This window comes from Aquisalimonas sp. APHAB1-3, assembly GCF_048323695.1.
Taxonomy (GTDB): domain Bacteria; phylum Pseudomonadota; class Gammaproteobacteria; order Nitrococcales; family Aquisalimonadaceae; genus Aquisalimonas.
Genome location: NZ_JBLWFT010000006.1, coordinates 37,501 through 92,838, shown reverse-complemented (window position 1 = coordinate 92,838; position 55,338 = coordinate 37,501). Strand labels below are relative to the sequence as shown.

Genomic DNA, 55,338 nt, shown 5'->3' with positions numbered 1-55,338 from the left:
CTGGCCATGGGCGAGCACTACTACCTCAGCGGCAACCTCCCGCTGGCACTGGATCAGCTCGACCGGGTGGCCAACGCCAGCGACGCGGACATCAATGACCGCTCCCGCGCCGTGTCCCGGCGCCAGGACATCCAGCGGGAACTGGAGCGAGAGCGCCGGTAGTGTCTTGCCGACAGCACAGACCGGCGGCACGATCTGCGGACAACCTGTTCCCATCCGGACACACTGTTGCGACGCACCAACAAAAATGGTTGCCAGACAACACTGCCGCGCTACAATGAGATCCAACGAGTCCAGAAGACTGAATCAGTCTTCAGCAGGTTATGGACAAAAAAAACCCCCTCGAGCGAGGGGGCGGAAAAGGCGACTTGGGAGTCGCCTGGAGGAGAAGCAGACCGGTCCTAGAACCGGGTAATTCAGCTGGTTAAGCGCTCCGGTCTCGCTGGCGAGGCCTGACAACCACAAAACCCGTTAAATCAGAACAAGAAGAGCGCAGATCTGGGAGCATCTTTCGGGAGCTCCCAATTTTTTGCTCTCCCGATGTTGCTGTGCAGCATTTTAACCAAGACCAATCTGTCTGTCAACACCTTCTGACCCCTGGCTCTGAAACTTACCTACCAATAAGCAAACGGCGGGCTGGTGTCGCTGCACCGAGACATGAGCCCCGGCGCAGCCTTGCCATCAGAAACTGGTGAACAGCGCGCCGTTGACCGGAATATTCGCACCGTTGATGTACTCCGAGTCATCGGCTGCCAGAAAAGCCACCACGCGTGCGATCTCATCCGGGCGCCCCATGCGGCCTGCCGGCACCTGGGCGATGATCTGGTCGCGCACCTCCTGCGGGATGGCGGCCGTCATGGACGTATCGATGTAGCCGGGGGATACAGTATTGGCCGTGATACCCTTTCGGGCGCCCTCCTTCGCAAGCGCCATGGTGAAGCCGTGCAGACCAGCCTTGGCGGCGGAGTAGTTCGTCTGGCCGAACTGACCCGTCTGACCGTTCACGGACGAGATGTTCACCACACGGCCAAAGCCACGCTCACGCATGCCGTCGATGAGATGACGCGTGACGTTGAAGGCGCTGTTTAGATTGACGTTCACCACAGCGTCCCAGTCGCCCTTGCCCATCTTGTGAATAAAGGCATCCCGCGTGATCCCGGCCAGGTTCACCAGAACATCCACGTTACCGTGCTCCGCCTGAATCTGCTCCGCCATGGCGCCGCACGCATCATAATCGGACACATCGCACTCGATCCACGCAACGTCATGGCCCTCCGCCTGCAGATCTTCCTGCCAGCCGCGGATGTTTTCCTTCTCGGCATTGACGCAGGTACTGACCACGCGATACCCGAGCGCCGCCAGATACTTGCACACCTCAGTGCCGATACCACCATTACCGCCCGTCACCAGAGCTACTCGATTCGTCATGGGATGCCTCTTGTGAAGTCGTTCGACCGGCCTCGCCGGTTAGGGGATTGTGGCCGACCGGGAGCAGTCAGCCGTTGCGCGACACGCACACAGGGTACGCTCCCGCGAAACGCCCCGTTGTGCAATGCGTCATGCGTTTAAATCGAGAATAGAGACAGGTGGATCACCTGTCAACTTTAAACATGAGGAGTGCGTCACATTCCAGACAGACGTCGGAGAAGCCCGCATGGCGCGGGCTTCCCGCCGGGAAGCGGAAGTCACCGGCGGGGGTCCAGCCGAGTTACGGGACGAGCTCAGTTGCGGGAACCTGACCCCTGTTTGCCGGACGACCGCGGGCTTTTGCTCCCCGCCGACTCATCAGAGGAATCACCACTGCCGCCGGCCGGGTCGTCCTTGCCACTGTCCATACCGCTCATGCGCCGCCACATGGCCAGATTCCGCTCCGCCATCTGGGTCAGCATGGTCATGGGATTCGCTTCCATGAAATCGCGCGTCTGCTCACGCAGCGCCCGTTGCTGGTCCGACCACATATCCATGCTCTTCTCCAGGTAGTTGGTCAGGAGATTCTGCATGTTGCCGCCGTAGGAGCGAATGATCTGGGCCAGCAGTTCGCTGCTGAAAATGGGCTCACCACCCTCTTCTTCTTCGCTGATGATCTGGAGCAGGATCGTCCGGGTCAGGTCATCCCGGGTCTTGGCGTCGACTACCTGGAACTCCACCCCATCGAGCACCAGCCTCTTGACGTCGGCCAGAGTGATGTAGCTGCTGATGGCCGTGTCATAAAGACGCCGGTTCGGATACTTTTTGATGATGCGAACGTCGTCGTTAGTCATTATCGGAATCAACCTCGGGCTTGGCCGCGGGGAACACGCCCCGCGGCCATGGTCGGCCAATCAGCGGGCCACGGCAAGTGCCACCCCCTGGCCACCACCGATACACAGTGTCGCCAGGCCCTTGCGCGCATCGCGGCGCTTCATTTCGTGCAGCAAGGTTACCAGCACCCGGCACCCGGACGCACCGATGGGATGGCCCAGCGCAATGGCACCGCCGTTGACGTTGACGCGTTCCATGTCCCACTGGAGTTCGCGACTGACGGCCAGCGCCTGGGCGGCGAACGCCTCGTTGGCCTCGATCAGTTCCAGGTCGGACACGCTCCAGCCGGCGCGATCAAGGCAGCGCTGCGTCGCCGGCACCGGCCCCGAGCCCATGACCGCCGGATCCACCCCGGCACTGGCGTACGCCTCGACCCGGGCGATGGGCTCAAGGCCAAGGGCCTGCGCCTTGCTGGCAGACATCACCAGCACCACCGCGGCACCGTCATTGATCCCGGAGGCGTTACCCGCCGTGACCGTGCCCTCCTTGTTGAACGCGGGACGGAGTTTCGACAGGCTCTCGGCCGTGGTGCCGGCTTTCGGGTGCTCGTCAGTATCCACCACCACCGGGTCGCCCTTGCGCTGGGGCACCTGAACGGGAATGATCTCGTCCCGGAAGCGCCCGGCCTCCATGGCGGCGGTGGCCCGCTGCTGCGACTGGGCCGCGAAGGCGTCCTGCTCTTCCCGGGAAATGCTGTACTTGGTGGCCAGGTTCTCGGCGGTCACACCCATGTGATACTGGTTGAACGCATCCCAGAGCCCGTCACGGATCATGGTGTCGTCCAGCTTCCAGTCACCCATGCGCTGCCCATTGCGGGAGTTGGGCAGGGCGTGCGGAGCCTGACTCATGTTCTCTTGCCCGCCAGCGATGACGATCTCGGCATCACCGAGCCGGATCGCCTGGGTCGCCATGGCCACGGCCTTCAACCCGCTGCCACAGACCTTGTTGATGGTCATGGCCGGTACCCGGTCGGGAATGCCGGCATGGATGGAGGACTGGCGTGCCGGGTTCTGACCGGCGGCGGCCGTCAGCACCTGGCCCAGAATGACTTCGTCCACCTGTTCCGGGGAAACTCCGGCCCTTTCCAGCGTTCCGCGAATCACCTGCGTGCCGAGTTCCACCGCCGTCAAGGATGAAAGCGAGCCGCCGAAGCCGCCGACTGCGCTACGACCTGCTGCAACAATGACTACCTCTTCCATAACAACCTCCAAGGGTCTGCTTCATCGATGGTCTGTACGTCCATGAACAGTTCGGTGATTGGTCGTCATGACAGTATAATCCCCGCGCAGGAGCGGGACTTTTGTTCACGAGACATGGCGGGATAACCATGCGAGAGACATCGACTGCGCTGGACAGCGCATCACTGCCGTCGCTGCCCTACGTCAGCCACGACATCCTTCTGGAGGTGAACACCGAGGAGACGGACATCAACGTGCTCGCCCCGAAACTCGGGCGCGACCCCGCACTGGCCGCCCGCATCGTCTCCACGGCCAACAGCGCGTTCTTCATGAGCCAGGGGGACGTGCGCAGCCTGGATGAGGCGATCATGCGGCTCGGAATGAACCGCCTGCGGGTTCTGGCCACGTCCATACTGCTGCGCAATCAGTTCGACAGCGGCCGCTGCCCGGGCTTTCGGGCCGCCCGCTACTGGCTGCATGCGATCGCCAGCGCGAACGCCTCCGGGCGCCTGGCCCGTGCCTCCGGCCTGGACCCGGCGCCCGCGCAGCTGGGCGGTCTGCTTCACTCCATCGGCATACTCCTGCTGGCGCACAGCTTTCCCACGGAGATGACCACGGTCTTCAGCGCCCGCAAGCGCGATTCCCACACCAGCATGGCGGCGCTGATCCGCGAGCAGCTGGAAGTGGACCATCACGAGGCTGGCGCCATGCTGCTGAGGGAATGGGAGCTACCGGTCACCCTGTGCGCCGTGGTCGAGGGCTTCGGCAACCCGTCGGCTCACGACGACCCCGGCCTGATCGGCCTGGTGCGCTGTGCCGCCGACTGGGCCGGCACCGATTTCGAGGAGATTCCCGCCGCTTTACTCAATCGGGGTCTCAGCGGGGCCACGCTCGACACCGTCGCCAGGGCCTGCCTCATGGAGCAGGAAGAAACCACGGCCATGGCGCGGCTGCTGGCCGCGGACTAATCACCGCCCTCACCCGCCAGTTTCAGGAAAGCGTGGGCCTTGTCCCGGGTCTCCTGATACTCCTCGGCCTCGTCGGAATCCATGACCAGGCCGCCGCCCGCCCGGTACGTCATCACGCCGTCGGCGCACACGGCGGTACGGATGGTGATGCTGGTGTCCATGGTGCCGTCGTAGCCGATGTACCCGATGGCGCCACAATAGAGGCCACGGCGGCTCGGCTCCAGTTCGGCAATGATCTCCATGGCCCGCTTTTTCGGCGCTCCGGTGATGGAGCCACCGGGAAAGCTCGCGCGCAGCAGGTCCGTCGCCATGGTGCCGGGCGTCAGCCGCCCCTCGACGACGCTCACCATGTGGTGCACGCTGGCGAACGACTCCACCCCGAACAACTGACTGACGGTCACACTGCCCGGGCGGCACACCTTGCCGAGATCGTTGCGCAGCAGGTCGACGATCATGACGTTCTCAGCCCGGTCCTTGGGGCTGCCGGCCAGCGCCTCCGCAAGCGCCCGATCCCGGGCCGCATCTCTGTCACGCGGCCGGGTTCCCTTGATCGGCCGGGTCTCCACGCGATCATCCGTCACCGCAAGAAACCGCTCCGGGGAAAGACTCAGCACGCTCTGCCCTCCGGGCAGCGTCATCCAGGCACCGTGGGGCACCGGCGACCAGCGGCGCAGCCGCGTGTAGGCATCGAAGGGGTCACCCCTGAAACCGCAGCGGAACGCGCGCGCTAGATTGACCTGGTAACAGTCGCCGTCGCGCAGATAACGGCGTACGGCCCGGAACGCACGACCGTACCCGTCCCGCCCCGGCTCTTCCTGCAATGCACCCGCCCGAAACGGGGCCGGCGTCGGAGCCGTCGGCTGCAGCAACCGCTCGCGGATGCCGGTGGCGGCCCGCTCACCACCGGGGCGCTGCACCAGCAACGCGCGGCGCGTCTCGTGATCCAGGATCAGTGCCGCGTCATAGAAACCGAGCCAAAGCTCCGGCAAACCGTCACCCGGCCGATCATCCCGGGGCGCCAGCACGTCCGCCTGCCCCAGGTCGTAGCCGAAGCACCCCAGGGCGCCACCCGAAAACGGCACACCGGGCACCGCCTCCCGGCGCGGCCCGAGCATGTCCGCGATCAGCGCCCAGACGTCGCCCTCGATGCGGATCCAGTCGCCACCCTCGCGACGCCAGCACACACCCTCCCGGCGCAACAGCTCTCGCCCGGGCAGCGCGACCATGATGTCGTAACGCGCCTGATGACGCGGCGCACCGCTGTCCAGCCAGGCGGCGCCGGCAAGCGGGCGCAGGCGCGCGAATGCGTCCGCCGCATCCTCCGGATAGGGCAGTTCCGCCACCTGCGTGCCGGTCACGGCACAAGCCTCCCGCGACCGGGTCGGTCGACGCTTGTCACCTGGTACAGTTCTCCAATATGTTTCATGCTGAACCCCGCTTCAGGCTGGCAACAAGACTGCCCGGTCTGTATCTTGGCGCACGAACGGTGCGACGTGTTGCGCACCCTGTGTACGAGAACAAGACACGCGAGGACGGAGAGCATGAACGAGACGACGCAAGACGCCAAGGCCGCCTACGACAACCAGCCCTGGCTGGCCTCCTACGGCAAAGGTGTGGACAGGGAAATCACCCCATTGCCGGACCGTAACATCGCCGATCTGGCGCGTCGCATTGCGGACGACAACGGCGACCGCACCGCCTTTGTCACCTGCCTGGACAACGGCCTGCACGGCTCCCTGAGCTTCCGCGAGACCGACACCTACTCCGACCAGTTCGCCGCGTACCTCCGCCACGAGCTCGGCCTGGAGCCCGGCGAGCGGGTCGCGGTGCAGATGCCGAATTGCCTGTCCTACCCGGTGGCGGTATTCGGCATCTTCAAGGCCGGTCTGGTGCTGGTGAACGTCAACCCGCTGTATACCCCGCGGGAAACCAACCACCAGCTCAAGGACAGCGGCGCCAAGGCCCTGCTGGTGTTCAACCTGTTCGGCAACAATGTCAAGGACGCCATCGACGGCACCGACGTGCGGCACGTGATCATGGCCGGGGCCGCCGAGTTCTTCCCGGCGCCGCGCCGGCTGCTCATCAACACGGTGATGAAGCTGAAGAAGATGATCCCCGAGCCCACGGCGGCCAGCACGCCGATCAGCCAGGCGCTGGCGGCGGGGAAGGCGCACGTGGGCAAGCTGGAGAAACCCGTGAAGCGCGCGCCGGAGGACCTGGCCGTGCTCCAGTACACCGGCGGCACCACCGGCCCGGCCAAGGGCGCCATGCTCACCCACGGCAATCTGCTGGCGAACCTGGCACAGACGCAGACGGTCTCCGCCCCGGTGATCACACCGGGCGAGGAGACCGTGCTCACGGCGCTGCCGCTCTACCACATCTTCGCCTTCACCAATAACCTCATGGGCTTCTACTACAACGGCTGCCGCAACGTGCTGTGCCCCTCGCCACGGCCGCCGAGCAACCTGCGCAAGGCGTTCGAGAAGTTCCGGATCACGCAGTTCGCCGGCGTCAATGTGCTGTTCCACGCCCTGGCGAACGAGGACTGGTTCAAGAACAACCCGCCGCCGCTGCGGCAGACCGTCTCCGGCGGCACCGCGCTGCACGGATCGGTGGCGGAAGAATGGAAGAACCTCATCGGTATCGTGCCGGTCGAGGGCTACGGCCTTTCCGAGACCAGCCCGGTGGTGTCGGTGAACCAGCCCAGTGGCGAAATCCGCCTGGGCACCATTGGCCTGCCCGTGCCGAACACCATCGTGCGCATCATCGACGAGGACTGGAACCCGGTCCCGCCCGGTGAAGTGGGCGAGCTGGCGGTCAAGGGCCCGCAGGTCTTCCAGGGCTACTGGAACAAGCCCGAGGAGACGGACGCGGTGCTCAAGGACGGCTTCTTCCGCACGGGAGACATGGCCAGGATGGAAGATGGCGGTTTCTTCCGTATCGTGGACCGCAAGAAGGACATGATCGACGTCAGCGGCTTCAACGTCTACCCGAACGAGGTCGAGGAGGTCCTGAGCGAGCACCCGGACATCGACGAAGCTGCGGTCATCGGCATTCCCAACGACGAAGCCGGTGGTGAAATCGTCCGCGCCTATGTGGTTACGCGCAACAAGTCGCTCAAGGCGGAGGACGTGATCGAGTTCGCCCGCAGGAACCTCACCGGCTACAAGGTGCCGAAGGAGGTCCACTTCGCCGACGACCTGCCGAAAACGGCCGTGGGCAAGATCCTGCGCAAGGACCTGCGCAACGAGGCCTTGAGCAGCGGCGACTGATGCCTACTGGCGGCGCCCCGCCGCAAACGGGGCGTCGCCGCTCACCGCACCAGCAGCAGGTGCTGCACCTGGGCGATCTCCTCCCGTGCCTCCGCGAGGATCGAGTCGCCATCCTCCCCCAGATCCTTGCCGACGCGACGCAGCCGGCGCCAGGCTGATGTGTCGGTAGGTTCCGGAATGTCATCGCCGGGCACTCCCGCCAGCGCCCGCAGCTGCGCCACCAGGACCAGGTCGGCGTAATCCGCATCCACGGCCCGTCGGTGCCACTGCTCGGCGGCGAGAGGGACGTCCACCATATCGTCCGGGAAGTTCCAGCGGCGCAGGATCATTGCACCCACCTGGTCGCGATACTCCGACACGGTGTCCTGCAGCTTCCCGGGGTTCTCCACCAGCGACGGGTAGCGGTGTGCGTTGGCGAGCATCGGGATGATGCCGATATCGTGAACAAGGCCGGCCAGCAACGCGCGCTGCGGGTTGAACCCGTCCAGGCGCTTGGCCATGACCTGACAGATCGCCGCCACCAGCGCGCTGTGCATCCACAATTCGGTCATGCGCTGGTGAATCAGCGGATGCTCGGAGCTGAACAGTGAGCGCAGGGTCACGGCCAGCACCATCTCGCGCGTCGCCTTGAGCCCGAGCCGGGTGATGGCCACCGTGAGAGAATCGACGGTGCCCTGCCCGCCGTAGGCCGGGCTGTTGGCGATCTGGATCAGTCGCGCCGCCAGCGCCGGATCGGCCTGGATGATCTTCGCCACTTCGCTCGCGGAGGCGTCGTCCTGTTCCACGGCCTGGCGCACCCGCAGGGCCATATTGGGCATGCTCGGGAGGTCCAGGCGATCGCTCATGAGATCGTCGATGAGACGATAGAACAGGCCCTCGCCCGGGTCGTCCGCGTCGGGCTGCAGCTCGTCCACGGCGTAGCCGGGAGGCCGGGCAAGGTCGAGCAGGGCATCCACCCGCTCCCGGGGGACTCTGATCAGGCGCACATCGGTGCTGGCAACGGCGTGATGGGGGTAGGGCCGGCAACCGGCAAGGGGCTCCGGATAGACACCGGCGTCACCCGTACCGGTAAACGTGCGGCGGTGCCCCTGATCATCCACCAGCACCACGGCACCGGAGAGCACATACCGCAGCCAGCCGTCATCGCCGCCCTTGCGGAAAATAACGCTGCGCGCGATGTGATCCTCGATCTCCGCTTCCTCCGCGAGTTGGCGCAGGGCGTGTTCAGGCAGCTCGATCAGGGGAACCAGCTCTTCCAGAACGTGTTGACGAATCGAATCCATGATCGCGTGTTATCGTTGATTTGAGTACCGGGCACGCTATCACAGAGAGGTCTCCGCCAAGTGCGACGCAGCTCACAGCCAGGGCAGCCCTTATGTGGCCGGAGCGTGTCATGGGCTGGCTGAGTCATGCACGGGATCGGCTCATCGGCATGCCGCGGGTGCGGCTGAATCTGGCCCTGCAGGGCGGGGGCAGCCACGGCGCGTTCACCTGGGGCGTTCTCGACCGACTGCTGGACGAACGGCGCATCGGCTACGACGGCCTCAGCGGCGCCAGTGCCGGCGCCATCAACGCGGTGGCGTTTGCCAGCGGCTACCTGGAAGGCGGCCGCGAGGGGGCGCGCAATAGCCTCGAGCGGCTCTGGCGCACCGTCAGCGACCAGGCCCAGCTCGGGCCGCTGCAGGCGACGCCACTGGACTATCTGCTGCACGGCTGGAACCGCGACTGGTCACCCGGCTTTCTGCTGATGAACAGCCTGACCCGCATGGCCTCGCCCTATCAGCTGAACCCCTCGGGCTACAATCCGCTCCTGCGCGTGCTCGCGGACACCGTGGACTTCGAGCGCCTGCGCCGTGACCCGCGGCTGCGGTTGTTCGTCTCCGCCACCCGAGTCCGCACGGGCGGCGTCACGCTGTTCCGCAACAGCGAACTCTCACCGAAAGCTGTCGCCGCCTCGGCCTGCCTGCCGCTTCTCTTCCACGCCATTGAAATCGATGGCGAGGCATACTGGGATGGCGGCTATACCGCCAACCCGGCGCTCTGGCCGCTGGTACTGGAGTGCCGCGCAAAAGACCTGCTGCTGATACAGTTGACACCCCCCGAGCGACGGGATCTGCCCACCAGCGTCCCCGAGATCGTCGATCGCGCGAACGAAATCGCGTTCAATGCCAATCTGATGCGAGAGCTGGAGGTGCTCGGCATGCTGCGCAAGGGCATTGCGGCGGTCCATCACGGCCTGCCATGGCGCGCCCACCGCCTGCACGCCCTCGACACCGGCACAGTCACCGAGGGCATGGGGCGCAACAGCCGCATCAATGCGGACTGGAAGTTCCTTTGCCACCTGCGAGACGAGGGGCGCACCGCGGCCGAGAAGTGGCTGCAGCGCTGCGGCGGCCACCTGGGCCGCCGCAGCTCCTTCACGACCGGGACGTGATCACGCCCCGTGGCTGGCGGGCTCGTCCACTTTCTCGCCCTCTACCAGCTCCTCACCCGCGCGCGACCGCCGGGCCGCCCACTCGCGGAGCTGACCAACAATGCCGGTGGGGAAGAAGTAGACGCTGAGCACGAACAGCACGCCGAACCAAAGCAGCCAGCGGTCCGAGCCGAACAGCGGTGCAGCCATGGCCAGCACCGGCACGTGCTCCATCCACCCCGACAGCACGCCGAGCAAATCCTGCAGGTAGTTCTGGGCGATCAGGAAGACGGTGGCCCCGATCACCGCCCCGTAGAGCGTTCCCATGCCGCCGATGACGCACATCAGCAGCACGAACACCGCAAGTTCGAAATCCAGGGTGCTCTCCGGCGTGATGTAACGGGTCACCAGCGCGAACATGACGCCGCCGATCGTTGCCAGCGCGGACGCCAGAACCACGACGGCCGTGCGGTAGTACACCGTGCGGTAACCCAGCGCCTCGGCACGGAACTCGTTCTCGCGGATGGCCAGCAGCACGCGGCCGAAGGGCGAGTTCACCAGCCGGAGCATGCCCAGGAACAGCACCAGCGTGATCACGAACGAGACGTAGTACATCAGCAACCGGCCGTTCGCGCGCACGTCGAAGAACGCCTCGCGGGTCACCTCGACGAGGCCAAGGGGGTTGGTCACCACGCCCCAGAGCCAGCCCAGCAGACTGAAGCCGGTGAGCGGCTCGTCAAGCCGGAACGCCGGGCCCAGCTCCCGTGGCACCGCCACGCGCATGCCGTCCTCGCCGCCGGTCAGGGTGTAGAGCTGGTTGACCAGCACCATGAACGAGAAAGCGATGGCCAGCGTCACCAGGGCGAAGAAGATCGCCTTCACCCGCAGCGAGAGCAGCCCCAGCAGCAGCGCGACCACGATCGAGGCCAGCAGACTGGCGCCGGTGCCGACGGCAATGGCGGTGAAATTCGAGCCCATGCTATCCAGGGCCATAGCGACGCCGTAGGCGCCGAAGCCGAAGAACATCAAGTGCGCGAACGACACCACGTGGGTGTACCCGAGCATCAGGTCGTAGGCGGCGACCACGAGAATGAAGACGACAATCAGCCCCATGGTCCGGAACGCGACGGTGCCACTGAAGAGAAACGGCCCCAGGGCAAGCCCGATGAAGATTGCGATCAACAGCACGGTGAGCAACCGGCTGCGGGGATAGTCGCCTGATAGCAGTGAATGAATCATGGTTGTTCTTCTCCCGTATCAGGTCAGTGCCGAAGCACCGGAATCAGGCCCTGCGGCCGCCACATGAGCACGGCCACCATCAAGCCCACGGTGGCGATACCGGCCAGCCGCGGCTCCAGGTACCCCACGTAGAGATTGATCAGGCCGACCAGAATGGCGCCGTAGAAACAGCCGGTAATCGAACCCAGGCCACCGAGAATGATGACCACAACCACCATGATCATGAGGTGCTCACCCATGTGGGCGTTGACGATCTGCTCGTACATGCCCCACATGGCGCCCCCCAGGCCGGCCAGCGCCGAGCCCGCGACGAAGACGGCCAGGAACAGCAGGTTGATGCGATACCCCTGGACCTCGACCATCTCGCGGCTTTCCACGCCGGCGCGAATGAGCACTCCGACCTTGGTCTTGTTGATGACCAGCAGCATCAGCCCGTAGAGAATGAGCCCTACGATGACGGCCATGAGCCGGTAGATCTCGATGGCGGCCCCGCCGATGAAGGGAATCGCCTGATCGATGATGACCGCGCCGCGCAGCAGTTGCGGGCGGGGCACCGGCACGTCGGTGGCCCCCCAGATCACGTGGATGAGCTCCATCAGGATGATGGCGCCGCCGATGGTCACGAGAATCTGCTTGAGGTGATCACCGTAGACGGGCTTGATCACCACCCGTTCGAAGAACACCCCCAGCGCGCCGGTGATCAGCATGGCGTAGAAACACGCCATCATCAGGACGGCGATGGTGAGAAACAGGTTGCCGCTCGCTGCCCAGGCCGAGAAGTAGACGACAACCGTAGCGCCGCAGAAAGCACCAAAGGAGATGAAGCCGCCGTGCCCGAGGTTGAGCACGCTCATGAGGCCGAAGGTCAGCGTCATGCCGGAGGACATGATGAAGATCAGCAGCCCCATGGCCATGCCACTGACGGTCAGCACGAACCAGGTGGTGGTCCCCATGCGGAAATACTGGAGCAGGTACGGCACATCCTCGCCGGCGCGGAGCCACGGCCCGGCAACCAGCTGATACGGCACCAGTGCCAGAATCAGCATGACACCCACCAGAAGTCCGAGCAGGAAGAAATGCGGGTACCCCTGGCGGAACGCCGCCAGCCGCTGCCGCACTCCCGGCGTTGGCCGGGTGTCCTGCAACACGCTTGTTTCTGTGGTCATTGGTCCACTCCCCCTACTGGTGCGCGCCCAGACTCAGCCCCAGCAGCTCCTGCTGCAGGGCCTCGTCTTCGGCCAGAGCCGCCATGCTGCCGGCATGCACGACTCGGCCGTCGTCCATGACCGCCACGGTCTGGCCCAGCGCACGGGCGAAATTGAAGTTCTGTTCCACGAGCAGGATGGTCGCCTCCTGATCCTTGAGCTCGCGAAAGGCGTCGCGCAGGTCGTTGATGATCGAGGGCGCCAGCCCCTTCGTGGGCTCGTCCACCAGCAGCAGATCCCGCGGCTCGATGATTGCGCGGGCAATGGCGAGCATCTGCTTCTGCCCGCCCGAGAGATTGCCGGCATCGGTCTGCCAGAATTTCTTCAGCGCCGGAAACAGCCCGAAGACCCACTCCAGGCGCTGCTTGTCGATGGGGCCGCTGGCGGCGGCCAACTCCAGGTTCTCGCGCACCGACAGCAGCTGGAAGATGCCCATGTCCTCGGGCACAAAGGCGATCCCGCTGCGGGCGATGCGCGGCGTTGCCCATTCGGTGATGTCCTCGCCCTTGAACTCGACGCGCCCGCGCGGCACGTCGGTCAGCCCCATGATGGTCCTCAGGGTCGTACTCTTGCCGGCACCATTGCGCCCCAGCAATACGGTCAGCTCCCCCTTCGGCAGTTCGAGATCGACGCCGTGGAGGATGTGGTACTGTCCGATGTCCGCATGGACACCGGACAGTTTCATCAATGGCTCAGCCATGTTCGCGTCCCTCATCCGTCAAGATGGCAACACCCCTGTCACCGGAGCGTTACGCCTGTTCCGTTTCGTCCTGCGCGGCACCGAGATAGGCCTCCTGGACCACCGGCGAGGCGATCACCTCTGCCGGCTCGCCGTCGGCGACAAGTTCACCGTTGTGCAGCACGACGATACGGTCGGACAGGCTGCGCACCACGTCCATCTTGTGCTCGACCAGCAGCACGACCTTGTCCTCGCGCGCCTTGATGTCTGCGATCAGGTCCAGAATGATCGGCACTTCATCCACGCTCATGCCCGCGGTGGGCTCGTCGAACATGAACACTTCCGGCTCCAGCGCGAGCAGAAGCCCGACCTCCAGCTTGCGCTGGTCACCGTGCGGCAGGCCGTTGGCCACGTAGTCGGCGCGGTGGGCGAGCTTGACCTGGGTGAGGTAGTGCATGGCCTTGTCGGTGATGTCCTGGCGACGGGCGGCCATGTTCCAGAAGTTGTAGCCAATGTTGTAGCGCGACGCGACGGCCAGGCGGGTGTTCTCCAGCACCGTCAGGTTGGGGAACAGGTTGGTGAGCTGAAAGGCACGCCCCAGCCCCTTGTCCGCCCGGGTTGGCGCCGGCAGCCGGGAGATGTCCTCACCGTGCAGCAGGACCTGCCCGCTGGTGGGTCTGAGCTGTCCCGAGATCAGGTTGAACCAGGTGGTCTTGCCCGCGCCATTGGGCCCGACGATGGACGTCAGGGTGCCCGGATAGAACGCGCAGGAGACCTGGTTGACGGCCACATGACCACCGAACTGGATGGTCAGATCCCGGGTTTCGATAACGGGATTTTCCGATGCCATAAGTCTTCTCGATCGTGAGGCGAAGTCGGTGGCAGCACCGCCGGTGGCCGGGGCGGCCCCGGCGGTGCTCCCTGCGGCCCGGGAGACGGGCCGCGCTCCTTGATTGCCGTGCCGGACGTCGCCGATCAGTTGCGGATCGGGATGTCCAGTTCGTCCATGGGGATCTCGCGCTCCAGCACCGGCACACCGACGGTCTGCTCGTCGTCACCGGTGAACCAGTCACTGCGCTGCTGCGCCTCGATCTGGAAGTGGAACATGGACTGCATGGCCTGGTGATCCTCGGGCCGGATGCGCATGGCGCCCTTGGGCGTGTCGAACTCCAGCCCGCGGAGCGCATCGATCAGGTCCTCGGTATCGGTGGAGCCACCGGTGGCTCGCAGGGCCTCGGTGATGGCGATGGCCTGGGAGAAGCCCTGGGCGGTGAAGAAGTCAGGAGCCGCATCGTGGCGCTCGTAGTGCTCATCCACCAGCCACTGGTTCATGTCGTTCTCGGTGTGTTCGTAGTAGTAGAAGGTGGCCCCTTCCATGCCCTCGAAGTCCGAGTAACCGACCATGGCCGGCAGGATGTTGCCTCCGGTGCTCATAGTAATGCCGTAGCGCTCCGGGTTGAGATCCTGGATGCGGCCGAACGGGTTGGTCTGACCGGCCCAGATGCCGAAGATATACTTGTCGTTGCAGTCATCCCGGTCACGCAGGGACTCGAACAGCCGCTCCGCCGCGGCGGTGAAGTCGGTGGCGTCCGTGGGGAGGTACTCCTCGTGGACGATCTCGCCGCCCTCGGATTCCATGGCTTCCTTGTAGGCCGACACACCGTCACGGCCGAACGCGTAGTCCTGCGCGATGGTGGAGACGCAGACGCCGTCGCCACCCACCGCCACGGCGTTCGAGACGGCATCCTGGGAGGAGTTGCGACCAACCCGGAACACATAGCGGTTGTGGCGCTCGCCGGTGATGCCGTCAGCCACACCCTCGGGGATCATGATCCGCTCCCACTCCTCGGCCACGTCCAGCATGGCCAGAGCAACCCCGGAGGCGATGGAGCCAACCACGACGTGGGCGTCGTCCTCGGCGTAGGCCTCCTCCGCCAGCGCCCGCGCCCGGGAGGGATCCCCCTGATCATCCTTGCGCATAATGTCGATGGCGCGCCCCTCGACTTCCATGCTGCCGTCGGTGGCATACTCGAACCCCATCTCCATCCCGCGCGCGGTCTGTTCCGCGTAGGCCTCCAGGGCGCCGGAAAACCCGGTCACGTGAGCAATGCGCACGGAATCGGCAGAGGCGTGGCCAACCGTGAGCGCCGATGCGGCGACTGCCGCAGTAGTCAGGATACGTTTCATGGTTTTCTCCTCCCTGGTCACCAGGTGAGCATTGTTGTGTCGTGCCCCGCAATGTGAGCACTGATTCAGTTATCTGTAGCGCCGATCGCCTTGTTTCACCGAACTTTCCGCCCCACTTCCGCGGAAGAAAAACATGCAACATGACACCGACGTCACATCCAAGACTATGCCCTCTCCGGCCCGGATGCAAGACCCGGCGCACAAGTCCCCGTCACGGCGCGCGCCCACACAGCCCCCTGCCCACGAGACGCCACCTGAACCACCCTGCGCCACCGTGCTAAGCTCTCAGCGCATTGGCGCATGCGCGCTTCCATCGCAGCACGAACGCACGAGGACTTGGCATGGCAGGTCACAGCAAGTGGGCCAACATCAAGCACAAGAAGAAGGCCGAGGACGCGAAACGGGGCAAGATATTCACCAAGATGATCCGAGAGATCACCGTGGCGGCCCGCCTCGGTGAACCGGACCCGGACACCAACCCGCGCCTGCGTCTGGCGGTGGACCGGGCGCTCGCCGTGAACATGCCCAAGGACAACATCGAGCGCGCCATCAAGCGGGCAGCCGGGCAGGACGACAACGCCATCTACGAGGAGCTGCGCTACGAGGGCTACGGCCCCAACGGCGCGGCGGTCATGGTTGAGGCCATGACCGATAACCGCAATCGCACCGTCTCCGAGGTGCGCCATGCGTTCAGCAAACACGGCGGCAACATGGGTACCGACGGCTCCGTGGCGTTCCTGTTCAGCCATGCGGGCGTCATCATGTTCGAGCCCGGCACCAACGAGGACCAGGTCATGGAGCTGGCGCTGGAAGCCGGCGCCGAGGACGTCATCACCAACGACGACGGTTCCATCGAGGTACTGACATCACCGGACGACTACATCCAGGTCCGGGACGCGCTGGTGGAGGGCGGCCTGGAACCGGCGGATAACGAGGTCACCATGCGCCCGGCCACCACCGTCAGCCTCGCCGGCGATGACGCCGTGAAGATGGTCAAGCTGCTGGAGCGGCTGGAGGACCTGGATGACGTCCAGCGGGTTTACCACAATGCCGAGATCGAGGAGGATGCCTACGCCCAGGCGTAGGCCGGCCCCATGACACGGGTTCTCGGCATCGACCCGGGGTCCCGCCTGACCGGCTTTGGCGTGGTCGATGCCGACGGCAGCCGCTACCACTACGTCGACAGCGGCGTCATCCGCACCCTGGAGGCCCCCTTCCCGGAACGGCTGCGGATCATTTTCGAGGACCTCGGCCAGCTCATCCTCAGCCATCAGCCGGCGGTCATGGCCGTGGAGCAGGTCTTTGTGCAGAAGAACGTCAGCTCCGCGCTCAAACTGGGCCATGCCCGCGGTGCCGCCATCTGCGCCGGCGCCACCAGCGGCCTGGATGTGGCCGAATACACGCCGCGCGCGGTCAAGCAAGCCCTGGTAGGCACGGGCAGCGCCGACAAGGCGCAGGTCGCGCACATGGTGCGACAGCTGCTGGGGATCGACACCCGGCTGGCCGAGGACGCATCGGACGCGCTCGCCGTGGCGCTCTGCCATGTCCACCAGACGCCCCTGCAACAACGTATCCACAACACTCAGGAGAGCCGGCCATGATCGGTCGCCTTACCGGCATACTCGCCGAAAAGCAGCCACCCAACCTGCTGGTGGACGTCCACGGCGTGGGCTACGAGGTCCAGGCCCCCATGACCACCTTCTACGACCTGCCGGCGGTGGGCGGGACCGTCTCGCTGCACACGCACCTGGCCGTGCGCGAGGATGGCCAGAATCTCTATGGGTTCGCCAGCGGACGGGAGCGCGAGCTGTTCCGGGCACTGATCAAGGTCAGCGGGGTCGGGCCGAAGCTCGGCCTCACGCTGCTGTCGGGCATGCGCGTCGACGAGTTTATCCAGTGCCTGCACGACCAGGACGTCAGTCGCCTGACCCGTACGCCCGGCGTCGGCCGCAAGACCGCCGAGCGCCTGGTCATCGAGATGCAGGACCGGGTCAAGACACTGACCGGCGGCACACCAACACAACCAGGCGCCGCAGCGCCCCAAGCGGCGGCCGGCGACGCCGCCTCCGATGCGGTCAGTGCGCTGGTCGCCCTGGGCTACAAACCGGCGGAAGCCGGCAAGCTGGTGGACAAGGTCGATGCGCCGGGTGTGGCCAGCGAGGAACTGATACGCAGAGCGCTTCAGAAATCAGTAAAATAAGGGGTTTACGCGACCAACCCCCACCGAGCACAGGATGGCCCAATGATCGAATCCGACCGCGTCGTCACCGCCAACGCCTCACCGGAGGACGAAGCGCTGGACCGCGCGATCCGGCCGAAGCAGCTAGCGGACTACGTCGGCCAGCCGACCGTGCGCGAGCAGCTGGAGATCTTCATTGAAGCGGCCCGCCGCCGCGGCGACGCCCTAGACCACCTGCTGATCTTCGGCCCGCCCGGCCTGGGCAAGACCACGCTCGCCCACATCGTCGCCAATGAAATGGGCGTCAATCTGCGCCAGACCTCCGGACCGGTGCTCGAGAAAGCGGGTGATCTGGCGGCACTGCTGACCAACCTGGAACCGCACGACGTGCTGTTCGTCGACGAGATCCACCGTCTCAGCGCGGTGGTAGAAGAGGTCCTGTACCCGGCCATGGAGGATCACAAGATCGACATCATGATCGGCGAAGGCCCCACGGCGCGTTCGATCAAACTCGACCTGCCTCCGTTCACTCTGGTGGGCGCCACCACCCGCGCCGGGCTTCTCACCGCCCCGCTGCGGGCCCGCTTCGGAATCACCCAGCGGCTGGAATACTACGGCGAAGACGACCTCGCCGGTATCGTCACACGATCGGCCCGCCTGCTGGCCCTGGAGATGGACCCGGACGGCGCCCGCGAGATCGCCCGCCGGTCGCGGGGTACGCCGCGGATCGCCAACCGGCTGCTGCGGCGGGTGCGCGATTACGCCGAAGTCCGCGCCCAGGGCCACGTAACGGTGGATGTGGCCGATCAGGCGCTGCGCATGCTCAATGTCGACGACTCCGGTTTCGATGACCAGGACCGGCGCCTGCTACAGACCATCATCGAGAAGTTCGACGGCGGCCCAGTGGGCGTGGATAACCTGGCGGCGGCCATCGGCGAGGAACGGGGCACCATCGAAGAGGTCCTGGAACCGTTTCTGATCCAGCGCGGCTTCATGATGCGCACGCCGCGCGGTCGCACGGCGACTGCCACGGCTTACCGCCATTTCGGCCTGGCACCGCCACCACGAACGGACGCACCGTCCGGGGACCTCTTCTCCGACGGCGTGGACGCCTGAGACCATGAGCCTCTATCAGCCCAAATCCACGCTGAAGCTGATTCTCTATGGCTTCGGTTTCGTCAGCCTGCCGCTGATCATCGCCCTGGGGTACGCCGGGCTGCACGTGGACCGTCTGGCCAACCAGAGTCAGCACGCGGTCTACCAGGCCGTGCAGGCCATCACCGCCAGCCGGCAGCTCATCGACCTGGTCACCACAATGGAGCGCAGCGGGCGCCAGTACCTGATCCTCGAGGAACCAGAGTTCCTCGAGAATGTGGAAGACGCGCACGAGGAGTTCCAGGAGACCGCACAACGCCTGCACAGGCTCCCGCTCGATGATGCGCACCGCGAACGCGTGGACGACCTCATCGACGCCGAGCAGAGCATCTACGAGCAGATCTCCGGTTATGACGGCGGCGAAACCGACCAGATCGCTCTTGCCCGTGAGTTCATGGGGCTGACCCAGCTCGGCCAGGACGTACTCTCCGGCAGCAACCGCATGGTTGACCGGGAGGTTCGCACCATGCAGGAGACTGCCACGCGCGCACAGCAGCTGCTGTTCTGGCTGGCCGTTGCCCTGGGGCCGCTGACCATTCTCTCGGTAGGCTTCTTCACGACCCTCATCGCCCGCCCCATCCGGCAACTGGACCGTATCATCCGACGCATGGGGTCTGGCGACTTCCAGCAACCGATCAGTGTCGCCGGCCCCCAGGACCTGCAATTCGTCGGCGAACGCCTGGACTGGCTGCGGCAGCGGCTTCTGGATCTCGAAGAACAGAAAACCCGGTTCCTACGGCATGTCTCCCACGAACTGAAGACGCCGCTCACAGCCATCCGTGAAGGCGCAGACCTGCTGGAAGACAGTTCCGTGGGCCAGCTCAACGCCGAGCAGCAAGAAATCGCCCGGATCCTTGCCAGCAACACCCACCAGCTTCAGCACCTGATCGAGGACCTCCTCAACTTCAGCACGGCCCGCGATACCGCCATGGCCATGGACATCAGACGCACCCGGCTGGCGCCGCTTATCAAAGAGGTGGCCCGAAACCACAAACCTGCCATGCTTTCTAAGGACCTGCAGCTCGAAACGAAGCTGCAGGACATCCACATCCGTGCGGATGCGGAGAAGATTCGCACGATCGTGGACAACCTGTTGTCCAACGCGGTCAAGTTCTCGCCCACGGGCGGGCACATCCGCGTTGGACTTGAGCGCGACGGGGACGGGGTCGCGCTGACGGTGGCCGACGAGGGGCCGGGCATCGAAGCGGACGAGCAGGACGCCGTCTTCGACGCCTTCTTCCAGGGGAGGATCCGAGCCGAAGGATATGTCAAGGGCTCCGGCCTGGGCCTATCCATTGCCAAGGACTATGCGGAAGCCCACGGCGGCTCGATCAATCTGGAATCACCGGGACAGGCGGGAACCCGGATCAGGGTGGAACTGCCGTTAAATGCAGAGTCGACAAACCAATGAACACCAGGACAACCGATTCCAGCGCAAGCAAGATGCGCGGGTGGCGCTTCGCCGGCATTATCATCATTCCCCTGCTCCTCGGCGGCTGTCAGTCGATGACGGAGCAGTGGTGCAAGACAGCGGAGTACTGTGAAGTGTCGCCCAACGGGGACAGACAAGAACTCAATGAAGACCTCATCGACTACGCGCTGATGGTCAATGAGATGGATGCGACCATGCTGCAGGCGGAGCGTGAACGCCTGAACGGGCGGGTTCGCGACGCCGACTGTACACCCGACCACGTGCGCCTGGCCCTTGTTTCAAGCCGTCTGGAGCTGAACGGCGATCTCGACGAAGCGGCCCTGGCCGGACTTCGGGCGTGCCGGGACGGCACGGACATTCACCCGGCAAACGCCGCCCTGGCATCTGTATTGCATGACGCTCACGAGCAACTGGCTGGCACGTCTTCGAGAATGACGGAGCTGGAGGCAGAACTCGATGAACAGCGATCACGCAATGCCGCACTCGAGGAACAGCTTGAGGCCCTCAAGGCCATTGAGCGCAGCATTATCGAGCGCGGCCGCGATTGAGCGAGGAGGCGAACGAATGAAGCGGCGCAGCATTCTTCTGGTGGATGACGACCCGGGCCTGCTCCGGCTCCTTTCCATCCGTCTGAAATCAGCAGGATATACGGTCACCGCCGCGGAGAGCGGCGAGGAAGCGCTGGCGAACATGTCCGCCGCGCGGCCGGACGTGGTTATTACCGACCTCCGCATGGGCGGCATGGACGGCCTTGCCCTGTTCGAGGCCATTCACCAGGACCACCCCACGCTGCCGGTCATCATTCTCACCGCTCACGGCTCCATTCCGGACGCGGTCGAGGCGACGCGCAGCGGCGTGTTCAGCTTCGTTACCAAACCGTTCGACAGCCAGAAACTGCTGGAACAGGTGGCCGCCGCACTGGACGTCTCCGGCGGCTCCGAGAGCAGCGACGCGCCCGCCGCGGAGGACTGGAGCGAACACATCATCTCCCGCAGCGCGCCCATGAAGAACGTGCTCAGCAAGGCGCGCATGGTCGCCGACTCCGACGCCAGCGTCTTCATCCGCGGCGACAGCGGCACCGGCAAGGAGCTGCTGGCCCAGGCGGTGCACCGGGCGAGCCGACGGCGGGAGCAGCCCTTCATCGCGGTCAACTGCGGCGCCATCCCTGAACCGCTGCTGGAATCCGAACTGTTCGGCCACCGCAAGGGCTCGTTCACGGGTGCCACCCAGGATCACCAGGGCCTGTTCCAGGCGGCCGACGGCGGCACCCTGTTCCTGGACGAGATCGGCGACATGCCGCAGCCCCTGCAGGTCAAGCTGCTGCGCGTGCTACAGGAGGGCCAGGTTCGCCCGGTCGGCGCCACGTCGTCGGTCCCGGTGGATGTGCGCATCATCTCCGCCACGCACCGCCAGCTCGACGACGAGATGCAGGAGGGGCGTTTCCGCGAGGATCTCTACTACCGGCTCAACGTCGTCTCCCTGGAGCTGCCGGCGCTGGCCGACCGGCGCGAGGACATCCCGCTGCTGGCCAATCATTTCCTTCAGACCCTGGCACAGAAGTACGACAAGCTGGCCCGCAGCTTTGCACCCGACGCCATGGAGCGGCTGGTCAGCGCGCCCTGGCCCGGCAATGTCCGCCAGCTCTACAACGTGGTTGAGCAGACGGTCACTCTCTCCACTACACCGGTGATACCGGATAGCCTGGTGCAGTCCGCCCTGCGCGACGAGCCGGGTTCCATCCTGCCCTTCGCGGATGCCCGCCGCCGGTTCGAAAAGGACTACCTTGCGCGGCTTCTGCAGACGACCGGGGGCAACGTCAGCCAGGCGGCACGACTGGCGCGGCGTAACCGCACTGAGTTCTACAAGCTCCTGCACCGACACCAGATCGACCCGTCCCTGTTCAAGGCCCAGGACCGCTGAGCGGCATGCGGCCACAGGGGGCCGCATGCCTTGACGGGTCTGTCGCCATCCGGAGACAGACCCGTCCCTTCCACGCGGCGCTCTGCCGGGCCAAGCACCCAAATGCGTCGCCTCAAGGCGACACACTTCTGAGACTGCGTCTGTCCGGTGCAGGTTGCCGCTCTGTGGGGTTGGCATTAAATTGGGCGGCTGCTTCACGACCAGATTCCCCGGCCTTGCAGGTAAATGTGAACGTGACCAAATTTCGATGGCCCATACGGGTTTACTATGAGGACACCGACGCGGGCGGAGTTGTCTACCACGCCAACTATCTCAAGTTCTTCGAGCGGGCGCGCACGGAATGGCTTCGTGCACTGGGCTTCGAGCAGGATCAGCTCCGTGATGAACACGGCCTGGTGTTCGTGGTCCATGACATGTCCCTGCGGTTCCATCAGCCGGCGCGGTTCAACGATCAGCTGATCGTCACCTGCGACGTCCGGCAAGCGCGCGGTGCGAGCATGACGTTTCATCAGGAGATCCTGGCGGCAGACCAGGACACAAGACTCTGCGATGCCGGCCTGACAGTGGCGTGCATCGACGACCGGGCCTTCCGGCCACGACCCATTCCGAAAACGATTCGAGCGGAGATGCAGCATGCAAGGTGAGATGTCCATCCTCCAGCTGGTACTGGATGCCAGTCTGCTGGTTCAGGCGGTGATGCTGATCCTGGTACTGGCCTCGGTGGCATCCTGGGCACTGATGTTCCGCAAGCGGGCCGTGGTCAACGACGCCGTGGAGACCGCCGAAGAGTTCGAGGACCACTTCTGGTCCGGCGGCAATCTGGCCGAGATCTATGCGCGGGTGGGCTCTTCCGAGGAAGCCAACGGCGGCATGGAGCGGATGTTCCGCGCCGGCTTCCGGGAGTTCTCCCGCATGCGCAAGCAGGGCGCCTCTCCGGAGGCCCAGGTGGAAGCGTCCCAGCGGGCCATGCGCATCAGCCTCTCACGCGAGGAGGACGAGCTGGAGTCTCACCTGCCCTTTCTCGCCACCGTCGGCTCCACCAGCCCGTACATCGGCCTGTTCGGTACCGTGTGGGGCATCATGAACTCCTTCCGCGCCCTGGGCACCCAACAACAGGCCACGCTGGCAACGGTCGCCCCCGGCATCGCGGAGGCATTGATCGCCACGGCGCTGGGGCTGTTCGCCGCCATTCCGGCAGTGATCGGCTACAACCGCTACGCCAGCTCGGTGGAGCGCCTGTGCGGTCGCTACGAGACGTTCATGGAGGAGTTCATCAGCATTCTCCAGCGTCACGCACACGCCCAGGCTTCGCAGACGCCTCAGGAACAACGGGACTGAACCATGCGCCGCGCCTACCGCGCCAAACGCAAACCCATGTCCGAGATCAACGTGGTGCCCTACATCGACGTGATGCTGGTACTGCTGGTGATCTTCATGGTGACCGCGCCGCTGCTCTATCAGGGCGTCGACGTGGATCTGCCCCGGATCGAAGCCGAGCCCCTGCCGCCGGAGGAGGACGATCCCGTGATCGTCACGGTGAACCGCGACGGGGAACTGCTGGTCAGTATCGGGACGGACCCGGACGAGCCCGTCGGTGCCAGCGACGTCGTCGACCTGGTGAGCCGGGTCATGCGCAACAGCCCGGACACACCCGTGCTCGTGCGCGGCGACGAACAGGTGCCCTACGGGCGAGTGCTCGATACCATGTCCATGCTGCAGCAGGCCGGCGTGCCACAGGTGGGCCTCATGACCCGACCACCATCGGACGACTGATCAGCGATGGCAGACTGGCTCGCGAAACTGTCCGCCGCACGCTACGTGATCTATTCGACCGTGGCGCACGCGGCGCTGTTCGGCCTGTTTCTCGTCCAGTTCAGCGGCCCGATGGTGACCCAGGAGCACGAAGAGCCGCCGGACGTCATCAACGCCCTCGCCATCGACGAGGACACGGCGCTGGAGCCCATGCGCGAACGCCAGCGTGCCGCCGAGGAGGCTCAGCGGCAGGCGGAGCGGGAAGCAGAAGCCGAGGCACAACGGCAGCGCGAGGAAGAGGAGCAGCGCCAGCGCGAAGAGGAAGAGCGCCAACGCCAGGAAGAAGAGCGGCGGCAACAGCAGGAAGCCGAGGAGCAGGCAGCACGGGAAGCCGAGGCCGAACGGCAACGCCAGGAGGCCGAGGAGCAGCGCCGGGCGGAAGAGGAAGCCCAGCGCCAGGCCGAAGAGGAAGAGCGCCGCCGCCAGGAAGCCGAGGAGGAACGACGCCGGCAGGAGGCCGAGGAAGAACGTCGCCGCCAGGAGGAAGAGGAGCAGCGGCGTCAGGAACAGGAAGAAGAGGCGGAACGGCAGCGGCAGGCCGAGGAAGAGGAGCGCCGCCGCCAGGAAGAGGAAGAGGCACGTCAGCGTGCCGAGGAAGAAGCGCAGCGTGAGCGCGAGGAGGAGCTCCAGCGGCAGGCGCGGGAAGAGCAGCTTGCCCGCCGTGCAGAACGTGAGACCACCCGTTTGCAGAGCATCTGGCAGCGCGAGGTGGAGAGCGCCTGGTCACGACCACCCGGCACCGATGAGGGGCTGGTGACCGACGTGCGCGTCCGCCTGCGGCCCAACGGGGAAGTGGTCAGCACCGAGGTGGCGCGCAGCAGCGGCAGCTCGTCCTTCGACCGCTCCGCCGAGAATGCTATCCGGCGCGCCTCGCCATTGACGGTCCCTGACGATGAAGAGGTCTTCCAGCGCGCTGGCCTCGAGCATTTCGTTTTCCGATTCAACCCGGACGGATAATCATGCATCCACGATTGAAAGCACTGGCCGCCGCCGCGCTCACCCTCGGGTTTCTTCCCGGGTTGGCAAAAGCGGAACTCGTAGTGGAGATCACCCAGGGCGCAGAAGCGGCGCTGCCCATCGCCGTCGCCGAGTTCGGTGACGATGGCGATGCGCCACCTGAGGACATCGCCACCATCATCCGCAACAACCTGCTGCGCAGCGGCCAGTTCGATCCGCTGCCCCAGGAGGAGTTCATCGACAACCCGACCCGCAGCGATGACGTGCGCTACGAGAACTGGCGTGCCCTCGGGGTCGACAATCTGGTGGTGGGGGAAACCCGGCGCGACGGCGACAACTTCCAGGTCCGCTTCGAGCTGCTGGACGTGTTCACCGGCGACCGCATGCTTGGCCGCTCCTTCCGGGTCCAGCCCGGCTCCCTGCGCGCGGTGGCCCACGTCATCAGCGACAGCATCCACGAGGAGCTGCTGGACCGCCCCGGCGCCTTCAACACCATGGTGGCCTATGTGGCGATCAACGAAAGCGGGGAGGAAAGGGAATTCGAACTGATCGTCGCAGACGCCGACGGGCACGACCCACAGTCGATCCTGACCTCCTCCGAACCGCTGCTCTCCCCGGCCTGGGCGCCGGACCGGGAACGCCTGGCCTACGTCTCCTTCGAGGGTCGCCGCTCGGAGATCTTCGTGCAGAACATCCGCACCGGCGAGCGTGACAACATCGCCAGCTTTCGGGGCCTGAACAGTGCGCCGGCCTGGTCCCCGGAAGGCAACACGCTGGCGGTGACTCTGTCCAAGGATGGCCAGACCGACATCTACGCGCTGGACGTGGAGACCGGCTCCACAACGCAGATCACCAACCACTACAGCATCGACACGGAAGCGGCCTGGAGCCCCGACGGCGAAAGCATCTATTTCACCTCCGACCGCGCCGGCAACCCGAATATATTCCGAGCCGACGCCGACGGCGGCAACGTGGAGCGCATCACCTACGAAGGCACCTACAACGCCTCTCCGGACATCTCCCCGGACGGCGAACAACTGGCCATGGTCCACCGCACTGACGACGGCTTCCGCATCGCGGTGCAGGATCTCAACCGCGACCGGTTCCGGGTGGTCAGCGAAGGGCCCCACGACGAAAGCCCGAGCTTTGCACCCAACGGTGCGTTGCTGGTCTACGCCACTCGCCAGGATGGCGTTGGCGTTCTCGGTACGGCCTCCATGTATGGCGAGGCGCGCCACATTATGGCCACGGAAGGTCGCACGCTGCGGGAACCGGCCTGGTCACCGCAGTAGAACCATTACAACGATGATTGAACGTGAGAGGTATACACGATGATGCATAGCAAACGGTTTGCCCCCTGGCTTCTCGCCGCCGCTTTCGCGCTGGTCCTTGCCGGTTGCGCCACACCGGGCGAAGACGAAGAACGGGTGGAAGACCAGGACGATGAGCTGACCGAAGAGGAAATGGCGGCCTTGGACGAAGAGGAACGGCGCGCTGCGGAGGCCCGTGCGGCCCGCGAGCGGGGGGCTCTGGAAGGCGAAGCCCTGGAAGCGGCACTGGAAGACCCCGACAGCCCGATCTCCGAGCGAACCGTCTACTTCGCTTTTGACAGCAGCGACATCCGCGACGACGATATGGCGATACTGGAAGCCCACGGTGAATTCCTGTCGGATCATCCGAACCAGCAGGTCACCATCGAGGGCCATACCGATGAGCGTGGTGCGCGGGAATACAACCTGGCCCTGGGCGAACGCCGTGCCGAATCGGTCAAGCGCATTCTCGTACTGAGCGGCGCTTCCGAGGACCAGCTCGAGGTGGTGAGCTACGGTGAAGAGAATCCGGTTGCCAGCGGCAGCGACGAGGAAGCCTACCAGCAGAACCGCCGGGCCGAGCTGGTCTACTGAGGACTGACCCCGGGGCACTGCCCCGGGATATCCCTGAGCGGCGATGGCGCGCGGTCATCGTCGCCAGCTTTCACAGGTGACGATCCATGATCCCCGTTGTGAACAACACCACCAAGCGATCCGTCCCCGCGGCCTGTCTGGGCCTGCTGCTGGCCGTGTCTCTGACCGCTCCCGGCACGGCCGGCGCCGACGACGATCTGGAACGCCGCATGGACCGGCTGGAGCGCGTGCTGGACTCCCGGGCGCTGGCCGAGCTCAGCAACCGCCAGGAGCGACTGCAGCGGGAGGTCTCACGGCTCATCGGCGAGATCGAGTCCCTGGAGCGACAGATCGAGGAGGTCAACCGGCAGCAACGCAACCTCTTCGAGGATCTGGACGATCGCGTTCTGGAACTGGAGCAGTCGGGCGTCGCCGGAGGAGCGGGTGAAGACGTCGCCGATACGCCAGCCCTGGACGCCGCCGTTGACGATGACGACGCCCTGATGGACGACGAGGCCGCTGCGGAAGCGGAACGGGATACATCCACCGCGGCCGAGATCTACTCCCGCGCTTTTGATAAGCTTCGCGACGGCGATTACGCGGAAGCCGGCGCAGGGTTCCAGGAGATCCTGGACGACCACGGCGACGGCGACTACGCCGACAATGCCCGCTACTGGCTCGCCGAAACGCACTACGTGGTGCGCGAGTTCGATGAAGCCATGGAGCATTTCCGGACCCTGATCGACACGCCGGACAGCGGCAAACACGCCGATGCCATGCTCAAGGCCGGGTACATACACTACGAGCGGGAAGAATGGGGCGAGGCCCGCGAGCTGCTGCAGTCGGTACGCGACGAGTACCCCGACAGCACGGTCGCCAACCTGGCCGCCAACCGCCTCGAACAGATGGACGACGAAGGCCGCTGAGCGGCAACCATGAACGAGACAAGCGACACCGCGCGGCTGCGCATCACCGAGATCTTCCACTCCCTGCAGGGCGAGGCGCGCAGTGTGGGCTGGCCCACCGTGTTCGTGCGCCTCACCGGCTGCCCGCTGCGTTGCCACTACTGCGACACCGCCTACGCCTTCCACGGCGGTGACAACCGATCACTGCCCGAGATCATGGCCGAGGTACAGCGCTACGGCAGCCGGCACGTCACGGTGACCGGCGGCGAACCGCTGGCCCAGCGCAAGGGCTGCCTCGCCCTGCTACAGGCACTGGTGGACGCCGATTACGAGGTGTCGATCGAGACCTCCGGCGCCATGGACATCAGCGGCATCGACAGTCGCGTGAGCCGGGTGGTCGACCTGAAAACCCCGGCATCGGGGGAGTCCGGACGCAACCTGTGGTCGAACATCGAGTTGCTGGAGCCGAACGATCAGGTCAAGTTCGTGATCTGCGACCGCGCCGACTACGACTGGGCGCGAGCGGTGCTCGACGAGCATGCGCTTGCGGATCGTTGCGAGGTGCTGTTCTCGCCGAGCTTCGGCCAGCTCTCCGGTCGCGACCTGGCCGACTGGGTGGTTGCCGACGCCCTGCCCGTGCGATTCCAGCTCCAGTTGCACAAGCTGCTCTGGGGCGACGTCCCCGGCCGCTGACATGGGCAGCCCGCAGCCTCCCGCCATCATTCTGCTCTCCGGAGGGCTCGACTCGGCCACGGTGCTCGCCATGGCTGCGGACCTCGGCTACCGGTGCCACGCCATCAGTTTCGACTACGGCCAGCGCCACCGCTCTGAGCTCGCCGCCTGCGATGCCATCGCCGCCCGGGGCGCCCACGAGCACCGGCGCGTCACCCTGGATCTGGGGGCCATCGGCGGCTCCGCGCTCACCGACAGCGCCATCGACGTCCCCGAGACGCCCGCCGATGGCATTCCGGTCACCTACGTGCCGGCCCGTAATACCGTGTTTCTGTCGCTGGCACTGGGCTACGCCGAAGTGGTCGGCGCATTCGACCTGTTCATCGGCGTCAACGCCGTCGACTACTCCGGGTACCCCGACTGCCGGCCGGACTTCATCCGCGCGTTCGAGACCACAGCCAACCTGGCCACCCGGGCCGGCACCGAAAGCGATCAGCGTTTCCGCATCCACGCGCCCCTGAGCGACATGAGCAAGGCCGAAATCATTCGGCGCGGCCTGGCGCTGGGTGTCGACTACAGCCGCACCGTCTCGTGCTACCAGGCTGATGATCAGGGCCGTGCCTGCGGCGTGTGCGACTCCTGCCGCCTGCGGGCCGCCGGTTTCCGAGAAGCCGGCGTCACCGACCCCACACGCTACCGGCCCGACGCCGAAGCGCGGTGAACGCGATCATGCCCCAAGGTTTGACAGTCAGATTAGTTTGGGTATGATTCGCGGCGGTTGGGTCGTTAGCTCAGTTGGTAGAGCATCGGACTTTTAATCCGCTGGTCGCAGGTTCGAATCCTGCACGACCCACCAATCTCTCCCTCCGAGACGCCGTCATATGCCCTGCGAGTGCCCGGCGCTTGTCGAAATTATTTACACCTTACGGATAAAGAGATAAGACTCCTGATTCAATTCAGCAGCTAACCGTGTGTTACCGATACAGGTTCGGCGAGTTGGCAACGAAGCTGCATACGGTCGGCCCGCGGCTCGCGACAATCAAAAAAAGCGCTGCCGTGCCCGTCGATTACGCAGGAGTTCACGCCATGGCACCCGCATCCACCGCCCCGTCGCTGTGCCCGTCACCCACCCGCTACGGCTCTGGCATTCCCCGGCGGTGGCTCAGGCCGCTGGTCGTCGCCGTCGCCATGGTGGCGTCGCCCGGCCATGCCACGGTGGCCGACCCGATCCCGCCGGGGATGACCGAACGGCAGCACGACCTTCTGGTCTACGCATGGCATGAGGGCATGAAACGAAACCTGGCGGTCACCACCGCGTCCATTCTCCTCCAGGAGTCCTCGGCAGGTACCGACCACAAGGTAGGCGACCGCAGCAACGGTTTCGGGCGCCGCTCCTACGGCGTGATGCAACTGCAACTCCGCGCCGCGTACGACGCCCTGGAGCATTGCCCCGAGCTGGGAAGCTTCCGCACCGAAGAGGAAGTCATCGCCCGGCTGATTCACGATGACAGATGGAACATCCGCGTCGGGGTGTGCTTCCTGGACCGACTGAATTCCCGCACCAACATGACGTGGCGCGAGCTGATCACGGCGTACAACCGAGGCATCCAGGGAAGTCGTGCCGTCGACCCCGACTCGTTCCCCTACACGCTCGGCGTGGTCGCCCATGCCACCGCCGGCGGCCTTGTGGGCGACAACCGCGCCTATTTTCAGCGCAAGGCCGAGGAGCGCTACGGCCCGGCACTGCGGGACCGCGAACGACCAGCAACCGAGGTGGCCATCGACCTGCCGCTGTACTGGCACTAGCGGGGACTGTCGGCATTCTTGACACTGCCTGCCCGCATACCAGCCCGCTCGACTTGCGCATCCCTAGGGTCTCCTCCCCGTCGGTGTGGTTATCGCCCCCGGCATCACACGGCGTGCCGCGCGCTCGCCTCGACGCCGTCGCGCCGGAAGGCCAGTGGGTCGCGGACGTACTCGGCATCGAAGTCGTCGGTGTGTATGGCCTCGCGCCGCAGGGCGTCGTAGGCCCGGATCGCGTCCGCATCCACCGTGCCGATGATCTCCTCGCGCACCGCGTCCACGAGCTGGGCATCCAGGTCCGCACCGTTGATCCGGCCACGGGATACCGCCTTGAGGAAACGCTCGTACGCCGGACCCACCCTCTGCAACTGCTCGAACGTCTCCAGCAACTGGCCCGTGGGGTCGGTGGCACGGTCTCCCACGTAGATGTGCCCACGCAGGACCTCGGAGACGGCGTTGGGGCGCATCATGAGATCTGCGATCTGGCCGTTGAGCGCGTCGGCCGGGCGCTTCCAGGGCTGCCCGAAGGGCAGCACCACCCACGCCAGCAATCGGCCGACCAGCGGTTTCGGATAGTTGCGGCAGAACGCGTCCAGCGCCTCGCCGGCACGACTCAGTGCGTGGTCGAGCGCCCAGCGGGCGTGAGGCAAATGATCGTCGGAGTCCCGACCGTAGGTCTCGTAGTACTTCAGCACCGCAGTCGCTAGATAGAGCTGCGAGAGCATGTCACCGAGCCGCGCCGAGGTGGATTCCCTGAGCTTGAGGCTGCCCCCCAAAGTGCTCATGGCCACGTCGGAGCAGAACGACAGAGCGGCAGAGAGACGCTCCACGTCCCGGTAGTAGCCTTTGAGGGGACCGGAGACCGGCGTCTGCGCCAGCCTCGCGCCGGTGAGGGCCAGCCCCCACGCGCGGACGCCTCGATTGATGGTATAGCCGGCGTGGGCCCAGAACAGCCTGTCGAAGCGCTCCAGGTCGTTGTCGCGGGTCGCCTCCATTTCCGGATAGACGTACGGATGGCAGCGGATGGCGCCCTGCCCGAAGATCATCAGACTGCGGGTCATGATGTTGGCGCCCTCCACGGTGATGGCCACGGGAAGCTGCTGCCAGGGAATGGCCAGGTAGTTGCGCGGCCCCATGATGACGCCGCGGCCGCCGTGGATATCCATGGCGTCGGTCACGACCTGCCGCATCATCTCGGTGCTGTGGTACTTCAACAGCGCCGTGATGACGCCCGGGGAACACCGATCCAATGCGGTGGCGGTGAGGGTGCGACTGGCCTCGAGCGTGTAGGTCAGCCCGCCGATCCGGCCCATGGCCTCCTGGACGCCTTCGAAGCGGCCAATGGGGACGTTGAACTGGCGACGGATCGCCGTGTAGGCGCCGGTGGCACCATACAACCCCTTGCCGGTGGCGGTGGCCAGTGCCGGCAACGAGATGCCACGCCCGGCGGACAGGCACTCCACCAGCATGCGCCAGCCCGCACCGGCCATGGCCGGACCGCCAATGATGGCGTCCACGGGCACGAACACGTTGCGCCCGCGGAGGGGGCCATTCATGAAGGCGCCACCGGGGTAGTGCCGGCGACCGATCTCCAGGCCGTCTGCGTCGCCGGGCACCAGCGCACAGGTGATGCCGTAATCCGTGGTGGTGCCGTCGCCGAGAAGCCCGTCCGGGTCCAGCAGGCGGAACGCCAGCCCGATGACGGTCGCCACCGGAGCCAGGGTGATGTAGCGCTTGTCGAAGGTGAGCTCGATGCCGAGAACGGATTCGCCATTGACGGTGCGGCGGCACACCACGCCGGTGTCGGGGATCGCGCCGGCGTCCGAACCCACTTCGGGGCCGGTCAGACCGAAGCAGGGCGTTTCCTCACCGCGCGCCAGACGCGGCAGCCAGTAGGCCTGCTGCTCGGCGGTGCCGTAGTGCTGAAGGAGTTCGCCCGGGCCCAGGGAGTTGGGCACCATCACGGTCACGGCCGCGGTCACCGATCGGGTCGCGATCTTCGACACCACCATGGACTGGGCCTGGGCCGAGAAGCCCAGGCCGCCATGCTCCTTGCGGATCAGCATGCCGAAGAAGCCCCGTTCGCGGATGAACGCCCACACCTCCGGCGGCAGGTCCTTGTCCTCGAAATGGATCTGCCATTCGTCGAGCATGGCACAGAGGGCGTCGGTATCCTCATCCAGGAACCGCTGCTCCTCATCGGTGAGGCGGGTATACGGCGTATCCAGCAGCTGTGGCCAGTCGGGGCGCCCGCGGAACAGCTCCGCTTCCCACCAGGTGTCACCCGCCTCCAGCGCTTCCCGCTCCGTATCGGACATGGCAGGAAGCACCGCACGAAAGGCCCGGAACAGGGGTGCGGTCAGCACCCGCCGCCGCAGCGCAGGCACGTTGAGGAGCACCGCCAGCGGCACCAGCACCAGCGCGCCGGCCAGCGCCCCCGCAGGACCCAGAGGTCCAACCAGCCAGGTGGCCGCGAACGCGGCGGCAACCAGCGCTGTCACAGTGACGAGGCGGATGCCACGATAAAGCGCGGTGACCAGAAGCACCAGCAGGGCAAGCATGATGGCGGGGTACATGACAAATCTCCGTTTGTGAAAAGCTTACTTTCCTGATAATGAATAGAGGATAGCGCCGCGTCAACACGACCGGTCGCACACTGACGGAGCTGCACCTGGCTCAGGGAGGCCTGATCATGGCAAGAGCACATCGACGAGGGATCATCTACGCGGGCTGTGGCTGGCTGGCATACCTTGGCCCGACACCACCACTGGGTGCGCACGCGCATCCGGCCCTGGGGCTGTATGTGGGCCTGGACGGTCCCATCCGCGTTGCCGGGACACCACACGCGGTGCCGTCGCTGTGTGTACCGCCTGAAACGGAGACGCCGGCGATCACGCCCGAGGGGCGCGAGATGGCCTTTCTGTTCCTGTCAGCGGAACACCCGGCGTTCGCCGACGCCCGCGCCAGGACCGAGACCAGCCGCTGCCGAGAGGCCTCGGACCAACTGGATGCGCTGGCCGAGCTGCTGCGCGAGATCCGGCGCGAGCGCACGGGCGGCGATGAAGCCTTTACCCGGATCTCCGACGCTCTGGCCCTGGAGGGAGCCCCCCGGGGCATTCCCGCCTCGAAAAGGCGCTGGCCTGGCTGCGGGACCGCCCGACCGCCAACCTGTCGCTGGAAGACGTGGCACGCCATGTCCACCTGTCGCCTCGACGTTTTCAGACCATATTCCGGGAAGGGACCGGGATCCGCTTCCGCCGCTACCGGCTCTGGCAGCGGCTGCAAGCGGCCGCCGAAGAGCTGCCGCAGTACCGCCACCTCACGGACCTGGCATTGACGGCCGGGTTCGCCGACCTCGCTCACCTGAGCCGTTCGTTCCGGGAGATGTTCGGCATCGCCCCCTTCAAGGGGCTGCGCGCGGCGGGGCCGTTCTCTTTCCGGCCGATCCGCAATCTTCACCCACCGGCGGCGGGCGAAGCCTAGGGTCCCGCGCTTCAGGCGCTGACACCACCCGCCGTCAACGTCTGCAGTGGCTGCAGCGGGGCCGCGTGGCCCCAGAGGCTTGCGAGCACGGGCTCGCCTGCGGCGATGTCACCGGTACTCCAGAACCGGCTGCTGCCGCGGTGCTCCGCCGGGGCCAGCAGCCCGTCGAGCTGCAACCGGCGGCGCACCTCCCGGGCCACGGCCGCCCCAGTATCGACGATGGCCACATCCGGGCCCACGCGCTCCTCTATGGCGGGCGCCAGGAACGGGTAGTGCGTACAGCCCAGGATGATGACGTCGGCACCCGCGTCCTGGAGCGGTCGCAGATAGCGCACCAGCAGCTCCAGGGCGCGGTCACCGCGAAGATCCCCGGACTCCACGGCGGCGACCAGCCCCGGGCAGGGCTGCGTCACCACCCGGAGGTCGCCTGCGTACTGCTCCAGCAGCGCGGCGAAGCGGGCGCTCGCCAGGGTGCCTTCCGTCGCCAGTACGCCCACGGTGCCAGCGCGGGTCAGCCCGGCGGCGGGTTTAATGGCCGGCTCCATACCGATGATCGGAACGCTCCAGCGAGCGCGCAGGGCGTTCACCGCCACCGCCGTGGCCGTGTTGCACGCCACCACCACGGCCTTGGCCCCCTGCCCCAGCAGAAAACCGGAGACCGCCTGCGCCCGTGAGCGGATCGCGTCCGGCGTCCGGTTGCCGTAAGGGACATGGGCGGCATCGGCGACGTAGAGGAGATCCTCGCCCGGCAACAGCGCGCGGATTTCCCGCAGCACCGAAAGGCCACCCAGGCCGGAGTCGAACACGCCGATGGGCGCGGTGGCGCGGCTGTCGTACCGATGCGTCACGCGTCAGGCCTCCAGAGCATCGACGATCCGGGCAAGCGCGTCGCCGCAGGAGGCCTCGACCTTGATCGCCGCTTCCCGGTCGCCACGCGTCTCACCGAGGTTGAGCACCGCCACGGGAATATCCCGCGCCGCCGCGTGACGGACGAACCGGTAGCCGGACCACACCATCAGTGAGGACCCCACCACCAGCAGCAGATCCGCCTCGTCGAGTCGCGTGAACGCCGTCTCCACGCGCTCCGGGGGCACTTTCTCGCCGAAGAACACCACTTCGGGCTTGAGCAGCCCGCCACAGGAGGGGCAGTCGGGCACGCGAAAGGTCTCGAAGGCGGACGATTCCAGGTCCACATCGCCGTCCGGGGCCAGCTGCTCCGGTTCCACGTCCCAGCCGGAGTTCCAGTCCGTCAGGGTGGCCTGCATGGCGTCCCGCGACAGGCGGTGGCCGCAGTCAAGACACGCCACCACGTCGAGCCGCCCGTGCAGGTCGGTCACGGTGCGGCTGCCGGCCCGCTGGTGCAGCCCGTCCACGTTCTGGGTAATCAGCCAGTGCAGGTGCCCGGCACGCTCCAGGCGCGCCAGCGCCTCATGGCCGGAATTGGGCTGCGCCTGGCGCATCAGCGACCAGCCGGCCATGCTGCGGGCCCAGTAACGCCGTCGCGCGTGGGCGCTGCGCTGGAACTCGCGTAACTGGATCGGGGGCTTGCGCTTCCAGCCCCCGTGGATGTCCCGGTAATCCGGGATCCCGGATTCGGTGCTCAGACCGGCACCGGTGAGCACCAGCGGTCGTCGGCTGGCGTCCAGCATGGCCACCAGGCGGTGCAGTTCAGCCGGCTCACCGGCGGTCATGGATGTGGCGGGCATGACTCTCCTCGGTCAGTATCCCGATGAACGGGCACGGTCAGGTCGCAGAACGCCGGGCACCCTTCACCAGCTCCAGGTCCTCCCGCTCCCACGGGGGCAGCGGGGTGAACTCGTCCACCAGGAAATCCACGAAGGCACGAACCTTGCGCGAGAGGTGCCGCCCCTGGGGAAAGAGTACGTAGTACGCGGAACTCTCCTGAGTGTAACCCGGCAGCAGCTGCACCAGCTCGCCACTGCGGATGCGGGGCGCAACCAGCCATGTGGACAGTCGCGCCAGGCCGACCCCGGCCAGGGCGGCCTCGTAGAGCGCACTGGCGGTGTTGGAGTGGAAATTGCCGCGCACATGGATGACCCGCGGGCTGCCGTCGTCGAACTCGAACTCCCAGTCGTTGAACCGGGACACGTTATAGAGCGTCAGGCAGTTGTGGTCCAGCAGTTCTTCCGGCGTCTGCGGCTCACCGTTGCGCTGGATGTACTCCGGCGACGCGACGATGATCCGGCGGTTCACGGCGAGCTTGCGGGCCACCAGCGACGGATCGTTGACCTGCTCCTGGAGCATGATGGCGGCATCCACCCCTTCGTCCACCAGATCCACCTGCCGGTCCGTGAGCTCGAACTCCAGGTTGAGCTCCGGATGCCGCGAGAGGAACCGGTTGATGCGCGGCAGCACTTCACCGCGCGCGAAGGCGGCCGTTGCCGTCACCCGCAGCGTGCCGCGCACCTGGTCCTGCAGGGAGCTCACCGCCTCCTCCGCCTCCTCGATCTGCATCATGATCCGGGAACAACGGTCGTAGAAGTCCCGCCCCACCTCGGTGAGGCTGATGCGCCGGGTGGTGCGGTTGAACAGACGGGCGCCGAGGCGGTCCTCCAGGCGCCGGATCTGCTTGCTGATCGCCGACGGCGTCATGTCGAGCGCGCGGGCCGCTGCGGAGAAACTGCCATCCTCCACGCAGCGCACGAAGATCATCATTTCCGAAGCGCGGTCCATCAGCGAAAACCTCCTTTGATTATTGCCGGACAGGAAAAACCCTTATGATAAAGACCGGTTTGTCTACGCTCTCGGTTTCCGTTATGCTGCTCCGCAACATCGACGCCATCGTCTGAGCTGAAGCCGGGAGGTGACCATGAGGCGGTTATCACGTTTTTTCCGCAAGAGTTTCCTTAGTCTGGAAGAGTCCGAGCCGGCTCGCACCCACTCCGGCCAGCCCCAGACCGAGACGGCGCGGCTGCTGGACGCAGAGTTCGACAGCCGCGAAGCACTGCAGACCGCCATTCGGGTCTGCGCAGGCCGCAACCCTTCCGGGCTGGCCTGAAGTCGATTGTAGTTCGGTGGGCCGTCGCGCCGCGGCTGCCCACCCGTGATGCTTCTCCTCCTCCTTCGTAGTCTCTACGAAGTTCGGCGGGTTCCTTCCGGGACCCGCCTTTTTTTTGACCGGTCCGCGGAGCGCCCGCCTGGTCTGCCCGATCACAAGGCTTATGCCCGCTAAACGGATGATTCGCAGTGGATTTTCCACTAATATTCCGGAACATCGCGCAGGCGGACCATTCACCTCCCGCGGAGACTCTCATCGGCGCCTGCCGATTTCCGCGGAACGGGTTCGCAGATTGCGACAATGGCGTGCCCAAGGGTCTGTACACGCTGATAGAGCGAACAGTACACTTCGCGCGCCTTGCCCCGGAACTCCCTGTCTTCAGGGGCGTTTCTGAGGTCACCAAACGCTGGACGGCCGGCATGTCTGCCGCGATCGTCCGTTTTGTAATGCCATTCACGCAGTAAACACAGGAGGCCGTCATGCAGTACGATTCCCTTCAGCAGCACACTCCGGCGGCCGAACAGCCGCATCTCGCCCAGGTTCGCCTGGAAGCGGACATGCTCCGCGGCGCCGTGATGGCCAACGGAATCCAGTCCGTGGTCCGCGCGATCCGCACCATGGCGATGCGGTGCTCGCGGGCAGCCGCCTGAGGCACCGTGCCCACGCAAAGCCGCGACGGACACCCTGACCGTCGCGGCCTCGCAGGGTCAGTAAGCTTGCAACGCCTGCAACTCGTCACGCAGATCCCGCAGTAGTTCATCTCCTCCGAAATCCTGCCATTCCTCGTCGGACAGATCTTCCCGCATCCCCTCAACCAGTTCGATGCGATCCGAGACGGCGCACCGTCTCCGAAGCACACGTTCGTGCGCGGCACGATGGCGCTGGGTGACTTCAAGCCCTCGCTCCTCGGCACTGCGCGCGATCGCAGGCCATTCCGCCGCAACCTCCTCGGCGGCGCGATCGGCGCAGCGTCCATCAATGGCGTCCAGGGCCTCGTCCAGACCGCCACCGAACGCCACCGGCGCCATCAACGCAGCGCACAGCCCGGCCAACCCCCGGCGACGCTTCCCCGGCTTCATGACTGCAAGCGCTCCGGGAATGCATCGCGGGCGTGCTTGAGCTTTGGCGCGATGACGAACTGACAGTAGGGCTGGAACACGTTCCGGGTGAAAAAGTCCTGATGCTCGGTTTCCGCCGGCCAGAACGTGACTCCCGGCTCAATGGTGGTCACCACCGGGTGCTGCCACACGCCGCTGTCCTCTTCACGACGGATTGCCTCCCGCGCCTGGCGCTCCTGTTCGTCGTCCAGGGGCATGACGGTGGAGCGATACTGCGTGCCCACGTCCTGCCCCTGGCGGTTGAGCTGGGTGGGGTCATGGATATTGAAGAAGACCTGCAACAGTTCAGGGTAACTGATGACCGTCGGGTCGAAACGCACGCGGACCACCTCGGCGTGGCCGGTGGCGCCGCTGCACACCTGCTCGTAGGTGGGGTTCTCACGCTTGCCGCCGGCATAGCCGGAGGTCACCTCGTGCACGCCGTTCAGCTCCCGGAACACCGCATCCAGGCACCAGAAGCAGCCACCACCCAGAATCGCGGTCTGTTGCGTACTCATGATTGCTCCTCACCGTTACCAGCATTCGCGGTTCGCCACGGCCCGTGACCGTCGCCGGTCACCCGGCCTTCGTCGCGCAGCTTCTCCAGATGCGCTCGCACGGAGCCGAAGGCCACGCGCTGCAGCGCTTCGGGGACGTGGGTGTAAATGCGACCGACCAGTTCCGGGATCTGCGCCTCTCCAGCACTGACCAGTTCCAGAATCATCCGTTCCCGCTCCAGCCGATGCGCGATCACCGCCTCGAGGACGTCGCGCGGCGGCCGCAACAGGCGGCCATGGCCGGGCGCGATTGCTTCCAGCGACAGCTCCCGCAGCCGGCGCAGGGAATTCAGGTAGTCCTGCATGCAGCCGTCCGGCGGGCTGATCACCACGGTACTGCCGTCCATGACCTGATCGCCGGCAATGAGGATGCGGTCCTGCTCCAGCAGAAAGCACAGGTGGTCCGCCGCGTGCCCGGGGGTATGCAGGCAGTGCAGGGTGAAATCGTCGCCATCGAGCCGGTCGCCGTCGTCAATGGCGTGATCCGCCGCCAGTTCGGCATCGCGGATGCCCTGGAGTTCGTTGGGATGGGCCATGACCGGCGCATCGGTTATGGCCTGCAACCGCCGCGCCCCCGGCGAGTGGTCCGGGTGGGCATGGGTGATGAGAATGGCGCGGATACGCCCGTCTCCGGCTTCGGCCACGGCCTGGAGATGCGCCTCATCGTCCGGCCCCGGATCCACCACCACGCGATCGGCATCACCGACGATCCAGGTGTTGGTCCCCGGACCGGTCATCATGCCGGGGTTGGGCGCGGTGATGCGGGCGAGCCGGGGTGTAACGCGGTACAACCGCCCCGGGGTGAACTGATCTTCTGTTTGACTCTGTTCCATGGCTGCAGCATACCTTACAGGAAGCCCTGAACGATTGCCCCGGGAGGCGCCACCCCGCATGAATCGCACATCCGCCGAAATCGCCACGCGGCGCTACTCACTCGTCCAGCGCCTCATCCACTGGATCGTCGCCGCCCTGGTGCTCACCGCCATCGCCGCCGGCATGACCCTCGGCACCCTGGGTTTCGAGGGCGCCCGGGACCGCTTCGGCCTCGACGTGACCAACGCGCTGTACACCTACCACAAGACCTTCGGCGTGCTGATTCTGGTATTGATGCTCGCACGGGTGGTGCTGCGCGTGGTCGCGGGCAAGCCGGAGTACTTCCGCTCGCTGGAACCGTGGCAGCGACTCCTGAGCAATACCGTCCACGCCCTGCTCTACGTGCTGCTGCTCGTCATGCCCGTGCTCGGCTGGCTGGCGACGGCGGCCGGCGATTTCCCGGTGGAGTTCTTCGGTCTGCACCTGCCGGGCCTCATCGGCGTCGACCAGGCGCTGTCCGAGCAGTTGTTCTTCTGGCACGCGACAGTAGGCTGGGCCATTGCCGCCCTCGTGTGCCTCCACATCGCCGGTGCCGTGTACCACTGGCGCGTACGCCGGGACGGCGTCATGCAGCGCATGAGCCTATTCCCGTAATCCGCCACCAAGGGACAGGGTGCGCAGCGACTGGGCCGGCATGGGGCGCGGCCGCTGCCGGGGCAGTTGCGGCGGTGCGGCCGCATGCCCCGCGGTGGCGGGCGCGCCCGACCGCTCCCGCGCCGCCAGCCTCTCCAGCACGTCCACTCCGCGCCTGTCCGCCGGTGTCGGCATGAACGAATCTCCCCGGGCCGAGACGGTACGGCTGCTCACCCGCGCCAGCAGCGGCGCGCCGAGCACCGGCAGCACCACGGGCGACAACCACCACAACAACGTCGGCGCCAGCCAGCCAAGAACGCCCACCGTGGCCGCCGCCGGAATGACCAGGGCGATGGTTCCACGGCAGGCAGCGCGCCACGGCAGCATGCGACCCTCGCGCTGCTGAGCATCCCAGCTGGTGGCCTGGCCGAGGAGCACCTGCAGCACGAACCCGGCATGAAACGCCAGCAGGACCGGCGCCAGCAGGACGGAGAACAGCAGCTCCACCAGGGCGTTGACAGTGATGCGCCACCGACCCGCCGGCCTGTCGTGCCGGCGCATGAGCAGCAGGATGGAGCCGAGCAGACGGGGGCCAAGCAGAAGCGCAACCGTCAGCCCCAGCAACAGCATCGGCGCCGCTCCGGCAACGGTCAACAGGGAAGCCCCCTTGCCGCTCAGGGCGTCCACGGTCGTGAGGGCCAGCAGCGCCAGCCACAGCGGCGACACCAGATAGGTCAGGGCCCCCATCAGGAAGTGGAGTCGGCTCATGGGGTGCAGCCCGTCTCCGGCGATGAGCCGCAGGTGCTGGAGGTTGCCCTGCGTCCAGCGGCGATCGCGCTTGGCGTACGCCAGCATGTTCGTGGGCAGCTCTTCGTAGCTCCCGTCCAGTTCCGGCAGCAGCCAGACGGACCAGCCGGCCCGCCGCAGCAGCGCCGCCTCGACGAAGTCGTGGCTGAGAATCTCGCCCCCCAGTGGCGGGCGACCCGGCAGGGTCGGCAATCCGCAGTGGGCCGTGAACGGCCGCACACGGACGATGGCGTTGTGCCCCCAGTAGTTGGCCGCATCGCCGTACCAGAAGGCCAGACCACTGGCGAGCATCGGGCTGTAGACCGCTCCGGCGTACTGGAGCAGACGACCGAACACCGTGGTCTGGCGCACCGGCACGGGCACTGTCTGGATCAGCCCGGCCCCGGGGTTGGCCTCCATGTACCGGGCCAGCGTCACCAGGGCCTCGCCCGTCATGAGGCTGTCGGCGTCCAGCACCACCATGTGGTCGTACCTGGCACCCCAGCGCCGACAGAAATCGGCCACGTTTCCGGCCTTGCGTCCGGTGTTCCGCTCACGCCGCCGGTAGTGCGCCACCAGCCCCCGGGGGAGCTCGGTGCGCAACCGGGCCACCTCATCCTGCTCGGCGTCGGCGATGGACGGGTCGGTGGTGTCGCTGAGCAGAAAGATCTCGAACGCGGCCACCTGGCCCGTCTTCCCCAGTGACTCCCCCATGGCGGCAAGCCCGTTCACGACGCGTACCGGGTCTTCGTTGTGGACGGGCATGACCAGCGCCGTGCGCGTGCAAAGTGGATCGTGCTCCCACACCGGGGGACGCCGACGCCGGAGTCCCAGTGCCTGCCGACCCAGCAAGCGCAGGCCGAACCCCACCGCTGCGGTCCAGAACGCCAGGGCGATCCAGGTGAAAAGGACGATGAACAGGGCGCTCAGCACCCACGCGAGTGGCCGCTCCCAGGCGCCGCCCATCATGGTGTGCAGCAGCGCCAGTCCGGCAGCGACGGTGGCGCCCACAACGCCGAAGAAGACCAGCCTGCGCAGTGCCATGTTGGGCGCATGCAAGGCCCACTCGGGCTCCGTCCCCGCCACCGTCCCGTTATCAACGTTCATCGGGGTACCACACAAAGCTCCAGGTCTCGCTGAGCCGCTCACCATTACGGTGCAGGTAGAGCTGCATGTCGGCCGGCGTCTCACCCTGCGGACGCAGGCGAAAACTCGCGCGCCAGGCCTTCGGCTCCGGTAGCGGCATGATCTGCACGTCATCCACGTCGCCGCTGGTGGTGCGAAGCTGCGGTTCCAGCTCCTCGCCGTCGCCCAGCTCGCCGCCGCGGAAATCGACGATGAACCGCCGGTGCGTGCGGGGCGGCGGATCGCTCTCGCCGGGAATCGCCGCCCAGCCGCTGCGCGTGCGCACGACCCGCGCCAGCCCCTGCGGGTCCGGCACCCGGTCGTACGGCGTCAGTCGGTATCGGTAGGTGCGCTGCCCGCCGGCCTTGAAAGGCTCATCCGGCGCCCAGTAGGCCACGATATTGTCGTCGGTCTCGCCGGCAGCGGGGATCTCCACCAGCTGGACGGCGCCGCTGCCCCAGTCTCCGTCCGGTGCCACCCAGTGGCTGGGCCGCCGGTGGTAGTTCGCCTCGAGGTCGAGGTAGCTGGCGAACCGGCGATCGCGCTGAACCAGACCGAACCCGCGCGGGTCGTGATCCTGAAGGGCGGTCACGCGAACCGTGCCGGGGTTGATCAGTGGCCGCCAGATCCGCTCGCCGGCATGGGTCTCCGCCAGCAGCCCGTCGGAGTCGTGCACCCGGGGACGGAAATCGTCCCGCTGAGTGGTACTCGGCTGACCGTGTGAAAACATGCTGGTCAGCGGCGCCACGCCCAGGTTGTGGATCGTCCGCCGCGCGAACAGCCGCTTCTCCACGTCCACGGTCACGCGCGGCTCCACCCGGACCTGAAAGCGGTAGGACCCCGTCACGGACGGGCTGTCCAGCAGCGCGACCACCTCCATGCGCGTCGCGCCCTCCGCGGGGCGCTGTAGCCAGAACGCCCGAAAGGCGGGAAACTCCTCCTCTGCTCCGACCGTGTCCACTGCCAGGCCGCGGCTGGAGAGCCCGTAGACCTGGTCGCGCCCGACGAGGCGGAAGTAGGACGCGCCGAGAAAGGCCGCCACTTCGTCATGCACACCGGGCCGATTAACGGGGTAGTGGATACGGAACCCGGCGAAACCGCCAGGCTCGCCGGCATCCGCCTCCACGCCCGCCGCGTCGCCGTCGTAGTCGAAGAACGCGGTGTCGAAGGACAGCGGCTCCGGGTCTTCGCCGTCCACCGTGTAGACACGGACCGGACTGTCGAAGAGAAACCCGGGGTGAAAGAGCTGCACCGAGAATCCGTGGTCGTCGTCCCGCCACAGAGCGGCCTCCGGGCGAAAGCGAATCTGCCGGTAGGTATCGTAATCCAGGTCTGCCAGGGGCCCGGAGCCATGCACAGGAGGCGGCACATGGGGTGAGTCCGCCCGCTCCCGGGCCATTTCGGTAACGGCGTCGAACACCTGCCCCCCGGCCACCCGCGCGGGCACTGTTGCGGCCAGAAGTCCGACAGTGAGGAGCACGTCAAGGTGGCGCGGCATGCTGCATTGCCTTCTGGCCAGTGGATTGGGACTACGGTTAATAATACAATAATTGTACAACATGAATACCAACGCCACCCCGGAGCAGGGTTGGCATGATCAAGTCACAGGGGATCGGACGTGCTGCGAGTGGCGCTGACACTGCTGGCACTCAACATCGGGCTGCTGGCGCTGGAGATCCCGCGCCACGCCGGCATGGGTCCGAACTGGCTGGCCATGGAGGCTCTTGCCCTGACAGGCCTGTTCATGCTGGTGCCGCGGCGTCGCTGGAGTGGTGTTTTGGCGGCACTGCTGGGGCTGGCCGCCCTGCTCCTGACCCTGATGGCCCTGCTGGACGCCTTGGCACGGCTGAGCCTGTCGCGGCCGCTCAACGTCTACCTGGACTACCCGCTCATCACCTCCGTTTACGACCTGGCGGTGGCCAACCTGCCGATTCCGGTCGCGCTGGCAGCAGTGGCCGGGCTGACCCTGATTCTGGCAGGTATTGCACTGGGCGTGACGCGCCTGCTGACCGGCCTCCGGCGCGATACGGCCGGAGCTGCATGGCGCTGGCTCGGGGGCGCCCTGCTGACCGCGGGACTGGCGGGGGTAATCAGCGTACAGACCCAGCCCATCGTCCCGCGCGCCATCTCTCCCGCCGTGACCATGGTGACGGACCAGGCAGGCTGGGCCGTGCGCACCCACCGTGAGAGCGCCGCCTTCGAGCGGCAGCTGGCCGCCGGCGGTGGTGCCCGGGAGCCCTTGCCCCTCCGGCAACTGGAAGGCGTGGACGTGATCGTGGGGTTCATCGAGTCCTACGGCGTATCCGCGGTGTTCGACGACCGGTATGCCCCCGTCATCCGGCCGCGCCTGATCGACATGGAGCAGCGACTCGACGCCGCCGGCCTGCACGTGGTCACGGGCACCCTGGACGCCCCCACCTTCGGGGGTCAGTCCTGGCTGGCGCATGCCACGACGCTGTCAGGGCTGTGGGTGGATAACCAGCTCCGCTACGAGCTGCTGCTCGACACCGAACGGCATACCCTGGTTGACGATTTTCGCGCCACGGGCCACCACACGGTGGTGGTGATGCCGGCGATCACGCAGGACTGGCCGGAGGGGCGGTGGTACGGCTTCGATGCCATCTTCGAGGCGGACGACATGGACTACGAGGGGCCGCCGTTCAACTGGGTTACCATGCCGGACCAGTACACTTGGTGGTTCTTCGAGCAGTCCGTGCGCCAGGCCCGGGAGGACCCGGTGTTCGGCGTACTGGCCCTGATCAGCAGCCATGCGCCCTGGGTGCCGGTGCTGCCGGTGATCGAGCGCTGGGAGACGATCGGCGACGGCGCCGTGTTCCGGCAATGGGAGGGCATCGGCGAATCGCCGGAGAGCCTGTGGCGGGATCACGACCGGGTTCGTGACCACTTCGTCCTGTCGGTGGATTACGCACTGAATGTGGCCACCGGATACGCCGAGCGGTTCGTCGCCGAAGACACGCTGCTGGTGGTGATCGGGGATCACCAGCCGGCCCGGCTGATTACCGGGCCGGAGCCCAGCGCCGGTGTTCCCGTTCACGTGATCAGCGGCGACCCGGCGCTCCTGGAACCGCTGCGCGCCCGCGGATTCACGCCAGGCGTCACTCCCGCTCATGAACAGGGGCAGGCGGGCATGGACGTGCTCATTGACTGGTTTCGGGCGGATTACGGTGACGTCGCCCCATCCCCTTGAACCGCCGGGATCAGCATGTCGCTCACCAGCCGCTCGAGCTGCCGCCGGTATGCACCGCCCGGTGACGGCGGGTTGGGATCCGAGATCATCACCACGGTCATGCCGAGGTCGGGGATCACATACAGAAGCTGACCACCGAAGCCCCAGCCGTAGTAGGCGCGCTCACCGCCCAACTCGGTGATGAACCAGCCATAGCCGTAGCCATCGTTGGTGAACCGGGAGCGGCCGCGCGGCGTCCATGAGGCGTCGATCCAGTCCTCGGCAAGCACCCGCTGGCCGCCGATCTCGCCCCCCAGGCGGTAGAGTTCGCCGAAGCGGGCCAGGGCGCGCGGGCTCAGACGCATCTCATTGCCGCCGAAATGCACGCCCTGGGGGTCGCGCAGCCAGTCCGGGATACGGATGTTCAGAGGCGCCCCCAGCCACTGCCGGGCCAGATTCAGGGTGGCCTGGCCCGACTGCGCGACCAGGGCCGCAGACAGCACGTGGGAGTTGCCGGTGGAATACCGCATGCGCCCGCCCGGTTCGCCGACCATGGGCCGCCGCAGGGCGTCCGTAACCCAGTCACTGCTGGCCACCCAGGTGCCGTAGTTGGCGCCGGAGGTCCGCTCCAGCCCGGACTGCATCGACAGCAGGTGGCCGATGGTGATGTCGGCCACCGCCGGGTCGGCATCCGGCGGCAGCCGATCGCCCAGGGCATCGGCGATGGACTGGTCCACCCCGCTGAGCACACCCTCCTGTATGGCTGCGCCCACCAGCGCCGAGAGCACCGTCTTGGACAGGGACTTGATATTGACCGGCGTTTCCAGATCGCCGCCCCGGAACACCCGCTCGACCCGTGGCTCGCCATCCACCAGCACCAGCAGGCTGTGCAGGCGCTCCATGGATGCCGCGGACGCTTCCACCTCTTCGAAACGGGGATCGGATGCGCGATTGTCCGCGGCGACACCCTGGACGGCCACACTGACGGCCAGCCCGATCACCACGATCAGGAGCCGTCCTGTCCTGTGCCAGGGTTGACCCAGAGCCATACGTTCCGAAGCACTCCCGTGGTGCACAACCGACACTACCGGGCCCGGTATCGGTGCAGGTAGCATACGCAGCATCACCAATGATGGCGGCACGCCGTCAGGGTATGCCTTTTGCACGGACGCTCCGCCTGCGTGGCAGCTTGGGGCCGGCACAAGCCGCCCGAGATCCGATCCATCCAGTATAAGGGCGAACAATGAAAAGACTGGCAGATGTGCCGCACAACGACTACCCGCTGAGCGAGGTGCCCCATTCCGAGCGGCGCGGGTTCTGGTCGCTGACGCTGATCCTCGTCGGCTTCACCTTTTTCACGGCCACCATGTGGGCCGGCGGCAGCCTGGGGGTGGCCTTCGACTTCCAGGCCCTGCTGCTGGTGCTCGTCGCCGGCAACCTGCTTCTTGGCGCCTACGCCGCGGCCCTGGGCTACATGGCCGCCCGCTCCGGGCTGAACACAGTGCTCATGGCGCGCTACGCCTTCGGCGAGAAGGGCAGCCGGCTGGCGGACGGCATTCTCGGCTTCACCCAGGTAGGCTGGTATGCATGGGGGACGGCAACCATCGCCATCCTCCTCGTGCGCATCCTCGGGCTGCCGGAGATGCTCACCATTCCGCTGATGATCCTGTTCGGCTTCGGGTTCTGCGTTACCGCCATCGTCGGCTACCGCGGACTGGAACTGCTGTCGCGCTTCGCCGTACCGGCGATGCTGCTGTTGATCGCGGTGAGCCTGACGCTCGGGGTCGTGGAGGTGGGCGGCATCGACGGGCTTCTGGCCATGTCACCCTCCGAAACCCTCTCCGTGGGCGCCGCGATAACCATGGTAATCGGCACCTTCGTAAGCGGTGGCACCCAGGCCACCAACTGGACGCGCTTCGCCATCTCCGGCCGGCAAGCCGTCCTTGCCACCCTGGTTGCGTTCTTCATCGGCAACGGCCTCATGGTGTTCACCGGCGCGCTGGGCGCGCTGGTCTACCAGGAGGCGGACGTGGTGGACGTCATGCTGGCCCAGGGGCTGGCGGCCCTGGCGGTGGTGATGCTGTTCCTGAACATCTGGACCACCCAGGACAACACCATCTACAACTTCGCCGTGGCGGGCTGCAACCTGCTGCGCACGGAAAAGCGCGGGCTCGTCACCCTCGTCGGCGCGGGCATCGGGACGGCGCTCGCCATCTTCGGCATGCACGACATGCTGGTGCCCTTCCTGGTCCTGCTGGGGACGTTCATCCCGCCCCTGGGCGGCGTGCTCATGGCGGACTTCTTCGTGCTGCACCGACGGCGCTACACGCCGCTGGCCGATGCCGCACTGCCCGACTATCTCTGGTCCGGCCTCGCAGCCTACGGGGTGGGCGCCGCCGCCGCGTATTTCTCGCCGTTTCTCGCCCCCGTGGTGGGCGTGGCCGTGGCCGCCCTCGCCCACGTGGTGCTTGGGCGGTATGCTCGTCGGCAAGCTGAAGGCAGGCCGGCGACGGCAGAGCGCGGAGAAGGGTAATGGATGAATTCATGCAGGCGGCATTGGACGAGGCCAGAAAAGGTCTCGGCGAAGGCGGCGTGCCGATCGGGTCGGTGCTGGTTCATCGGGGCCGGATCATCGGCCGCGGCCACAACCAGCGCCAGCAGCGCGGCAGCGCCGTGCTGCACGGCGAGATGGACGCGCTGGAGAACGCGGGCCGACAGCCGGCTGCCGTGTACCGTGAATGCACGCTGTACACGACGCTGTCGCCGTGCCCCATGTGTTCGGGGGCCATCCTGCTCTACGGCATCCCGCGGGTCGTGGTGGGCGAGAACCGCACCTTCATGGGCGAGGAGGCCTTGCTACGGGAACGCGGCGTCACCGTGGACGTGCTACAGGACCCGGACTGCATCGACCTGATGGAGACGTTCATCCGAACGTCTCCGGAGGTCTGGAACGAGGACATCGGGGAGTAATCCGCAGGTCGGTACCGGCAATGGTGACTCCTGAGCAGCACGACGCCTGACCTGGCGGCTCGAGTAAGGTGTCCCGGGCGGCAGTGAAGGCCGCCCGGGGCCCAATTTCATGGCGCTTGCGCGGCCCTGATGCGTGGCCGGTCGCCCAGGGGCTCGCTCATCAGCCCCCTGACCAGTGCATAGCACGCCACCATGAGCACCACCGTGAAGGGCAGACCGGTGGACACCGCGGCACTCTGCAGTGCGGTCAGCCCCCCGCCCAGAAGCAGGGCGATGGCGATGGCGCCCTCGATGATCGCCCAGAAGGCGCGCTGCGGCTTGGGCGAATCGACCTTGCCGCCGGCGGTAATGCAGTCGAGCACCAGCGACCCCGAGTCCGAGGAGGTCACGAAGAACACCACGACCAGAATGATGCCCGCGGTGGACGTGATGGCGGCCAGGGGCAGCTGTTCGAGCATCACGAACAGTTGCAGCTCCAGGTCGGCGTTCTGGACGCCCTCGAAGCCATCGCTGATCACCTGGTCGATGGCGGTGCCGCCAAAGGCGGTCATCCACACCACGGCGACGAGGGTCGGGACCAGCAGCACGGCAATCAGGAACTCGCGCACGGTGCGGCCGCGACTGACCCGGGCGATGAACATGCCGACGAAGGGCGACCAGGAGATCCACCAGGCCAGGTAGAAGGCCGTCCACCCCTGGTTGAAGTTGGCATCCTCACGGCCGAACGGGTTCGACAGCGCCGGCAGATGGGCCACATAAGCCCCCAGGTTCTCGAAGAAGCCGGTAACGATCAGCAGGGTCGGGCCGGCGACAATCAGGAAGACCAGCAGCAGCAAGGCCAGCCCGAGATTGAACTGCGACAGGCGCCGCACGCCCTTGTCCACGCCCAGCAGGATCGAAACCAGTGCCAGGGCCGTGATACCCGTCACCAGCAGCACCATGCTCATGTCGGTATCGGGCACGCCGAACAAGTAACTGAGGCCCGCGGTGGCCTGGGACGCTCCGAGACCCAGCGACGTCGCCAGACCGAACAGGGTTGCGAATACCGCCAGGATGTCGATCACGTGGCCCGGCCACCCCCAGACGCGTTCGCCCAGCACCGGGTAGAAGATCGAGCGCATCGTTAGCGGCAGACCCTTGTTGAACGCGAAGATGGCCAGCGCCAGGCCGACAATGGCGTAGCTCCCCCACGGGTGTATGCCGTAGTGCAGGATGGTGGCGGCCATGGCGAGCGAGGCTGCGGCCTGTACATCGTCTGCGGCGGCGGCCAGCGGGGCCCAATCGGTGCGCGCCCCGTTCTCCGCGGCGGTGCCACCTAGGGCCGCGTCGAAGTGGGTCAGCGGTTCGGCGACGCCGTAGAACATCAGGCCGATGCCCATGCCCGCGGCGAACAGCATGGCGAACCAGCCGAAGTACCCGAAGTCCGGCCTGGCCTCGGCTCCGCCGATTCGCACCCTGCCGAGCGGCGTGAAGATCAGCGCGACGCTGACGAGCACGAACAGGTTGCCGCCCAGCAGGAACACCCAGCTCAGGTTGCTGGTCACGAAGCTGAAGACGGCATCGAATGCCGGTTCGATCTCGGTCTGCAGCGCCAGTGTCAGAATGACGAACACCAGGATCACCAGCGACGACACGGTGAAGACCGTACCGTGCAGGTCGAGGTTGACGCCCCACTTCGTCACGGCGACATTGTCCTGGCCGATGACGTAATCGGTGTCGACCGGGTTCGCCGGTCCCTGCGGGGCGGGTACGCCCGCGTTGGTCGTGTTCGCGTCTGGCGCCTTGTCGTCGATCGTCATGAAATCTCCTCTGTCATCGTCACGTCCGGTCATGGCGCGCACGTCACGGCCGGCGATGTCCTCGCGACCGGCACCCCCTGATACCGAGCGCAATCCAGCGCCATACGGCACGGATGAGGCCGAGTGGCGGCATGGCCGGCATATAGAAATCGGGCAGCCGTGGGGGCTTCTTCCGCCCTCGCCCGACACGTAATCCGCGATTGAGATTGCGCATGTCACACCTCCGTCAGTGCAGTCGCATCACAAAGAGATGGCGACCTCAGGGCAGATGGTGCCGGGGGGTTATTGATCAAACAAACGAAAACAACTACAGTCGGCGTTCATTTTTTCTGAATGGTCATGACAATGGATGAGCGGGGCACATCGCTGAATTACGACACTCTCCCCCTGCTTGACGCGGATGTGCTGCGGACCTTCGTCACCATCGCCGAGAGCGGCAGCTTCACCCGGGCTGCAAGACAGGTATTCCGGACGCCCTCGGCACTGAGCATGCAGATCAAGCGCCTGGAACAGACCCTGGGCCAGTCGCTGTTCGTACGGGAAGCGCGCCAGGTGCGCCTGACCCCTGAAGGGGAAGTCCTGCTGGGCTACGGGCGGCGCTTGCTCAAGCTCAACGAGGAGGCCGTCACCCAGTTTCTTGCACCTTCGCTGGAGGGGCGTGTGAGCTTCGGCACCACCGACGTGGTCGGCTCACGCATCCTGCCCGGGGTGCTGGCTCAGTTCGCCCGGTCGCACCCGGCGGTGCAGGTGGATGTGGTCGTGGGGAACACCAGCACGATGGTCGAGCGTCAGGAGGCGGGCGAACTGGATCTCGTACTGATTACGGTTGGCGGGGACGGTCAGGAGCCGGCAGGCGAGATCGTCCACAGTGAACCGCTGGTGTGGACAGGGCGGGAAGGCGGCATTGCGGCACAGCGCTCGCCGTTGCCAGTGGCGCTAGCCAACCACGGGTGCGTCTGGCGTCGGACGGCTCTGGAAGCACTCGACCGCGCGGGCATCTCCTACCGGATCGCCTACACGTGCGAGCACTGCGCCGGGCAGGAAGCCGCCATGGTTGCAGACCTGGCAGTCTCGGCGTTTCCGCTCAGCCTGGTCCAGCCGCCGCTTCGCAGGCTCGACCAGAGCGCGCTGCCTGCTTTGGCGGATCACCACGTGGCGCTGATGCGTCGCCCCGGCCTGGGGAGCGCCGCGGAGACACTCGCCGGGCACATCGTCGAGGCATTTCAGCACATGCGTGGTTAGCGCGCGGCTCGTGAGATGCGCGGGGAAACAGGGCGGTCAGGGGGCACGCGCCACGCCTTCGGCGTGGCTTCACGGACTGGGAATGGAGCTGGCGACAGGAGTCGAACCTGCGACCGACTGATTACAAATCAGTTGCTCTACCAACTGAGCTACGCCAGCATCACGGGCAGGTATGGTAGTTCAATCCTCGATGTCCTGGCAATCGGCGGGCTGCCAATCCGCGGGCGGGAGGGTGTCAGGGTCATCAGCGCCGACGAACAGCCGGTACGCTGTGACCGAGCGGTAACGTTCGCCAATCTCGGTTTCGATCCCGAGGTCGCCGATTTCTGTCTCCCGGTCCATGGCACGCTGACGGGTACTGAACACGCCGAGGGAAACGGCGTGCTCGTCATCTCCGCCCACATAGCCGTAGTCACTGATGCCCTCGTCCGCCAGTTCGGCCATGGTCTCCTGGGCATCCGCCATGGTCTGATGGGGTGGTACGTAGACCCAGTACCCGACGAAATCCCGCTCCTCGACTTCCAGCACGCGGGCAACATCACCGGCGGTGCGCACCGTTGCGGCGAGGGCCTCGGCGTCCGTGCGGTCCAGGCCGTCCACGCTAAAGCACTGCAGCCCGGTCTCGTCGGTGGCGACGGAGGGCATATCGTCCTCCGGTTCAGGCGGCGCGGGCGCATCCGCGGGGACCTCACTCATCAGGCGCAGCGATCCCGCCGCCGGTTGCGACGGGTACGGTTGCGGATCGTCCCGGGCGTCGAGGGTGAACAGCGCGAACACGCCGACGTTGAGCAGCAGCATGAGTACGAAGAACGCTCTCACGACGGCGGGGCCTCCTGAGCCAGCCCGGCGAACACCAGCGGGTGGTCAACGTGCCAGTCACCGTCCAGCACCCGGGCAAGCGTGTCAGCGTCCCCACCTGTGAGCACACCTGTCAGTGGTGCGGACAGTGCGTGCCCCATGCGGTCCTTGAGACCGTCGATGGCATGGGCAAGGCTGTGGAACGTGCCCGCGCGAATGGCGGTGGGGGTGTCCGACGCCAGCAGCGGCAGCGCCCCCTCCCCCGGGTCTCCCAGGTGATGCGTGCCTGACGACAGCGCACGCCGCGCCAGACCCAGGCCCGGGAAAATCAGACCGCCGGCGTGACGGTCGTCCTGCGCCAGCACGTCAACGGTTACCGCGGTCCCGCAGTCGACAATGCACAGCGCGCCGGAATACCGGCTGCGGGCTCCGACAATGGCCGCCCAGCGGTCGGCACCGAGGCTTGACGGGTTCGGATACGCATTGATGATCGACCCGTGGGACGCCCGGGAGGTGAAACGATGGATGGGGCGGCCGTACTGCTCCCTGGCCCACACTTCCAACGCCTCCATCATCGCCGGCGCGGAGACGGTGCACAGGACGATAGCCTCCACGGGCTCCGTCCGGCATTCGAGCGCCCTGAACAGGGCCACAGGCAGATGGCCTTCCGCGGTATACGCCACCGCACCCTGCGCATGCGGCCCGTCGTCGTGCCACAGGCACCACTTGCAGCGGGAATTGCCGAGATCGAACAGCAGTTTCATTGGACCGGACGCAGGGAAACCTCCCCGGCACTCCATGGTTCGACGCCGCCATCCCGCTCCAGCAGCAGGCAACCGGTCTGGTCCACTCCGGCTGCAGTGCCGTCTACGACCCTGTTGCCAGCAAACAGGCGCACGCGTCGGCCTGCCAGGATATCGTGCCGCGGCCACTGGTCCAGGAAACCGGGAAACCCCTGGTCACCGAACCGGGCCAGGGCCTCGACGGCGCCGCCGAGCACCTGGCCGGCGATGACGTTACGACCCGGCCAGCGGGCGACGTGCTCGGCGAGCGCGGTCCACGGCTGGTCGATGGTATCGGTGTCGTCGGGGAACAGATTCAGCCCCAGGCCGACCACCGCGGTGCACGGGCCCGCCGGCTCGCCCTGCAGTTCGACCAGAATCCCGCCCAGCTTGTCACCGTCAATCAGGAGATCGTTGGGCCACTTCAGGCCGAGGCCACGGGCGTCATAGGACGCGAGCACGTCCGCGACGGCCAGTCCCACCGCAAGGCTCAGCCCGCCAAGTCCGCCGGGGACGTCACTGAATGGCCAGGCAATACTCATATAGAGATTGCGGCCGAACGGGGAGTGCCAGTCCCGGCCACGTCTCCCGCGCCCGGCGCTCTGCGCCTCCGCAAACAGCGCCTGAGGCAGGGCTTCGCTGCTGGAAGCCTCGAACAGTCTGCGGTTGGTGGAATCCACAACCCGCTCCACCGAGATCCGTTCCAGCATCGCCGCACCGCGCTCTCCCGTGGCCGCACGGATGGCGTCGGCCTCGAGGAGTTCCACGGGGTGCTGCAGCCGGTACCCCTTGCCGGGTTCCGAAAACACCGGGACGCTATCGTCCTGCAACTGCCGAATCAGCTTCCACACGGCGGCACGGGTGACACCCAGGGCTTGTCCAAGGGCCTCACCGGAGTGCGGGACGCCGTCGGCCAACTCGGTCAGCAAACGATCGGTGCGGGTCATGACGGTCAATCCGTTTTCCAGGGCAGGCGCTCACGGCGGAAGAAGTGGGTCATGACATCAATCATGGCAATATGGTCATTGGCACCTGCCGTCTCACGCAGACTGTGCATGGACCACATGGCATTACCCACATCGAGCGTCCTCACCCCCAGGGCAGAGGCCGTCATAGGCCCGATTGTGCTTCCACACGGAATGTCATTGCGGTGCACGTACTTCTGACAGGGCACCCCGGCCTCCTCGCACAACGCCATGAACATCGCTTCGGCGGCGGCATCCGTTGCATAACGCTGCTGGGCGTTGATCTTGATCACCGGGCCGCCATTGAGCATGGCCTGGTTCGCCTGATCGTACAACCGGGTGAAGTTCGGGTGGTAGCCGTGGGCCATGTCGGCGCTCAGTACCATGCTGGATGCCGCGGCACGATGCCGGTCCTCGGCCCCGACGCCGGTTGCCGCATTGATCCTGGAGACCAGGTCCGGCAGGAAAGAACCCTGGGCGCCCTTGAAGCTCTGGCTACCCACCTCCTCGTGGTCGAAGCACACGAGCAGGGACACCCCACTGAACGCACTCCCTTCCGAGGCAATCAGGGCATCGAGCCCCGCGTGACAGGAGGCGAGGTTGTCGAGCTGGCTCGTCGCAATGAACGCATCGTCCAGCCCACAGAAACTGCCGGGCTGGGTATCCGCCACGGCCAGCTCCCATGCAAGCACATCCTCGGCCTGGCAACCCAGGTTTGTCGCCAGGTGCCGTCGAAACGCATCCTCTGCAGGGAGTTCGTCGTGAAGCGTGCCGATCACCAGCGAGAGCTCATCGTGCTGCTGAAACCGCAGGCCTTCCTGGTTGACCTGCCGATTGAGATGAATGGCGGCGTTCGGCAGTCGCACCACCGGCTTCCCGGAGTGGAACAGGTGGCTCTGGACGTCACCGGTCTCACGGTCACGAACCATCACCCGGCCTGCCAGAGCAAGATCCCGGTCTGCAAAGGTCGCAAGGATCGGCCCGCCGTACACTTCCACATCCACACTGGCGTGGCCACTCCGCGACTGGCTTCCCGACGGTTTGACCCGGAACCCGGGCGAGTCGGTATGGGCTCCGATAATCCGGTAGCCCGCTTCGACCGGGGAGCCACCCCCCAGGCGGAAAGCGCCAATGGTCGAGTCATCTCGAATCACGTAATAGCCACGACCGCGCTCGAGCGACCACTGACCGTCCTCGTACAGGCGCGTGAACCCCGCGCGCTCGAGCCGCTCGGTCATCTGAGCGACGGCATGCCACGGCGACGGGCTCCGACCGATGAAATCCAGAAGTTCCTGGGCGGCCACCCGAGCTCTTGCGTTGTCGTTGTCCACGTCGTGTCCTGTGATCCTGAAGCCTGGAAGCAGAATAACAAATCAAAAAAAAACCCCGCAGCAAAGCTGCGGGGTTTTCACGTTTAGGAGCCTGGCGATGACCTACTTTCGCACCACAGCGAGGCGGCACTATCATCGGCGCTAAGTGGTTTCACTTCCGAGTTCGGAATGGGATCGGGTGGTTCCCACTTGCTATTGTCGCCAGGCAAACTGGCTCACGATTTCCAGCGCCTTACGGCGCCGGCCGTGAATATGGAAAGTTGCTGTATCGCGCACGTCGCATTGGAGAGCGCAGGCCACACCAAACTTCTTGGGTGTTATATGGCCAAGCCTCACGGGCAATTAGTACTGGTTAGCTTCACACATTACTGCGCTTCCACACCCAGCCTATCAACGTTGTAGTCTTCAACGGCCCTACAGGGGTCTCAAGGACCCAGGGAGATCTCATCTCAGGAGGGGCTTCCCGCTTAGATGCTTTCAGCGGTTATCCCGTCCGCACTTAGCTACCCGGCAGTGCCACTGGCGTGACAACCGGAACACCAGAGGTGCGTCCACTCCGGTCCTCTCGTACTAGGAGCAGCTTCCTTCAAA

Annotated in this window: 54 protein-coding genes, 2 tRNA genes and 2 rRNA genes (2 of these 58 cut by a window edge); 30 read left to right on the top strand and 28 right to left on the bottom strand. The window is 66.0% G+C overall.

Features of this window, described 5'->3' with window-relative positions:
* A protein-coding gene (locus ACNSTU_RS10945; RefSeq protein WP_290633958.1) for a M48 family metalloprotease crosses the window boundary here: on the top strand, window positions 1-162 show its final stretch. The gene continues 1,290 nt to the left of window position 1, outside the view; only the last 162 of its 1,452 coding nucleotides appear in the window; its start codon lies beyond the left edge, outside the window; it ends in the stop codon at window positions 160-162.
* Between the two features lie 519 nt (window positions 163-681).
* On the opposite strand, the gene phbB is transcribed toward ACNSTU_RS10945, so the two are convergent.
* The 3 genes from phbB to ACNSTU_RS10930 all read right to left on the bottom strand — a co-directional run bounded on the left by phbB (window position 682) and on the right by ACNSTU_RS10930 (window position 3,500).
* Complete coding sequence (gene phbB / locus ACNSTU_RS10940) at window positions 682-1,428, bottom strand: acetoacetyl-CoA reductase (protein WP_290633960.1); 747 nt, start codon at window positions 1,426-1,428, stop codon at window positions 682-684.
* 293 nt (window positions 1,429-1,721) lie between these two features.
* The gene (phaR, locus tag ACNSTU_RS10935) at window positions 1,722-2,261 is read right to left on the bottom strand and encodes a polyhydroxyalkanoate synthesis repressor PhaR (protein WP_290633962.1); all 540 of its coding nucleotides are present in this window, start codon (window positions 2,259-2,261) and stop codon (window positions 1,722-1,724) included.
* A 60-nt stretch (window positions 2,262-2,321) separates the two neighbouring features.
* Window positions 2,322-3,500 (bottom strand): acetyl-CoA C-acetyltransferase, encoded by a 1,179-nt coding sequence (locus tag ACNSTU_RS10930; protein WP_290633964.1) that lies wholly within the window; start codon window positions 3,498-3,500, stop codon window positions 2,322-2,324.
* A 128-nt stretch (window positions 3,501-3,628) separates the two neighbouring features.
* Here ACNSTU_RS10930 and ACNSTU_RS10925 point away from each other — a divergent pair, with 128 nt between their 5' ends.
* Window positions 3,629-4,447, top strand: a complete 819-nt coding sequence (locus ACNSTU_RS10925) for an HDOD domain-containing protein (protein WP_290633966.1) — start codon at window positions 3,629-3,631, stop codon at window positions 4,445-4,447.
* Here the strand turns inward: ACNSTU_RS10925 and pabB are convergent.
* Window positions 4,444-5,805, bottom strand: a complete 1,362-nt coding sequence (gene pabB, locus ACNSTU_RS10920) for an aminodeoxychorismate synthase component I (RefSeq protein WP_290633968.1) — start codon at window positions 5,803-5,805, stop codon at window positions 4,444-4,446. The two genes, ACNSTU_RS10925 and pabB, sit on opposite strands and share 4 nt — an antisense overlap.
* A gap of 183 nt (window positions 5,806-5,988) precedes the next feature.
* On the opposite strand from pabB, the gene ACNSTU_RS10915 reads away from it, so the two are divergent.
* Entirely contained in the window at window positions 5,989-7,719 is a 1,731-nt protein-coding gene (locus ACNSTU_RS10915) for an AMP-binding protein (RefSeq protein WP_290637489.1), read from the top strand.
* Between the two features lie 41 nt (window positions 7,720-7,760).
* Here ACNSTU_RS10915 and ACNSTU_RS10910 read toward each other — a convergent pair whose 3' ends face one another.
* A complete protein-coding gene (locus tag ACNSTU_RS10910; protein ID WP_290632383.1) occupies window positions 7,761-9,002 on the bottom strand; it encodes an HDOD domain-containing protein in 1,242 nt (413 codons plus the stop codon).
* A 110-nt stretch (window positions 9,003-9,112) separates the two neighbouring features.
* Between ACNSTU_RS10910 and ACNSTU_RS10905 the strand changes: the two genes are divergently transcribed.
* Window positions 9,113-10,153 carry a patatin-like phospholipase family protein gene (locus ACNSTU_RS10905; RefSeq protein ID WP_290637487.1) on the top strand — a complete coding sequence of 347 codons (1,041 nt, stop codon included), beginning with the start codon at window positions 9,113-9,115 and terminating at the stop codon, window positions 10,151-10,153.
* Here ACNSTU_RS10905 and ACNSTU_RS10900 read toward each other — a convergent pair whose 3' ends face one another.
* The 5 genes from ACNSTU_RS10900 to ACNSTU_RS10880 form a co-directional block, all read right to left on the bottom strand.
* Entirely contained in the window at window positions 10,154-11,371 is a 1,218-nt protein-coding gene (locus tag ACNSTU_RS10900; RefSeq protein WP_290632379.1) for a branched-chain amino acid ABC transporter permease, read from the bottom strand. It lies immediately after the preceding gene.
* 23 nt (window positions 11,372-11,394) lie between these two features.
* Window positions 11,395-12,537 carry a branched-chain amino acid ABC transporter permease gene (locus ACNSTU_RS10895; protein ID WP_290632377.1) on the bottom strand — a complete coding sequence of 381 codons (1,143 nt, stop codon included), beginning with the start codon at window positions 12,535-12,537 and terminating at the stop codon, window positions 11,395-11,397.
* Between the two features lie 13 nt (window positions 12,538-12,550).
* Window positions 12,551-13,276, bottom strand: coding sequence for an ABC transporter ATP-binding protein (locus ACNSTU_RS10890; RefSeq protein ID WP_290632375.1), 726 nt, complete (start codon window positions 13,274-13,276; stop codon window positions 12,551-12,553).
* A gap of 49 nt (window positions 13,277-13,325) precedes the next feature.
* Window positions 13,326-14,105 (bottom strand): ABC transporter ATP-binding protein, encoded by a 780-nt coding sequence (locus tag ACNSTU_RS10885; protein ID WP_290632373.1) that lies wholly within the window; start codon window positions 14,103-14,105, stop codon window positions 13,326-13,328.
* A 125-nt stretch (window positions 14,106-14,230) separates the two neighbouring features.
* Window positions 14,231-15,442: a substrate-binding domain-containing protein gene (locus ACNSTU_RS10880; RefSeq protein WP_290637485.1), complete on the bottom strand. Its 1,212-nt coding sequence runs from the start codon at window positions 15,440-15,442 to the stop codon at window positions 14,231-14,233.
* Window positions 15,443-15,783: 341 nt separating this feature from the next.
* Between ACNSTU_RS10880 and ACNSTU_RS10875 the strand changes: the two genes are divergently transcribed.
* The 18 genes from ACNSTU_RS10875 (at window position 15,784) to ACNSTU_RS10790 (ending at window position 30,163) form a co-directional block, all read left to right on the top strand.
* Window positions 15,784-16,527 (top strand): YebC/PmpR family DNA-binding transcriptional regulator, encoded by a 744-nt coding sequence (locus tag ACNSTU_RS10875; protein ID WP_290637484.1) that lies wholly within the window; start codon window positions 15,784-15,786, stop codon window positions 16,525-16,527.
* A 9-nt stretch (window positions 16,528-16,536) separates the two neighbouring features.
* Complete coding sequence (gene ruvC, locus ACNSTU_RS10870) at window positions 16,537-17,043, top strand: crossover junction endodeoxyribonuclease RuvC (protein ID WP_290632367.1); 507 nt, start codon at window positions 16,537-16,539, stop codon at window positions 17,041-17,043.
* Complete coding sequence (gene ruvA / locus ACNSTU_RS10865; protein ID WP_418212340.1) at window positions 17,040-17,642, top strand: Holliday junction branch migration protein RuvA; 603 nt, start codon at window positions 17,040-17,042, stop codon at window positions 17,640-17,642. Before ruvC ends, ruvA begins: the two co-directional genes overlap by 4 nt.
* Before the next feature lie 42 nt (window positions 17,643-17,684).
* A complete protein-coding gene (gene ruvB / locus ACNSTU_RS10860; protein ID WP_290632363.1) occupies window positions 17,685-18,737 on the top strand; it encodes a Holliday junction branch migration DNA helicase RuvB in 1,053 nt (350 codons plus the stop codon).
* 4 nt (window positions 18,738-18,741) lie between these two features.
* Complete coding sequence (locus ACNSTU_RS10855; RefSeq protein ID WP_290632360.1) at window positions 18,742-20,187, top strand: ATP-binding protein; 1,446 nt, start codon at window positions 18,742-18,744, stop codon at window positions 20,185-20,187.
* On the top strand, window positions 20,184-20,756 hold the full coding sequence (locus ACNSTU_RS10850) for a hypothetical protein (RefSeq protein WP_290632358.1): 573 nt from the start codon (window positions 20,184-20,186) through the stop codon (window positions 20,754-20,756). The genes ACNSTU_RS10855 and ACNSTU_RS10850 overlap by 4 nt, the downstream gene beginning before the upstream one ends.
* Window positions 20,757-20,772: 16 nt before the next feature.
* On the top strand, window positions 20,773-22,128 hold the full coding sequence (locus tag ACNSTU_RS10845) for a sigma 54-interacting transcriptional regulator (RefSeq protein WP_290632356.1): 1,356 nt from the start codon (window positions 20,773-20,775) through the stop codon (window positions 22,126-22,128).
* Window positions 22,129-22,361: 233 nt separating this feature from the next.
* Window positions 22,362-22,772, top strand: a complete 411-nt coding sequence (gene ybgC / locus ACNSTU_RS10840; protein ID WP_290632354.1) for a tol-pal system-associated acyl-CoA thioesterase — start codon at window positions 22,362-22,364, stop codon at window positions 22,770-22,772.
* Window positions 22,762-23,466, top strand: coding sequence for a protein TolQ (gene tolQ / locus ACNSTU_RS10835; RefSeq protein ID WP_290632352.1), 705 nt, complete (start codon window positions 22,762-22,764; stop codon window positions 23,464-23,466). Before ybgC ends, tolQ begins: the two co-directional genes overlap by 11 nt.
* Before the next feature lie 3 nt (window positions 23,467-23,469).
* Window positions 23,470-23,901 carry a protein TolR gene (tolR, locus tag ACNSTU_RS10830; protein ID WP_290632350.1) on the top strand — a complete coding sequence of 144 codons (432 nt, stop codon included), beginning with the start codon at window positions 23,470-23,472 and terminating at the stop codon, window positions 23,899-23,901.
* Window positions 23,902-23,907: 6 nt separating this feature from the next.
* Window positions 23,908-24,897, top strand: a complete 990-nt coding sequence (gene tolA, locus ACNSTU_RS10825; protein ID WP_290632348.1) for a cell envelope integrity protein TolA — start codon at window positions 23,908-23,910, stop codon at window positions 24,895-24,897.
* Window positions 24,898-24,899: 2 nt separating this feature from the next.
* The gene (gene tolB, locus ACNSTU_RS10820) at window positions 24,900-26,189 is read left to right on the top strand and encodes a Tol-Pal system beta propeller repeat protein TolB (protein WP_290637482.1); all 1,290 of its coding nucleotides are present in this window, start codon (window positions 24,900-24,902) and stop codon (window positions 26,187-26,189) included.
* Between the two features lie 39 nt (window positions 26,190-26,228).
* Entirely contained in the window at window positions 26,229-26,801 is a 573-nt protein-coding gene (gene pal, locus ACNSTU_RS10815) for a peptidoglycan-associated lipoprotein Pal (RefSeq protein ID WP_290632344.1), read from the top strand.
* 86 nt (window positions 26,802-26,887) lie between these two features.
* The gene (gene ybgF, locus ACNSTU_RS10810; RefSeq protein WP_290632342.1) at window positions 26,888-27,706 is read left to right on the top strand and encodes a tol-pal system protein YbgF; all 819 of its coding nucleotides are present in this window, start codon (window positions 26,888-26,890) and stop codon (window positions 27,704-27,706) included.
* 9 nt (window positions 27,707-27,715) lie between these two features.
* A complete protein-coding gene (queE, locus tag ACNSTU_RS10805; RefSeq protein ID WP_290632340.1) occupies window positions 27,716-28,378 on the top strand; it encodes a 7-carboxy-7-deazaguanine synthase QueE in 663 nt (220 codons plus the stop codon).
* Window position 28,379: 1 nt separating this feature from the next.
* The gene (gene queC / locus ACNSTU_RS10800) at window positions 28,380-29,078 is read left to right on the top strand and encodes a 7-cyano-7-deazaguanine synthase QueC (protein WP_290632338.1); all 699 of its coding nucleotides are present in this window, start codon (window positions 28,380-28,382) and stop codon (window positions 29,076-29,078) included.
* A gap of 59 nt (window positions 29,079-29,137) precedes the next feature.
* Window positions 29,138-29,213, top strand: a tRNA-Lys gene (locus ACNSTU_RS10795).
* A 230-nt stretch (window positions 29,214-29,443) separates the two neighbouring features.
* Complete coding sequence (locus tag ACNSTU_RS10790) at window positions 29,444-30,163, top strand: hypothetical protein (RefSeq protein WP_290632336.1); 720 nt, start codon at window positions 29,444-29,446, stop codon at window positions 30,161-30,163.
* A 104-nt stretch (window positions 30,164-30,267) separates the two neighbouring features.
* On the opposite strand, the gene ACNSTU_RS10785 is transcribed toward ACNSTU_RS10790, so the two are convergent.
* Entirely contained in the window at window positions 30,268-32,736 is a 2,469-nt protein-coding gene (locus ACNSTU_RS10785; RefSeq protein WP_418212339.1) for an acyl-CoA dehydrogenase, read from the bottom strand.
* Between the two features lie 559 nt (window positions 32,737-33,295).
* Between ACNSTU_RS10785 and ACNSTU_RS10780 the strand changes: the two genes are divergently transcribed.
* Window positions 33,296-33,643, top strand: a complete 348-nt coding sequence (locus ACNSTU_RS10780) for a helix-turn-helix transcriptional regulator (protein ID WP_418212376.1) — start codon at window positions 33,296-33,298, stop codon at window positions 33,641-33,643.
* An 11-nt stretch (window positions 33,644-33,654) separates the two neighbouring features.
* Here the strand turns inward: ACNSTU_RS10780 and murI are convergent, their stop codons facing one another.
* From murI to ACNSTU_RS10765, 3 genes are read right to left on the bottom strand one after another with little or no spacing between them, the layout of a single operon-like run.
* Window positions 33,655-34,491 carry a glutamate racemase gene (gene murI, locus ACNSTU_RS10775; protein WP_290637479.1) on the bottom strand — a complete coding sequence of 279 codons (837 nt, stop codon included), beginning with the start codon at window positions 34,489-34,491 and terminating at the stop codon, window positions 33,655-33,657.
* 3 nt (window positions 34,492-34,494) lie between these two features.
* A complete protein-coding gene (locus ACNSTU_RS10770; RefSeq protein ID WP_290637478.1) occupies window positions 34,495-35,349 on the bottom strand; it encodes an NAD-dependent protein deacetylase in 855 nt (284 codons plus the stop codon).
* A gap of 37 nt (window positions 35,350-35,386) precedes the next feature.
* The gene (locus tag ACNSTU_RS10765; protein ID WP_290632326.1) at window positions 35,387-36,337 is read right to left on the bottom strand and encodes a LysR family transcriptional regulator; all 951 of its coding nucleotides are present in this window, start codon (window positions 36,335-36,337) and stop codon (window positions 35,387-35,389) included.
* A 136-nt stretch (window positions 36,338-36,473) separates the two neighbouring features.
* Here ACNSTU_RS10765 and ACNSTU_RS10760 point away from each other — a divergent pair, with 136 nt between their 5' ends.
* Window positions 36,474-36,662 (top strand): hypothetical protein, encoded by a 189-nt coding sequence (locus ACNSTU_RS10760; RefSeq protein WP_290632324.1) that lies wholly within the window; start codon window positions 36,474-36,476, stop codon window positions 36,660-36,662.
* Between the two features lie 479 nt (window positions 36,663-37,141).
* Window positions 37,142-37,312: a hypothetical protein gene (locus ACNSTU_RS10755; RefSeq protein ID WP_290632322.1), complete on the top strand. Its 171-nt coding sequence runs from the start codon at window positions 37,142-37,144 to the stop codon at window positions 37,310-37,312.
* Between the two features lie 57 nt (window positions 37,313-37,369).
* On the opposite strand, the gene ACNSTU_RS10750 is transcribed toward ACNSTU_RS10755, so the two are convergent.
* From ACNSTU_RS10750 to ACNSTU_RS10740, 3 genes are read right to left on the bottom strand one after another with little or no spacing between them, the layout of a single operon-like run.
* Complete coding sequence (locus ACNSTU_RS10750; RefSeq protein WP_290632320.1) at window positions 37,370-37,741, bottom strand: hypothetical protein; 372 nt, start codon at window positions 37,739-37,741, stop codon at window positions 37,370-37,372.
* Window positions 37,738-38,277, bottom strand: a complete 540-nt coding sequence (gene msrA, locus ACNSTU_RS10745; protein ID WP_290632318.1) for a peptide-methionine (S)-S-oxide reductase MsrA — start codon at window positions 38,275-38,277, stop codon at window positions 37,738-37,740. Before msrA ends, ACNSTU_RS10750 begins: the two co-directional genes overlap by 4 nt.
* Window positions 38,274-39,149, bottom strand: coding sequence for an MBL fold metallo-hydrolase (locus ACNSTU_RS10740; protein WP_418212338.1), 876 nt, complete (start codon window positions 39,147-39,149; stop codon window positions 38,274-38,276). The genes msrA and ACNSTU_RS10740 overlap by 4 nt, the downstream gene beginning before the upstream one ends.
* A gap of 58 nt (window positions 39,150-39,207) precedes the next feature.
* Here ACNSTU_RS10740 and ACNSTU_RS10735 point away from each other — a divergent pair, with 58 nt between their 5' ends.
* On the top strand, window positions 39,208-39,783 hold the full coding sequence (locus ACNSTU_RS10735) for a cytochrome b (RefSeq protein ID WP_290632314.1): 576 nt from the start codon (window positions 39,208-39,210) through the stop codon (window positions 39,781-39,783).
* On the opposite strand, the gene mdoH is transcribed toward ACNSTU_RS10735, so the two are convergent.
* Both mdoH and ACNSTU_RS10725 read right to left on the bottom strand, forming a co-directional pair.
* Window positions 39,772-41,655: a glucans biosynthesis glucosyltransferase MdoH gene (mdoH, locus tag ACNSTU_RS10730; protein WP_290637477.1), complete on the bottom strand. Its 1,884-nt coding sequence runs from the start codon at window positions 41,653-41,655 to the stop codon at window positions 39,772-39,774. The genes ACNSTU_RS10735 and mdoH overlap by 12 nt on opposite strands.
* A complete protein-coding gene (locus tag ACNSTU_RS10725) occupies window positions 41,645-43,171 on the bottom strand; it encodes a glucan biosynthesis protein (RefSeq protein ID WP_290632310.1) in 1,527 nt (508 codons plus the stop codon). The genes mdoH and ACNSTU_RS10725 overlap by 11 nt, the downstream gene beginning before the upstream one ends.
* Before the next feature lie 120 nt (window positions 43,172-43,291).
* On the opposite strand from ACNSTU_RS10725, the gene ACNSTU_RS10720 reads away from it, so the two are divergent.
* Entirely contained in the window at window positions 43,292-44,881 is a 1,590-nt protein-coding gene (locus tag ACNSTU_RS10720; RefSeq protein ID WP_290632308.1) for a sulfatase-like hydrolase/transferase, read from the top strand.
* Here ACNSTU_RS10720 and ACNSTU_RS10715 read toward each other — a convergent pair.
* Window positions 44,854-45,909, bottom strand: a complete 1,056-nt coding sequence (locus ACNSTU_RS10715) for a serine hydrolase domain-containing protein (RefSeq protein WP_290632306.1) — start codon at window positions 45,907-45,909, stop codon at window positions 44,854-44,856. The genes ACNSTU_RS10720 and ACNSTU_RS10715 overlap by 28 nt on opposite strands.
* A 212-nt stretch (window positions 45,910-46,121) precedes the next feature.
* Here ACNSTU_RS10715 and codB point away from each other — a divergent pair, with 212 nt between their 5' ends.
* Both codB and ACNSTU_RS10705 read left to right on the top strand, forming a co-directional pair.
* Window positions 46,122-47,393: a cytosine permease gene (gene codB / locus ACNSTU_RS10710; RefSeq protein ID WP_290637509.1), complete on the top strand. Its 1,272-nt coding sequence runs from the start codon at window positions 46,122-46,124 to the stop codon at window positions 47,391-47,393.
* Window positions 47,393-47,830 carry a nucleoside deaminase gene (locus ACNSTU_RS10705; protein ID WP_290632304.1) on the top strand — a complete coding sequence of 146 codons (438 nt, stop codon included), beginning with the start codon at window positions 47,393-47,395 and terminating at the stop codon, window positions 47,828-47,830. Before codB ends, ACNSTU_RS10705 begins: the two co-directional genes overlap by 1 nt.
* Before the next feature lie 107 nt (window positions 47,831-47,937).
* Here the strand turns inward: ACNSTU_RS10705 and ACNSTU_RS10700 are convergent, their stop codons facing one another.
* Window positions 47,938-49,629, bottom strand: a complete 1,692-nt coding sequence (locus tag ACNSTU_RS10700) for a BCCT family transporter (protein WP_418212337.1) — start codon at window positions 49,627-49,629, stop codon at window positions 47,938-47,940.
* Between the two features lie 339 nt (window positions 49,630-49,968).
* On the opposite strand from ACNSTU_RS10700, the gene ACNSTU_RS10695 reads away from it, so the two are divergent.
* Window positions 49,969-50,871 carry a LysR substrate-binding domain-containing protein gene (locus tag ACNSTU_RS10695; protein WP_290634115.1) on the top strand — a complete coding sequence of 301 codons (903 nt, stop codon included), beginning with the start codon at window positions 49,969-49,971 and terminating at the stop codon, window positions 50,869-50,871.
* An 83-nt stretch (window positions 50,872-50,954) separates the two neighbouring features.
* Here the strand turns inward: ACNSTU_RS10695 and ACNSTU_RS10690 are convergent.
* The 7 genes from ACNSTU_RS10690 to ACNSTU_RS10660 form a co-directional block, all read right to left on the bottom strand.
* Window positions 50,955-51,030 (bottom strand) — tRNA-Thr (locus tag ACNSTU_RS10690).
* A 21-nt stretch (window positions 51,031-51,051) separates the two neighbouring features.
* Window positions 51,052-51,690 (bottom strand): SPOR domain-containing protein, encoded by a 639-nt coding sequence (locus ACNSTU_RS10685; RefSeq protein ID WP_290634117.1) that lies wholly within the window; start codon window positions 51,688-51,690, stop codon window positions 51,052-51,054.
* Entirely contained in the window at window positions 51,687-52,433 is a 747-nt protein-coding gene (locus ACNSTU_RS10680; RefSeq protein WP_290634119.1) for a type III pantothenate kinase, read from the bottom strand. The genes ACNSTU_RS10685 and ACNSTU_RS10680 overlap by 4 nt, the downstream gene beginning before the upstream one ends.
* Window positions 52,430-53,398, bottom strand: a complete 969-nt coding sequence (gene birA, locus ACNSTU_RS10675) for a bifunctional biotin--[acetyl-CoA-carboxylase] ligase/biotin operon repressor BirA (protein ID WP_290634121.1) — start codon at window positions 53,396-53,398, stop codon at window positions 52,430-52,432. The genes ACNSTU_RS10680 and birA overlap by 4 nt, the downstream gene beginning before the upstream one ends.
* Window positions 53,399-53,403: 5 nt before the next feature.
* Window positions 53,404-54,747, bottom strand: a complete 1,344-nt coding sequence (locus ACNSTU_RS10670; RefSeq protein ID WP_290634123.1) for a M18 family aminopeptidase — start codon at window positions 54,745-54,747, stop codon at window positions 53,404-53,406.
* Window positions 54,748-54,836: 89 nt separating this feature from the next.
* Window positions 54,837-54,953 (bottom strand): 5S ribosomal RNA (rrf, locus tag ACNSTU_RS10665).
* A 115-nt stretch (window positions 54,954-55,068) separates the two neighbouring features.
* Window positions 55,069-55,338: ribosomal RNA gene (locus ACNSTU_RS10660) — 23S ribosomal RNA — on the bottom strand; it runs 2,618 nt beyond the window's last position.

What these genes read in the sequence shown, in the direction of transcription:
- phbB (WP_290633960.1), bottom strand. Translation starts at nt 1,428, where the DNA reads ATGACGAATCGAGTAGCTCTGGTGACGGGCGGTAATGGTGGTATCGGC.
- phaR (WP_290633962.1), bottom strand. Translation starts at nt 2,261, where the DNA reads ATGACTAACGACGACGTTCGCATCATCAAAAAGTATCCGAACCGGCGT.
- ACNSTU_RS10930 (WP_290633964.1), bottom strand. Translation starts at nt 3,500, where the DNA reads ATGGAAGAGGTAGTCATTGTTGCAGCAGGTCGTAGCGCAGTCGGCGGC.
- ACNSTU_RS10925 (WP_290633966.1), top strand. Translation starts at nt 3,629, where the DNA reads ATGCGAGAGACATCGACTGCGCTGGACAGCGCATCACTGCCGTCGCTG.
- ACNSTU_RS10915 (WP_290637489.1), top strand. Translation starts at nt 5,989, where the DNA reads ATGAACGAGACGACGCAAGACGCCAAGGCCGCCTACGACAACCAGCCC.
- ACNSTU_RS10910 (WP_290632383.1), bottom strand. Translation starts at nt 9,002, where the DNA reads ATGGATTCGATTCGTCAACACGTTCTGGAAGAGCTGGTTCCCCTGATC.
- ACNSTU_RS10905 (WP_290637487.1), top strand. Translation starts at nt 9,113, where the DNA reads ATGGGCTGGCTGAGTCATGCACGGGATCGGCTCATCGGCATGCCGCGG.
- ACNSTU_RS10900 (WP_290632379.1), bottom strand. Translation starts at nt 11,371, where the DNA reads ATGATTCATTCACTGCTATCAGGCGACTATCCCCGCAGCCGGTTGCTC.
- ACNSTU_RS10895 (WP_290632377.1), bottom strand. Translation starts at nt 12,537, where the DNA reads ATGACCACAGAAACAAGCGTGTTGCAGGACACCCGGCCAACGCCGGGA.
- ACNSTU_RS10890 (WP_290632375.1), bottom strand. Translation starts at nt 13,276, where the DNA reads ATGGCTGAGCCATTGATGAAACTGTCCGGTGTCCATGCGGACATCGGA.
- ACNSTU_RS10885 (WP_290632373.1), bottom strand. Translation starts at nt 14,105, where the DNA reads ATGGCATCGGAAAATCCCGTTATCGAAACCCGGGATCTGACCATCCAG.
- ACNSTU_RS10880 (WP_290637485.1), bottom strand. Translation starts at nt 15,442, where the DNA reads ATGAAACGTATCCTGACTACTGCGGCAGTCGCCGCATCGGCGCTCACG.
- ACNSTU_RS10875 (WP_290637484.1), top strand. Translation starts at nt 15,784, where the DNA reads ATGGCAGGTCACAGCAAGTGGGCCAACATCAAGCACAAGAAGAAGGCC.
- ruvC (WP_290632367.1), top strand. Translation starts at nt 16,537, where the DNA reads ATGACACGGGTTCTCGGCATCGACCCGGGGTCCCGCCTGACCGGCTTT.
- ruvA (WP_418212340.1), top strand. Translation starts at nt 17,040, where the DNA reads ATGATCGGTCGCCTTACCGGCATACTCGCCGAAAAGCAGCCACCCAAC.
- ruvB (WP_290632363.1), top strand. Translation starts at nt 17,685, where the DNA reads ATGATCGAATCCGACCGCGTCGTCACCGCCAACGCCTCACCGGAGGAC.
- ACNSTU_RS10855 (WP_290632360.1), top strand. Translation starts at nt 18,742, where the DNA reads ATGAGCCTCTATCAGCCCAAATCCACGCTGAAGCTGATTCTCTATGGC.
- ACNSTU_RS10850 (WP_290632358.1), top strand. Translation starts at nt 20,184, where the DNA reads ATGAACACCAGGACAACCGATTCCAGCGCAAGCAAGATGCGCGGGTGG.
- ACNSTU_RS10845 (WP_290632356.1), top strand. Translation starts at nt 20,773, where the DNA reads ATGAAGCGGCGCAGCATTCTTCTGGTGGATGACGACCCGGGCCTGCTC.
- tolQ (WP_290632352.1), top strand. Translation starts at nt 22,762, where the DNA reads ATGCAAGGTGAGATGTCCATCCTCCAGCTGGTACTGGATGCCAGTCTG.
- tolR (WP_290632350.1), top strand. Translation starts at nt 23,470, where the DNA reads ATGCGCCGCGCCTACCGCGCCAAACGCAAACCCATGTCCGAGATCAAC.
- tolA (WP_290632348.1), top strand. Translation starts at nt 23,908, where the DNA reads ATGGCAGACTGGCTCGCGAAACTGTCCGCCGCACGCTACGTGATCTAT.
- tolB (WP_290637482.1), top strand. Translation starts at nt 24,900, where the DNA reads ATGCATCCACGATTGAAAGCACTGGCCGCCGCCGCGCTCACCCTCGGG.
- pal (WP_290632344.1), top strand. Translation starts at nt 26,229, where the DNA reads ATGATGCATAGCAAACGGTTTGCCCCCTGGCTTCTCGCCGCCGCTTTC.
- ybgF (WP_290632342.1), top strand. Translation starts at nt 26,888, where the DNA reads ATGATCCCCGTTGTGAACAACACCACCAAGCGATCCGTCCCCGCGGCC.
- queE (WP_290632340.1), top strand. Translation starts at nt 27,716, where the DNA reads ATGAACGAGACAAGCGACACCGCGCGGCTGCGCATCACCGAGATCTTC.
- queC (WP_290632338.1), top strand. Translation starts at nt 28,380, where the DNA reads ATGGGCAGCCCGCAGCCTCCCGCCATCATTCTGCTCTCCGGAGGGCTC.
- ACNSTU_RS10790 (WP_290632336.1), top strand. Translation starts at nt 29,444, where the DNA reads ATGGCACCCGCATCCACCGCCCCGTCGCTGTGCCCGTCACCCACCCGC.
- ACNSTU_RS10785 (WP_418212339.1), bottom strand. Translation starts at nt 32,736, where the DNA reads ATGTACCCCGCCATCATGCTTGCCCTGCTGGTGCTTCTGGTCACCGCG.
- ACNSTU_RS10770 (WP_290637478.1), bottom strand. Translation starts at nt 35,349, where the DNA reads ATGCCCGCCACATCCATGACCGCCGGTGAGCCGGCTGAACTGCACCGC.
- ACNSTU_RS10765 (WP_290632326.1), bottom strand. Translation starts at nt 36,337, where the DNA reads ATGGACCGCGCTTCGGAAATGATGATCTTCGTGCGCTGCGTGGAGGAT.
- ACNSTU_RS10760 (WP_290632324.1), top strand. Translation starts at nt 36,474, where the DNA reads ATGAGGCGGTTATCACGTTTTTTCCGCAAGAGTTTCCTTAGTCTGGAA.
- ACNSTU_RS10755 (WP_290632322.1), top strand. Translation starts at nt 37,142, where the DNA reads ATGCAGTACGATTCCCTTCAGCAGCACACTCCGGCGGCCGAACAGCCG.
- ACNSTU_RS10750 (WP_290632320.1), bottom strand. Translation starts at nt 37,741, where the DNA reads ATGAAGCCGGGGAAGCGTCGCCGGGGGTTGGCCGGGCTGTGCGCTGCG.
- msrA (WP_290632318.1), bottom strand. Translation starts at nt 38,277, where the DNA reads ATGAGTACGCAACAGACCGCGATTCTGGGTGGTGGCTGCTTCTGGTGC.
- ACNSTU_RS10740 (WP_418212338.1), bottom strand. Translation starts at nt 39,149, where the DNA reads ATGGAACAGAGTCAAACAGAAGATCAGTTCACCCCGGGGCGGTTGTAC.
- ACNSTU_RS10735 (WP_290632314.1), top strand. Translation starts at nt 39,208, where the DNA reads ATGAATCGCACATCCGCCGAAATCGCCACGCGGCGCTACTCACTCGTC.
- mdoH (WP_290637477.1), bottom strand. Translation starts at nt 41,655, where the DNA reads ATGAACGTTGATAACGGGACGGTGGCGGGGACGGAGCCCGAGTGGGCC.
- ACNSTU_RS10725 (WP_290632310.1), bottom strand. Translation starts at nt 43,171, where the DNA reads ATGCCGCGCCACCTTGACGTGCTCCTCACTGTCGGACTTCTGGCCGCA.
- ACNSTU_RS10715 (WP_290632306.1), bottom strand. Translation starts at nt 45,909, where the DNA reads ATGGCTCTGGGTCAACCCTGGCACAGGACAGGACGGCTCCTGATCGTG.
- ACNSTU_RS10705 (WP_290632304.1), top strand. Translation starts at nt 47,393, where the DNA reads ATGGATGAATTCATGCAGGCGGCATTGGACGAGGCCAGAAAAGGTCTC.
- ACNSTU_RS10700 (WP_418212337.1), bottom strand. Translation starts at nt 49,629, where the DNA reads ATGACGATCGACGACAAGGCGCCAGACGCGAACACGACCAACGCGGGC.
- ACNSTU_RS10695 (WP_290634115.1), top strand. Translation starts at nt 49,969, where the DNA reads ATGACAATGGATGAGCGGGGCACATCGCTGAATTACGACACTCTCCCC.
- ACNSTU_RS10680 (WP_290634119.1), bottom strand. Translation starts at nt 52,433, where the DNA reads ATGAAACTGCTGTTCGATCTCGGCAATTCCCGCTGCAAGTGGTGCCTG.
- birA (WP_290634121.1), bottom strand. Translation starts at nt 53,398, where the DNA reads ATGACCCGCACCGATCGTTTGCTGACCGAGTTGGCCGACGGCGTCCCG.